The sequence below is a fragment of the Chromobacterium sp. FG22 genome (assembly GCF_057809415.1).
Window position 1 is genome coordinate 54225 of sequence record NZ_JBMDJX010000011.1, and the last position, 56812, is coordinate 111036.

Sequence of the window (56812 nt, forward strand, 5' to 3'; positions counted from 1 at the left end):
GTCAGCATCACCGCGTTGATCTGCTTGGCCTGGCTGCGGCTCAGCGATTGCCGGCCGTCGCGGGTAATGCCGTGGTTGGCGAGAAAGAGCCCGGCATTGGCCAGTTCCACGCAGTTCATCGCGATGCTGCAGCTGTTGAAGTATTGCTGCAGCACGGTCTCCACCTCGTTGTCGAGGTTGTCGTAGCTTTTCATGAAGTGGGCCAGCGCCGCGTTGCGGTGGCCGTGGGCGCGTTCGGATTCGGCGACGCGGGCGTTGCCGCACAAGGTGGCGTTGCCGGACTCCTGCCGCAGGCGGGCCAGCAGCGCGCCGTGGGCGTCTTCAAAATGGCTGACGGCGCGGTCGGTCACCACGAGGGCGCCTGCGTTGATGAAGGGATTGCGCGGCACGCCGTCCTCGTACTCCAGCTGCACCAGCGAGTTGAACGGGTTGCCAGACGGCTCCTTGCCGACATGGCTCCACAGGGCGTCGCCGTCCGCCTCCAGCGTCAGCGCCAGCATGAAGGCCTTGGAAATGCTCTGGATGGAGAAGGGGACGGCGGCGTCTCCGCAGCGGTAGTGCCGGCCGTCCAGAGTGGTGACGGCCATGCCGAACTGGCGGGGCGGCACTTCGGCCAGCGCCGGGATGTAATCGGCGACGCGGCCCTGGCCGTAATAGGCGAGGACTTCGGCGTGGATTTGATCGAGTAGGTCTTGCAGATTCATTAATCTATTCAGCATAAGGCGGTAAAAACGCCGGCGGACCGGCGTCGGACAATCAGAACTCGTAGCGGGTTTCCAGCACGCTGAACTCGGCGCCCAATTCCAGCAAGCCTTCATTGCGCGGCACCAGGTTGACGCCGAAGCAGACGCCTTCCGGCAAGGTGCGAATGCTGACCAGGGTGCGCAGCGGCTGCTGTTCCGGCGATTTGATCCCGGTATCCGGATCCACCGTGGTCAGCACGCAGCGCGAGCAGGGCTTGGCGACGTCGAACACCACCTCGCCGATCTGGACCACCTTCCAATCGTCCTCTTCCCAGGCGTAATCGCCGCTGACCACCAGATTGGGGCGGAAGTGGCGCAGCGATACCGGCTGGTCCAGCTCGTCGTTGAGCGCGTCCAGCGAGGCCTGGTTCACCAGCAGATAGGGGTAGCCGTCGGCGAAGGACATCGCGTGCTCGCTGTCCTTCAGCCGGCGATTGGAGCGCATGCCCAGCCACAGCAACTGGCAGGGCTCGCCCAGCACCTCGCTGAACCAGAGATCGACGGCGGCGTCGCCGTGATAGGCGGCGAAGTTGTCCTTCCATACCGTAGCCGGCGCTTCTTGCTGGTATTGGGTGCTCATCGCCAGCACCGGCGCCTTGCCCGGAAATTTGAACAGGGCGCCGCCGGGAATCAAGTCCACCTCCACGCGCACCAGCTGCGGGTGGGAGCGGGCGGTGAAGAAGCGGCCGTTGTCGCCGGCCAGCAGCCATTCGCGGTCGTGCAGCAAGCCCTGCTTGCCGGCGAAGGCGCGGCTGTAGGACAGGCCGCGACAGGATTTCAACGGATGGACGAACATTTCGACAAGTTGCATGGAGGGCTCCGCTAAGCTGTGGTCAGGGCATGGTATCACTGCGGCGGGCAACTCAGAAAATCCCACAGCCTACGATCCTGGCTGAAAGCGACGTTGAAGCGCAGCCAATCCGAGGGCATGCCGTAGGCGCGGAACAGATGGCCGGGCGCGAGCAGGATTTTGTGTTGCTGGGCCTGCTCGGCCAAGCGTCTGGCGTCCAGCCCCCCGGGCGGGCGGGCCAGCAGGAACAGGCCGTTGGACGGACGCGCGAACAACTGCCAGCCGTGTTCCAGAAACAGCTGCTGGCATTGGGCCTGAGCTTCGGACAAGCGCGCGCGCAGCCGTTCCAGCTGGCGGCGGTAGCGGCCCTCGGACACCAGTTCCAGCGCCAGCCTCTCGTTCAATTCCGGCGAGGTCAACCCGGACATCATCTTGTAATGGACGATGCGTTCGAGCAGATCGGACGGGCCGCATAGATAGCCGACGCGCAGTCCCGGCGACAGCGATTTGGAGAAGCTGTCGATGTAGAGCACGCGTTTGAGGCCGTCCAGCGCCGCCAGCGCGGGTTGGCGGCCGCCGGCGAAGTCCGCGGACACATTGTCCTCCACGATCAGGAAATCGTGCTCCTCGGCCAGGCGCAGCACCTGGTGGGCGACCGACGGCGAGTAGCTGGCGCCGGTGGGGTTTTGCAGCCAGGGATTGGTGAAGAAGGCGCGCGGCCGATGCTGGAGCAGCAGCGCGCGCAGTTGTTCCAAGTCGGGCCCGTGCTCGGTCCAGGGCACCGGCACCAGCTTGAACTCGCGAAACGCCAGGCAGGACAGCAGATTGCAATAGCCGGGATCGTCCACCAGCACGGTGTCCCCGGCCTGCAGCAGCGCGCAGGCGGCCATGTCCAGCGCGCGGCTGGCGCCCTGGGTCAGCGCGATGTCGTCGGCTCGGGCGGGGATGCCGCGTTCGGCCAGCCGGTCCGCCAAATGCTCGCGCAAGGGCAGAAAGCCCTTGGGGTCGCCGTAGCCGGGCGCGGCGACGGCGTCGCGGGCAAGCTGCCGCAGCGCTTTTTGCTGGGCCTCGGCGTCGTACCAGTGCGAGGGCAGCCAGCCGCAGCCCGCGAACAGGGTGTTGGCGTCCTGCTGGTAAATCTTGCGCAGCAGCCAGTATTCGTCCACCGGCCAGACGCGCGGCGCGGCGGGCAGATCGGGCGGCCGGCTTTCCCGCCTTCCCTCCACGTAAAAGCCGGAGCCCGGCCGCGCCGCCAGATAGCCCAAGGTCACCAGCCTATCGTAGGCCTCGACCACGGTGAAGGGACTGACGCCCAGCTCCCCGGCCATTCTGCGAATAGATGGGATTTTTGCGCCTTTGCGCCACTGACCGCATTGAATGGCGGAAATAGCTGAATTGACTATATTTTCCACCAGGGTAATGCCTTCCGCGGGCATAAGATTCAGGCTGGCCATTGCGCGTTAATTGAGCATCATTGATATTGGGCCTGTCCGTTGAGAACAGCTTGTGATAAATATCTCGTCATAAGCCGGATGGCATGTTGCAGCCGCCAATCTGTATGTTTTTTGTTGAGCTTTGCAGGCGAAACGGCTAAGACAAGAACAGAGCCTACCGGCATCGAGAATGATCATAACAGCGCTTTGTCGTGAATTGACAAGCAATCGCGGCAAGCCAAGTCGAATTGGGGATGGAGGACGGAAATGCGCTCTTTGCGTGTAAAGTTGATTGTATTCATTGCGGTGCTGCTGGTTCTGCTGGGCGCCATCATTACGACCCTGGTCTACACCCAGATGCGCAACGAGATTGTCCAGGGCGTGGATAACGAGTTGTCCAGCACCTCGCGCGGCTACGCCAACCTGGTCAAGGATTGGTACGGCAGCAAGGTCAAGGTGGTGATCGCCGGCAACCCGGTGGTGGGCACGCCCGAGCCCATGCCGATGCTGGCGCGCCTGAGCCAGGCCGGCGGCTACGACATGACCTATATCGGCACCGCCGATCACAAGATGATCCGTTCCGACTTCAAGCCGCAGCCGGCGGGCTACGACCCGGTGGCGCGGCCCTGGTATCAGCAGGCGCAGGCCAGCGGCAAGCCGGGCGTGTCCGATCCCTATGTCGATTTCGACACCAAGAAACTGGTGGTGACCTTCGTGTCGCCGGTGTTCGACGGCTCCACGCTGAAAGCGGTGGTGGGCGGCGACATCTTCATCGACGACTTGGTCAAAACCGTGCTGTCCGCCAAGCTGCGCGGCAACGGCTACGCCTTCCTGGTGGACAAGGCCGGCAAGGTGATCGCCCATCCGGACACCACGCTGACGCTGAAGCCTCTGGCGGAGAAAGTGCCGGCGCTGACCGGCGAGAAGCTGGTGCAGCTGTCCACCAGCAGCGCGATGGAGGAGATCGAGGTCAACGGCGAAACCAAGCTGGTGCAGGTGGACCCGGTGGAGGGCACCAACTGGCTGCTGGGCGTGATGATAGACAAGTCCGTGGTCAGCGAGCCGCTGGAAAAACTGCTGCTGACCGTGGTGGGCCTGGGCGCGCTGTGCGTGGTGGTGCTGATCCCGGTGGCCAGCGTGATGCTGAGCAAAATGTTGGCAGGCTTGGGCCGTTTGCGCAACGCGATGCTGGAGATCTCCAAGGGCGAGGGCGATTTGACCCGACGCATCGAGGTGCAGGGCCAGGATGAGATCGCCGAAACCGCGACCGCGTTCAACAGCTTCATCCATCGTTTGCAAAGCATGTTCGTGGCGGTGCGCACCGAGGCGGAAAACGTCACCAACGGTGTGCAGAGCGTGGCCACCACGGTGGATCAGGTGGCGCGCGATTCCCGGCAGATTTCCGACGTGTCCAGCTCCAACGCCGCGACGCTGGAGGAAATCACCGTCAGCATCTCCCATATCGCCGACGCCGCGCGCGAGGCGGATTCGCTGGTCAACCACACCGGCACCGTGTCCAGCGAAAGCGCCGACGAAATGCAGCGCATCTCCCGCGAAATGAACAGCACGGTGGAGGCGGTGAAGGGCTTGTCCGGCATGTTGGTGTCGCTGGATCAACGCTCGCAGCAAATCAGCGGCATCACCAATGTGATCAAGGACATTGCCGATCAGACCAACCTCTTGGCCTTGAACGCGGCGATCGAAGCGGCGCGCGCCGGCGAGATGGGCCGCGGCTTCGCGGTGGTGGCGGACGAAGTGCGCAAACTGGCCGAGCGCACCGGCCAGGCCACGGTGGAGATTTCCAGCATGGTCAGCACCATCCGCGAGGAAACCAGCCAGGCGGTGACCAATATGCAGCGCACCGTCAGCTCGGTGGACGACGGCGTGGAACTGACCGACAGCGCGGTGCAGCGCATCGAGCAGATCCAGCAGGCGATGCAGGAAGTGATGGCCAAGATGAACGAGATCACCTTGTCCACCAGCGAGCAGCACAAGGCCACTACCTTGATCGCGCAGAGCACCGAGCAGATCAACGGCCGCATCGTCGACAGCGACGGCGCTCTGCAGACCGTGCACGACACCTTGAACGATTTGTCGCAGGCGGCCAAGGATATGCGGCAGTTGTTCTCCAGCTTCCGCGTTTAAGCGAGCTGACGCGACACAGGAAACCCGGCTGCGGCCGGGTTTTTTCATGGTCTTGGACTGTATTGGCGATTTGGCCGGTACGGGATTGGGCAAATCCGCGCAAACTGTACCTGTAATTGTATTGGTGCAGCCGCTAGATTAGTTGTCATCATTCGGCCAAGAGCCAGGGGAGACAACGATGAATCAGCCGCAGATGGACGCGTTCTGGATGCCCTTCACCGCCAACCGCCAGTTCAAGAGCGCCCCGCGCATGCTGGTGAGCGCCGACGGCATGTATTACACCGACGACCAAGGCCGCCAGATCCTGGACGGCAGCGCCGGCCTGTGGTGCGTGACCGCCGGCCACAACCGCAAGCCCATCGTCGAGGCGGTGCAGCGCCAGGTGGCGACGCTGGATTACGCGCCGCCGTTCCAGATGGCGCACCCCAAGGCCTTCGAGGCCGCCGACAAGCTGGTGGCGATGGCGCCCAAGGGCTTGAGCAAGGCCTTCTTCGTCGGCTCCGGCTCGGAGGCGGTGGACACCGCGCTGAAGATGGCGGTGGCCTATCACCGCGTGCGCGGCGACGCCGCCCGCGTCAAGCTGATCGGCCGCGAGCGCGGCTATCACGGCGTCAACTTCGGCGGCGTCTCGGTGGGCGGCATGGCCGGCAACCGCAAACACTTTCCGGTGTCCCTGCCGGCGGTGGACCATTTGCGCAGCACCCATGATCTTGCGCGCAACGCCTTCAGCCGCGGCGAGCCGGAGCACGGCGCCGAGTTCGCCGACGAACTGGAAGCGCGCATCCTGACCCTGCACGACCCGTCCACCATCGCCGCCGTCATCGTCGAGCCGATGGCCGGCTCCACCGGCGTGCTGATCCCGCCCAAGGGCTATTTGCGGCGCCTGCGCGAAATCTGCGACCGCTACGGCATCCTGCTGATCTTCGACGAGGTGATCACCGGCTTCGGACGCCTGGGCGCGGATTGGGCGGCCAACAAGTTCGGCGTGCTGCCGGACATCATCACCTGCGCCAAGGGCCTGACCAACGGCGTGGTGCCTATGGGCGCGCTGCTGGTGAAGCCGGAGATCCACGACGCCTTCATGGCCGCCGCCGGCGAGCGCATGATCGAGTTCCCCCACGGCTACACCTATTCCGCCCATCCGCTGGCCTGCGCCGCGGCGATCGCCTCGCTGGACCTGTACCGCGAGGAGCAGTTGTTCGAGCGCGCCGCCGGCTTGTCCGCTTATTTCGAGGAGCGCGCGCACGCCTTGCGCGGCCAGCCCTACGTCAAGGACATCCGCAACCTGGGCCTGGTGGCCGGCATCGAAATGGACAGCCGCCCCGGCGCGGCCGGGCAGCGCGGTTTCGACGTCTTCCTCAAGTGCTGGGAACAAGGCGTGCTGGTGCGCTTTACCGGCGACATCCTGGCGGTGTCGCCGCCCTTGATCATCGAAAAGCACGAGATCGACCGGCTGTTCGACACCATCGCCTCCGCCTTGCGCGCCTGCGAGTAAGCGCGGCGCCGAATACTCAACTCATTCGAATCGGAACATAAGATGCAAACCATTCCTCATTACATCGGCGGCGAACGCTGCGAAGGCCGGAGCGGCCGCTTTGGAGATGTCTACAACCCGGCGCTGGGCAGCGTCGCCGCCCGCGTGCCGCTGGCGAGCCCGGACGAGGTGCAGGCCGCGGTGGCGGCGGCGCGCAAGGCCTTTCCGGCCTGGGCGGAAACCTCGCCGCTGAAGCGGGCGCGGGTGATGTTCAAGTTCAAGGAGCTGCTGGAGCAGAACCAGCAGCGCTTGGCGGCGCTGATTTCCAGCGAGCACGGCAAGGTGGTGTCCGACGCCATCGGCGAAGTCGCCCGCGGCCTGGAAGTGGTGGAGTTCGCCTGCGGCATTCCGCAATTGCTGAAGGGCGAGTTCACCGAACAGGTGGGCGGCGGCATCGACAGCCATTCCATGCGTCAGCCGCTGGGCGTGGTGGCCGGCATCACCCCGTTCAACTTCCCGGCCATGGTGCCGCTGTGGATGTTCCCGGTGGCCTTGGCCTGCGGCAACTGCTTCATTCTCAAGCCGTCCGAGCGCGACCCGTCCGCCGCGCTGCTGCTGGCCGATCTGTTGCAGCAGGCCGGCCTGCCTGCCGGCGTGTTCAGCGTGGTGCACGGCGACAAGCAGGCGGTGGACGCCTTGCTCGCCCATCCCGACATCGCCGCGCTCAGCTTCGTCGGCTCCACGCCGATTGCCCAGTACATCTACGAAACCGGCGCGCGCCACGGCAAGCGGGTGCAGGCGCTGGGCGGCGCCAAGAACCACCTGGTGGTGATGCCGGACGCGGATCTGGACGGCGCGGTGGAGGCCTTGATCGGGGCCGCTTACGGCTCGGCCGGCGAGCGCTGCATGGCGATCTCGGTGGTGCTGGCGGTGGGCGACATCGGCGACGCGCTGGTGGAGCGGCTGGCCGAGCGCGCGCGCAATCTGAAGATAGGCGTGGGCGACGACGCGGCGGCGGAAATGGGCCCGCTGGTGACGCGCCAGCACTTGGACAAGGTGACGGGCTATGTCGAGCAGGGCGTGGCCGAAGGCGGGCAGCTGGTGGTGGACGGCCGCGGCTACCGCCATCCCGGTCACGAGGACGGATTTTTCCTGGGCGGCTGCCTGTTCGACCATGTGACGCCGGAGATGAGCATCTACAAGGAGGAAATCTTCGGACCGGTGCTGGCGGTGGTGCGGGTGCCGGACTTCGACAGCGCGGTCAGCCTGATCAACGCCCATCCCTTCGCCAACGGCACCAGCATCTTCACCCGTTCCGGCGGCGCCGCGCGCGAATTCAGCCACCGCATCCAGGTGGGCATGGTGGGCATCAATGTGCCGATCCCGGTGCCGATGGCATTCCACAGCTTTGGCGGCTGGAAGGCTTCGCTGTTCGGCGACCATCATATGCACGGCCCGGAAGGCGTGCGCTTCTATACCCGGATGAAGACGGTGACCAGCCGCTGGCCGGCCAAGATGACCGCCGAATTCGTGATGCCGACGATGAAGTAAGGATGGAATGACGACTCTGGACGCGTGCTCGCGTTCAGTTGAAACCCGGAGCGATCCGGGTTTTTTTTATGCTGTTGATATTTTTCATCGAAATGTATCAAACTGGGATTAATCGGATAAAAAGAGCGATCAGCGCTGTCTAGAATAAGCTAACAAGGTGTGGGGAGATGGAAATGAACAAAACAACAATGAGCCTGCGCGGCCGTTTGCTGCTGCTTTTGGTGGCGATGGCCCTGCTGGTGACGGCGATAGGCGTGTTGTCGGTGATGCGCGAGCGGGACACCATGTTGCTGGACCGCAAGGACAAGACGCGCAATCTGGTGGAATCGGCGGCGGCCTTGGTGACGTCCTACGAGAAGATGGCGGCGGACGGCAAGATGAGCGAGCCGCAGGCCAAGCAACTGGCGGCGGCGGCGCTGAGCAGCATGCGTTACGACGAGCGCGAGTATTTCTTCGCCTTCGACAAGGGCCTGACCTATGTCGCTCACGGCGTGAAGCCGGCCTTGATCGGCAAGAATCTGCACGGGGTTAAGGAGGGCAGCGGCCAGGACATGGGCCAGTTGTTCGACCAGGCGCTGAGCGCCGGCGGCGGCAAGGGTTATGCCGCTTATGTCTGGGACAAGCCGGGCTTCGACGCGCCGCAGCCCAAGATCTCCTATTTGATGACCTCGCCCGGCTGGGGCTGGGTGCTGGGCACCGGCATCTATCTGGACGATGTGGCGGCCGCCTATCACAAATCGCTGTTCAACCTGGCGCTGGAAGTCGGCGTGATCCTGCTGCTGCTGGCCGGTCTCGGCGGCTACATCATGCGCAGCGTGCTGGGCCAGCTGGGCGGCGAGCCGGCGGTCACCGTGGACATCGTCAAACGCATCGCCGCCGGACAGCTGGATATGGACGTGCCGGTGAAAGCCGGCGACCGCGACAGCCTGCTGGCCAATGTGGCCGGCATGCAGGGGCAGTTGCGGCAGCTGGTGGGCGACATCGCCGCCGCGGCCAGCCGGGTGTCGGAGATGAGCGCCGACGTCAGCAGCCACGCCAGCGAAGTGGCCAACGGTTCGGAGAAGCAAAGCGAGGCGGCCACCTCGATGGCGGCGTCGATCGAAGAACTGACTGTCAGCATCAACCATATTTCCGACCGCGCTCAGGACGCCCGCAATCTGTCCGAGCAATCCGGCGAATCGTCGCAGCAGGGCAGCGAGGTGATTTCGCGCGCGGTGGCGGAAATGCGCCGCATCAATGAGTCGGTGGAACTGGCCGCCGGCACCATCAACGAGCTGGTGGACAAGGCGCAAGTGATCTCCGGCATTATGCAGGTGATCAAGGACATCGCCGATCAGACCAATCTTCTGGCGTTGAACGCGGCGATCGAGGCGGCGCGCGCCGGCGAGCAGGGCCGGGGCTTTGCGGTGGTGGCGGACGAGGTGCGCAAGCTGTCCGAACGCACCGCCCAGGCCACCGAGGAGATCGCCGGCATGATCGCCGAGATCCAGCAAAGCTCCACCCAGTCTCACGGTTCGATGGAAGAGGCGGTGCGGCGCGCCAAGAACGGCCTGGAACTGGCCGAGCAGGGCGGCGAGGCGGTGGGCGAGATCCGTCAGAGCGCCGGCGGGGTGCTGGGCGTGGTCAACGATATTTCCCACGCGCTGAAGGAGCAGGGCACCGCCAGCCAGGACATCGCCCAGTACGTCGAACAGATCGCAATGAGCTCCAGCAAGAACGCGCAAGCGGCGTCCACCGCTTCGGCGGCGCTGGCGGACATGAACCAGCTGGCCGGCAATCTGCGCGGGCTGGTGTCGCGCTTCCGCTGTTGAGCCGGCGGCGCGCTAGGCGGCCTTAGAGCCGATTCGAAATCTCGCGGGCGAGAGCGAGACAAGGTGAAAACCGCTGAGAACGCCGAATGCGGGTTTACTGCATGAGCGTTTCGAAGCGGTACTCACCGTGCAACGCGTCGCGACGCGCAGCCGATCGTAAGCAGGTTCTTAGCGGCCGATCTCGGTGCGCACGTCCAGCAACTCCGGGAAGAAAGTCAGCTCCAGCGCCTGCTTGAGGAAGCGCACGCCGCTGGAGCCGCCGGTGCCCTGCTTGAAGCCGATCACCCGCTCCACCGTTTTCATGTGCCGGAAGCGCCACAGGTGGAAGTATTCCTCCACGTCCACCAGTTTTTCCGCCATCTCATAGGCTTCCCAGTGCTGCTGGGGCTGGTCGTAGATCAACTTGAACAGCGGGATCAGTTCCGGGTTGCGCTGATAGGGCTGCGACCAGTCGCGTTCCAGGCTGGAGGCCGGCACCGGCAGGCCGCGCCGCGCCAGATGGCGCAGGAATTCGTCGTACAGGCTGGGCGCGTCCAGGATGGCCTTCAGCGAAGCGTGTTTGTCCGCTTCGTGGGCGAACACGTTCAGCATCGCCTGGTTCTTGTTGCCCAGCAGGAATTCGATGGAGCGGTATTGATGCGACTGGAAGCCGGAGGAATTGCCCAGCACGTCGCGGAATTCCATGTATTCCGACGGTGTCAGCGTTTCCAGCACCGCCCATTGCTCGAACAGCAGACGCTGGATCTGTTTGACCCGCGCCAGGCATTTGAAGCTGGGGCCCAGCGTGTCCTGCTGGACGAAGCGCACCGCGGCCTGCAGCTCGTGCAGCATCAGCTTCATCCACAATTCCGATGTCTGATGCTGGATCACGAACAGCAACTCGTCGTGATGCGGCGGGTTGGACAGCGGTTTCTGACAGGCCAGCAGCTCGTCCAGGCATAGATAGCCGCCGTAGCTCATGCGCTCGGAAAAGTTGGTGACGATCCCGGCTTCCAGTTTTCTCTCGTTCATGGTGTTTCCCTTGTAGAGGCGGCGCGTCGTTTCTTGGTGTGTGTCCGGTACGGGACCGGTTTCGCGTCGCCGGCGAATGATGATCGGGAATCCGGGGCCGAATGTCAAAACGCGCGATGTTCCTGTGTGGAAACATCGCGCGTTTGCGGTGTGAGGGCTACAAGGCTCAGGGCCGGTGTTTGCGGCCCAGCAGCATGGCCAGCAGCAGCAGCGCCGCGCAGCCTATCAAGACCGGCATATTGCCGTGGCGCATATAGGGCGTCAGCCCCTGGCGGCCCTGGGCGAAGCCCTGCAGCACCTGGCGGGTGTAGGGCGCGGCCACCGCGGCGATTTCGCCGTCCGGGCGGATGATGGCGGTCATGCCGTTATTGGTGGCGCGCAGCATGTAGCGGCCGTTTTCCATCGCGCGGGCCTGGGACAGCTGCAGGTGCTGGCTCATCGCCACGCTCTTGCCGAACCAGGCCAGATTGCTGACGTTGGCCATGATGCTGGCCTGGGAGGCCGGGCCTGTCAGCTCTTCGCCGAAGCTGTCCTCGTAGCAGACGTTGAAGGCGATCTTCTCGCCGGCCAGCGCCAGCGGCGGCTGATTGGCGCCGCCGCTGCTGAAGCCGGACATCGGCATATTCATGAACTGGTAGATCCAGCCGATCAGGCCGGGCACCGGGATGAACTCGCCAAAGGGCACCAGATGGTCTTTGGCGAAGAAGGGCCGGCCCGGCGTGGTCAGCGCCACCACCGCGTTCAAATAACCGCGGCCGTCGTTGGTGCGGCGCGGCACGCCGGTGGCCAGCGCCATGCCGGCGCGTTGGGCCTGGCCTTCCATCATGCTCAGATAGCCGGACGGCAGGTCGTCGAGGAAGAGCGGCAGCGCGGTTTCCGGCAGCAGCATCAGATCGGCGCGGGTGGTGGCCACTTGCTGGTAATACACGCGCAGCGATTCTTCCAGGTTTTCCGGCGACCATTTCAGTTCCTGAGCGATATTGCCCTGGGCCAGCGCCACGCTGATCGGCTTGCCCTGCGGCTGGGTCCATTCCACGCTCTTGAGCCAGAAACCGTTGCCCCACACCGCCAGCGCGGCGACCAGCAGGCCGGCGCGCATCTTCCAGCCGCTGTGGACCATCAAGGCCAGCGCGCCGGCGGACAGCGCCACCAGGTAGGTGACCAGGTGGGAGCCGCCCAGCGGCGTATAGCCGGCCAGCGGGCTTTCCGTGATCTGCGAGTAGCCGGCGGCGGCCCAGGGGAAGCCGGTCAGCACCCAGCCGCGCAGCCATTCCCCCAGTTCCCACAGCGCCGGGAAGGCCAGCAGCCAGCGCTGCCACGGCTTGGCGGTGACGCGGGCGCTCAGCCACATCGCGAGGCCCGGGTAGAGCGCCAGATAGGCCGGCAGCAAGAGCACCAGCGGCAGGGCGATCCAGGCCGGCAGGCCGGCCACGTCGTGCAGGCTGTTGTAGATCCAGTTGAAGTTGCTGGTGTAGGCGGCCAGACCCCAGACATAGCCGATCCAGAACGCGCGCTGCGGGTGGCGTTGAGTCAGGTCGGCCAGCGCCGCCAAAGACAGCGGCATGATCCAGAATAGCCGATAGGGGGCGAAGGCGAACAGTGTGAGGCTGCCAGCCAAGGCGGCTGCCAGCAGGACCAGTAAAGTGCGCATGGTAGGCATCAGGCGAAGCCGGCCGGCAAAAGCCGGCCGACGGATTGTCAAATAGCTGATCTTCATCTTAGGAGCGGGCGGCGCGGGCTCCAAGCCCAATCCGGCCGCCGGCTTCCGGCAGCGGCGTTCAGCGTCTGTTCACGCTCTTGCGAGCGTGGGCGAGACAAGGCCGAAACGGCTGGGAAAGCGCAATGCGCAGGCGGCGCATGGGCGTTTCTCAGCCGTGCTCAAGCCAGGCCTCCGCCGCGAAGCGGAAGGCGCGCCGCTTCTCAGACCTCGCTGGTTTCCCCGGCCTGAATCCGCTCCACCAGCAGGGTGTCGACGCGGCGGTTGTCGGCGCGCAGCACGGTGAAGCGCAGGCCGGCGGCTTCCACCGCCTCGCCGCGCTTGGGCAGGTGGCCGGTCAGCGAGATCACCAGGCCGCCGACGGTGTCGACGTCGTCGTCTTCGAAATCGGTTTCAAAGTAATGATTGAAGTCCTCGATCTCGGTCAGCGCCTTGACCCGGTAGCGCTGATGGCCGCGCACCGGCAGGATGTCTTCCTCGTCGTCCTCGGTGTCGTATTCGTCCTCGATGTCGCCGACGATCTGCTCGATCACGTCCTCGATGGTCACCAGGCCGGACACGCCGCCGTATTCGTCCACCACCACCGCCATGTGATTGTGGGTGGCGCGGAAATCGCGCAGCAGCACGTTCAGCGGCTTGGACTCCGGCACGAACACCGCCGGGCGCAGCACCGCCTTCAAGTCGAAGCTGGCCGGCGCGTGGAAATAGCGCAACAGTTCCTTGGCCAACAGAATGCCCAGCACGTCGTCCTTGCTGTCGCCTATCACCGGAAAACGCGAGTGTCCGGAGTCGATCACCATCGGCAGGAAGCGGGTGATCGGGTCGTCGCAGCTGATCACGTTCATCTGGCTGCGCGGAATCATCACGTCGCGCACGGTCAGCTCGCTGACTTCCAGCACGCCCTCGATCATGCCGAGCGCTTCCGCGTCCAGCAAATTGCGCTCGAAGGCGTTGTGCAAGAGCTCGATCAACTCTTCGCGATCTTCCGGCTCGCGCAGCAACATGGTGGACAGGCGTTCCAGCCAAGTCGGCCGCGGTTTACTGGGGTCTTCCATTTCTTAGAACTGCTCCTCTCGATAAGGGTCGGGATATCCTAGCCTCTGCATGATGACGGTTTCAAGCGCCTCCATGGTTTCGGCTTCGTCGTCTTGTTCGTGGTCAAAGCCTTGCAGGTGCAGCATGCCGTGCACCAACAGGTGGGCGTAATGCGCTTGCAGCGGCTTGTTTTGCTCGGCGGCCTCTTTTTCCACCACCGGCGCGCACAGCACCAGATCGCCGATCAAGGGCAGGCCGGGCACCGGCTCGCCCTCGTTGAGGGCGAAGCTCAGCACATTGGTGGCGTAGTCCTTGCCGCGGTAGTCATGGTTCATTTGGCGGCCTTCGTCGGCATCCACGATCAGGATGCTGACCTGGGCCTGTTTGACGCCGGCTTGCAGCGCCGCCTGGCTCCAGCGGCGCAGATCGGCGGGCCGCGGCAGCGCGGCGGTTTGACTGCGCACGTCCAGGCTCAGTTCCAGGCGCGCGGCCAGCCGCGCCAGCAGCGGGTTACGCTTGGCTCTTTTCATCTTGCTTGCTTTGGTATTGGTCGTAGGCGTCGACGATTTTCTGCACCAGCGGGTGGCGCACCACGTCGTCGCTCTGGAAATGGTGGAAATGGATGCCGCGGACCTTGTCCAGGATGCGTTCCACTTCGACCAGGCCGCTTTTCTGATGGCGGGCCAGATCGATCTGGGTCACGTCGCCGGTGATTACCGCCTTGGAGCCGAAGCCGATGCGGGTCAGGAACATCTTCATCTGTTCCGGCGTGGTGTTCTGCGCCTCGTCCAGAATGATGAAGGCGTTGTTCAGCGTGCGGCCGCGCATATAGGCCAGCGGCGCGATCTCGATCAGGTTCTTTTCGAACAGCCGGGTCACGCGGTCGAAACCCATCAGATCGTACAGCGCGTCGTACAGCGGCCGCAGATACGGGTCCACTTTCTGCGCCAGGTCGCCGGGCAGGAAGCCCAGCTTCTCGCCGGCCTCCACCGCCGGGCGCACCAGCACGATGCGCTTGACCGCGTCGCGCTCCATCGCGTCCACCGCGCAGCCCACCGCCAGATAGGTCTTGCCGGTGCCGGCCGGGCCGATGCCGAAGGTGATGTCGTGTTGCTGGATGGCCTTGATGTAGCGGCTCTGGCGCGGCGTGCGGCCGCGCAGATCGCCGCGGCGGGTCACCAGCACCGGCGCGTCTTCGTCGTCGGTCGCGGCCGCGGCGCCGTGGGGCGCGTGGCGGCGCAGTTCCACCAGGCACAGTTGCACGTCGTCTATCGACAGCTCCTGTTTTTCCGCCAGCAGATAGAGCCGGGTCAGCGCCTCCACCGCGGTCTTGGCCTGTTCGCCCTGGACGCGGAAACTTTCGCCGCGGCGCTGCACCGTCACGTCCAGGCCGGTTTCTATCTGTTTCAGGTTTTCGTCCAGCGGGCCGCACAGGCGGGCCAGCCGTTCATTGTCGACAGGGTTGAAGCTCAGGGGTTCGGCGTGCGATGTAGTCATGCGGCTCGTAGTCTGGGTCGTTGTCGGCGGCCCGCCGCGGGGCGGGACGGCCGATGGACAAGGGTTAGGGCTGCGGCGCTCATCAAATGTTCCGCAGACAATCCAGTTCCGGCGCGCTCATGCTGGCGTGGAACTCGGTGATTTCGTAGCGGGCGAGGCCGGCGACGGCGAAGGGGTCGCGCGCCAGCAGCGCTTCCAGCTCGGCGCGTTCGCCGCGCGCCAGGATCACGCCGCCGGTGCGCGGCGTCTTGCGGCCGGAGGCCAGCAGCAGGCCGGCGGCGTAACCCTGCCGCAGCCAGGCGACGTGCGCTTCCAGCTGCGCGTCGATGTCGGACAGCGGGGCGATGTAGCTTAGCGAAACAATGAACATGGCGGCGTTAGCGTGAAGGGAAAGCGCCAAGCATACGCCGGCCCGCGGCGGCCGGCGCGAAAAAATGGCGGACGGGCGTCATGCTCAGGCGGTTTCCGCGATCAGCGCCTCGCCCACCAGCGAGTGGGGGCGGGCTTCGGTGATGCGCAGATCGATCATCTGATTGAGCAGGCGCGGGTGGCCGGCGAAGTTGACCACGCGGTTGTTGGCGGTGCGCGCCGCCAGCATGGCGGCGTCCTTCTTGGACACGCTTTCCACCAGCACGCGCTGCACCGTGCCCACCATCGCCTGGTTGATGGCGAAGCCCTTGGCCTCGATCACCTCGTTCAGGGCTTCCAGCCGGCGCACTTTTTCCGCGTGCGGGGTGTCGTCCGGCAGATTGGACGCCGGCGTGCCCGGACGCGGGCTGTAGATGAACACGTAGCTGAAGTCGACTTCCATGTCCTTGACCAGCTTCAGCGTCTGTTCGAAGTCGGCCTCGGTCTCGCCGGGGAAGCCGACGATGAAATCGGACGACAGGCACAGATCCGGCCGCAGCGCGCGCAGTTTGCGGATGATGGATTTGTACTCCAGGCCGGTGTAGCCGCGCTTCATCGCGGCCAGCACGCGGTCGGCTCCGCTTTGCACCGGCAGGTGCAGATGGGACACCAGCTTGGGCAGCTTGCCGTAGCAATCGATGATGCGCTGGCTGAACTCGCGCGGGTGGCTGGTGGTGAAGCGGATGCGCTCCACGCCCGGCACTTCGTGCACGTATTCCAGCAGCAGCGCGAAGTCGGCGATTTCGCCGTCGGCCATCATGCCGCGATAGGCGTTGACGTTCTGGCCCAGCAGGGTGATTTCCTTGACGCCCTGGACGGCCAGACCGGCGATTTCGGTCAGCACGTCGTCGAAGGGGCGGCTGACTTCCTCGCCGCGGGTGTAGGGCACCACGCAGAAGGAGCAATACTTGGAACAGCCTTCCATGATGGACACGTAAGCCGCGCCGCCTTCCACCTTGGCCGGCGGGATGTGGTCGAACTTCTCGATTTCCGGGAAGGAGATGTCCACCTGGGAGTTGCCGCTGGATTGGCGCGATTTGATCAGGTCCGGCAGGCGGTGCAGGGTTTGCGGGCCGAACACCACGTCGACGTAAGGCGCGCGCTTGACGATGGTTTCGCCTTCCTGCGACGCCACGCAGCCGCCGACGCCGATGATCAGATCGGGCTTGGCCTCTTTCAGCGGACGGATGCGGCCCAAGTCCGAAAACACTTTTTCCTGCGCCTTTTCGCGCACGCTACAGGTGTTGAACAGGATGATGTCGGCTTCTTCCGGCTTGTCCGTCTTGATCATGCCTTCGGAGTCGGACAGCACGTCGGCCATTTTGTCCGAGTCGTACTCGTTCATTTGGCAGCCGAACGTCTTGATGTATACCTTTTTCATTGCAGCTAGATTCCAGCGTGTTTCAGTTCGCCGCCGGGCCGGACCCGACAAGCGCGCCGCGAGCGGCTGAGTTTATTGGGACGGCTGGGCGGCCGCTTCGGCTTCCCTTTGCTTCAGCAAGTCCACTTCCTCGGGGCGCAGCACCCAGATCCGGTTGATCTGGCCTTGCATATTGAAGGTGACCCCCACCGGCCGGCCTTCCAGATTGTCCAGTTGGCCGCGCAGCAGGAAGCGGTTGTTCTCGTCGAAGATGCGCAGACCGGGCGCCAACGGGAATTGGCGCTCGGAGCGGATGAAGATGCCGAGCAGACTTTCCAGCAAGGAGCGGTCTTTCTTGACGAACTCGATGGTGGCGTCGTTAGCGGCGCGGACCGTGCCGGCCTTCAGTTCCATCGGCAGCAAACGGCCGGCCAGGGCCGGAGCGGCGAGCCATGCCGCGCAAAGGGCGACTATGAGTATTTTCATAAGGAATTGAATACGTTGCGCGCGATTCTATCATAGCTTGGCCATGGGGCTGGCCAAATCTTCCTTGCAGCATAGGCGTTTTGGCGCGCCGACGCGGCCCGCGTTCACCCTGCGTTCACAAGGAGCGCCGCATGCCGACCGCGTCTTCGCCGTAAGCCCGGCGGGTGTAATCGTCGCGCGCGCAGGGCTGATAGCCAAAGCGTTTCCAATAGCGCGCGGCGCCCTGAACCGCCACCAGCCGCGCCTGGCGCAGCCCGCGCCGCCGGCCCTGGCCCAGCACGGTTTGCACCAGCCGCGGCCCCAGGCCGTGGCCGCGCGCGTCCGGATGCAGCGCCAGATCGTGGATGAACAGGGTGTCCACTGCGTCCGGCAGCCTCTCCAGCGGGCGGTTGAGGCTGGGCGGCCGGCCGGCGGTCCAGGGATGGGCGAACACATAGCCCAGCAGCTGGCCGGGACGCTCCGCCACCCAACAGGTGTCCGGCGACAGGCGGTGGCGCGAGGCCAGCGCGTCCCGGCTCTCGATCAGCGACGGCGGATAGCAGTGTTGCTGAACTTGCAGCACGGCGGGAAAATCTTGAACTTGCATCGGGCGCAGGACAATGGCGTCCTGCCGGCGACAGACTGCGGACATCGGGTGCGGGCCAATCCATGGAAGACAAAAAGCAAAGCGCGCGGCCGGAGCCGCGCGGTGTCGAAGGCGGCGATTATAGCCTCCGGGAGAGCGGGGGACCAGCCGGCCCCGGAGAGGATTGCATGGGGGCGGTCCAGGCGCCTATACCACAGCAAGACGCGATGTCAGACGCGTGTGGGCGGGAGCATGATGCGATGACGATACCTGCGCCGGTGCGGCCGCTGGAACAAGATTTCGACGCTTATCTGATCGACGCCTTCCAATGGCGCAGCCTGGGCTTTCAGGGGGTGGGGGTGTTGGCCGCGCTGGGCTTTCTGCTGGTGCGCCGCCTGTACGGCGGCATGGTGCCGGGGTGGCTGTTTCTGGCGGTGGGCCTGGGTCTGGGCGGACTGATCCTGCTGCAGATCTGGGCGCGGCGCGGCCGTTCCCTGCTGTTGTGGCAGGTCTTGTTCGCCATTGGCTATTGCCTGGCGATGAAGCGCGCGCTGGATGCCGGCGGCTACGGCGAATTCCTGTTGTTGCCGACGCTGGGCGTGTCCGCGCTGGTGATGTCGATCAGCATGTCCAGCGTATGGCACACCTTGAGCTTCTGGGGGCTGCTGCTGCTGGTGTTCGACCCGGCGCGGGTGTTTCTGCGTTTGGGCGGCGAACAGACGATTTACGGCTTCGGCTTTCTGGCCCTCATCATCGGCGGCATGGTCTTGGTGCATGTGCAGGTGGTGCAAACCCTGCGCAGCAACCACCTGCTGCTGAACAAGCTGCGGCGGCAGGCCTTTTACGATTCGCTGAGCAGCCTGCCCAACCGGCGCTCCTTTTTGCAACAGGCGGAATACGCGCTGGGGCACGAGGACATCGCCTTCTATCTGGCCATCATCGATATCGATCTGTTCAAGTGCATCAACGACACCCACGGCCACGCGGTGGGGGATCAGACGATACGCGATGTCAGCGCCTTGCTGGCCGAGACCTTCCACGATCAGATTTACGGCCGCATCGGCGGCGAGGAGTTCGGCGTGCTGCTGGCGGCGCGCAGCGACGCGGCGGGGCAGGCGCGGCTGGAGTGTTTCCGCCAGCAGGTGCGCGCCGCGCCTTTTTCCCATGGCCAGGTGACGGTCAGCGCCGGCGTTTGCCAAGTGGGGAACGGCGGGCTGCAGCAGGCTTTTCACCGGGCGGATCAGGCCTTGTACCAGGCCAAGGCCGGCGGCCGGGACCGGGTGATCGCCTGGCAAGCGGCTTGAGGGCCGGCTCCCGATACGCGGCGCGGCATTGAATTTCTGGCGGAAAAATGGTCTATTCCTCATCCGCCTTTTCACCGAGTCGCCCGCTATGTCGCATTGGCTGTCCCAGATCGATCCCGATTCCGTTCGCCGCACCCCGCTGGGCGCGCGCGGCCATAATCTGCTGCTGACGCCGCAGGCCGCGCCGCAGCCGCTGTTGCTGAGCCAGGAGGAGCAGGAACTGGTGGACGGCTGGCTCAAATCGCGCCGCAATCGCATGCGCTGGAGCAGCCTGCTCGCGCTGGCGGACAGTCACGCCCTGGCGGCAAACCTGCTGCGCCGGCTCTTGGAGGCCGGCTGGTGCGAGGTGGAGCTGCACGCCGAAACCGGCCTGCGCCTCAGTCAGCTGGAACCGTTCTGGGTGCAATGGCTGGACATGTACGGCCTGCGCCATTTGCTGGGCATGGCCGACGCGCGGCCCCAGACCGAGGTGGTGGAGCTGTGGCGCGGCTGGCAGCCGCGCCATCCGCTGCTGTTGGGCTTGGCGGAAAGCCTGAGCCCGCATCTGCAATCCTCCACGCTGGAGCGCCGGCTGAAGCTGGCCCAGGCGCTGGACCAATGGCTGCTGGACGGCTGCTGGGGCACCGAGCGCCAGTTTTCGCAGCGCGCGCTGGGGCGCAGCAAAGCCTTCGGCGCGGCGGACCGGCAATGGCTGGCGGAATTCGGCATCGATCTGGAAGCCTGCGGCATCGCCCGTCACACCCCGCACGTCTTCCTGTCCGGGCCGCTGGGCCTGTGGGTCGGGCAGCAGTGCCTGCTGTCCGCCGCCTTGCTGCAACAAGGCGTGGCCCTGGGGCCGGAGGCCTTGATGAGCGTGAGCGCGGTGGAGGGCGCGATCCGCAGCGTGCGCATCGTGGAGAATCTCAGCGTGTTTCAGACGCTGAGCCAGCAGGCGCTGCCGGTGCTGACCATCTGGGTGCCGGGCCAGCCGCATCAGCGCTGGCGCGAGGCGGTGCGCCATTTATTGACCCTGCTGCGGGTGCCGGTGCAGATCGCCTGCGACCTGGCCCCGTCCGGCATCGCCGTCGCCATGGCCGCCGGCCAGGTGGCGGAGCAGGCCGGACGGCCGTGGTCGCCGTGGCGGATGCAGCCGGAGCAACTGACCCTGGCCAACGGCGCCCAGCCCTTGAGCGAGGCGGAGCAGGCGCAGCTGGCGCGCCTGATGGGCGGCGGCCTGCCGCCCTTGCTGCACGGCCTGGCGATGGAGATGCAGGAGAAGCAGTGCAAGGTGGAGCAAGAGGCGCTGTTCATCGAGGACTGGGGGGACTGAGCGCCGGCCGTCCGGCCCGCTGAAAACGGGCGCGGAAATCCGGCTTGGCCGACGGGCGGGCGGCGGAAAATACCGGCGGGCGGCGGCGCGCCGGTAATGACATTCGGGCAAATTGGGGCGGGTGTGAAAAAACTGCCCGGCGATGGGTACACAGCGGGAAAAAGCTGCGTTATCATCGCCCCCCAAACCCTTGATGGCAAAGGCAAGATATCAGGGTTTTCAGGAATTGAGAGAGGCTGGCGGGGTGTCAGGCACCCCCGCCGGCCTCTTGCTTTTGGGCCGCCGTTTTGGCGCGTGCGCGCGCCGCCAGAAGAAGAGGAATATCCTTCCCATGTTGATTGGCTTCGTCGTCGTCTATCTGCTGCTGTCCGTGGGCATCGGCCTCTACGCCGCCACCCGGGTGCGCAACGCCCGCGATTTCGCCGTGGCCGGCCGCAGCCTGCCGTTTCCCATCGTCACCGCCATGGTGTTCGCCACCTGGTTCGGCTCGGAGGCGGTGCTGGGCATTCCGGCCACCTTCATCGACAAGGGCTTCGCCGGCATCGTCGAAGACCCGTTTGGCTCCTCGATGTGCCTGGTGCTGGTGGGCCTGTTGTTCGCGCGGCCGCTGTACCGGCTCAATCTGCTGACCATAGGCGATTTCTACAAGCAGCGCTTCGGCCGCAATGTGGAGCTGTTCGTGTCGCTGTGCATCATCGCCTCCTACCTGGGCTGGGTGGCGGCGCAGCTGACCGCGCTGGGCGTGGTGTTCAACGTGCTGTCCCAGGGCGCGATCAGCGCCAACGCCGGCATGTTGCTGGGCGCGGGCATCGTGCTGGTGTACACGCTGTTCGGTGGCATGTGGTCGGTGGCGCTGACCGACTTTTTCCAGATGACGGTGATCGTCGCCGGCCTGCTTTATCTGACCTGGTTGATCGGCGACATGGCCGGCGGCCCGGTCAAGGTGTTGCAGCACGCGGCGGCGCAGGACAAGTTCACCATGATTCCCAGCATGGCGCCCAAGGACGTGGTCGGCTTCGTCGGCGCCTTGCTGACCATGATGTTGGGCTCCATTCCGCAGCAGGATATCTTCCAGCGGGTGATGTCGGCCAAGAACGAGAACGTCGCCGCGCGCGCGTCCATCGTCGGCGGCGGCCTGTATTTGACCTTCTGCATGCTGCCCATCTTCATCGGCTTCGCCGCCACGCTGATCGATCCGACCATGGTGAGCCGCTGGATGCAGCAGGACGCGCAGATGATTCTGCCCAGCCTGATCCTGGAGCGCACGCCGCTGTTCGCGCAGGTGATGTTCTTCGGCGCGCTGCTGTCCGCCATCATGTCCACCGCGTCCGGCACCTTGCTGGCGCCGTCGGTGACCTTTACCGAGAACGTGCTCAGCCGTTTCATCCCGGTGATGTCGGACCGCCAGTTCCTGCTGGCGATGCGGCTGACCGTGGTGGGCCTGGCCATCGTCACCACGGTGTTCGCGCTCTTGTCCGACGCCACCATCTACGAGATGGTGGGCAACGCCTACAAGGTGACGCTGGTGTCGGCGGTGGCGCCGCTGTTCGCCGGCCTGTTCTGGAAGCGTTCCACGCCGCAGGGCGCCTTGCTGGCCATTGCGCTGGGCCTGGGCAGCTGGCTGGCGCTGGACTGGTTCGGCCCGGCGGATCCGTTCTGGCCGCCGCAACTGGTGGGCCTGGGCTTCAGCATTGTCGGCATGGTGGCCGGCAGCCTGCTGCCGCAGCGGCTGGGACGGCAGGCTTTGGCGGGGATGGGCCGGGCCTGACCCGGCCTTAGAGCCTGTTTACGATCTCGCGAGCCAAGGCGATACAAGGCGAAAGCGGCCGAGAACGCGGAATGGCCATACGGTAGATGAGCATTTCGAAGCCGTACTCACCGTGTAAGGCGTCCTCGACGCGCAGCGGATCGTAAACGGATTATCAGAAGTTGGCCGGGGTGTTGGCGCTGATGATCTCCGCCTCGTCCGGCCCGATATTGCGGAATTTGTGCGGCAGGGTGCTGGGGAAGTAATAGCCGTCGCCGGCGGAGAGGATGCTGATGTGGCCGTCCACGGTCAGCTCCACGCTGCCGCGCACCACCACGCCGCATTCCTCGCCTTCCGGATGGGTGATCATTTCCTTGCCGGTGTCCGCGCCCGGCGAATACAGCTCGCGCAGCATGCGCATCTGGCGATTGGGATTGGACGCGCCGATGATCAGCAGCTTCAGGCCGTCGCGGCCCAGATCCGGCTGTTGTTCGCGGCGGAAGGTGTAAGGGTCGCTAGGAGGCGGTTCGCCAAAGGTCAGGAATTCGGTCAGCGTCATGGGGAAACCCTGAATCAGCTTCAATAGCGAACTGATGGACGGGCTGACCCGGTTCTGTTCTATCAGCGAGATGGTGGCGTTGGCCATGCCGGCCCGTTTCGCCAGCTCGCGTTGAGACAGCGCGAAGTGCTCGCGCACTTGTTTGACGCGTAATCCAATATCCATGCCTGTAACCTCGGTGGCGTGCCCTTGTCGGCCTCTGCTTAGTATTTTCGACAATTTTTCGAATAGCGTCACAGTATACTGATGTCGCCGCCGGCGATGCAGAGCAATTCGCGTTTTCCGGCCGGCGGCGGCGCATTTTCGAAGCCTGGAACCATTCTCCGGGCCGTCGCCGCGTCTGCCCGCGTTCTCAATCCTCCCGTCGCCGTCCCGCCAGGCCCGTCGCCTGCGCCGCTTGCCACAGACTTTCCCGCTTTGTGTTTGATTTTTTAGACAGCGTCGCCGCGCTGCCACAGTATGGTGGCATGCGCGCCGTCCGGCGCGCCGGAGAGACGCATTGAGAGCCTTATTGTGGATGGCGGGATGGGCGGCGCTATGGCTGGCGCCGGCGAGCTGGGCGCTGAGCCTGTCGACGGCGGAGCGGGACTGGCTGAGCCGGCACCCGGTGCTGCGGGTGGGCGTGGTGCCGCAAGCGCCGTACGCGGTGCTGGACGCGCGCCGACAGGCGCTGAGCGGCGCGCATGTGGAACTGATGAACCGGCTGGCCGCCGAATTGGGCCTCAAACTGGCCTGGACCTTCTATCCGAACAAGACGCAGTTGAGCGCGGCGGCGCGGGCGGGGCGGGTGGATGTCGCGCCCGGCCTGGAACAAACCCCGGCCGGCTTGCGTTACTGGCTGTTTTCCGGCCCCTTCCTGCGCATCCCCTACAAACTGGTCGGGCGCGGCGAGCCGGCGGCGGCGCTGGAACTGGAACAACTGCCGGACAGCGCGCGGGTGGCGGTGCTCGAACCGGGCGCGGCGGCGGCCTTTCTGACCGTCAATTATCCGGCCTTGCGGCGCTTGCCGGCCGGCTCGGACCGCAACGCGCTGCAGCAGGTGCAGCAGCAGCGGGCGGATTACGCGGTGGTGGACGAGGCGCAGCTGAACCAGCTGCTGCGCGAGCCGGAATTCTCGCACTTGCGCGCGGTGGGCGACAGCGGCGCCACCCGGCTGTTGCGGGTGGCGTCGCGGCAGGACTGGCCGCAGCTGGCGATGCTGCTGGACCGGGCCTTGAGCGCGCTGCCGGCCTCGCAGCGCGGCCATCTCTACACGCGCTGGGTGCAGGCGGAGCCGACGCCGCTGGCCGACAGCCTGCCGTTTTGGCGCAGGCTGAGCCAGGTCTCGCTGCTGCTCATCCTGCTCTTGGCCGGCGCGCTGCTGTGGCAGGGCCGGCAGCAGCGGCAGTCGCGGCAAGCGCTGGCGGCGGCGCGGCAGGCGCTGGCCCAGCGGGAAGCCGGCGCAGAGGCCTTGCGGCTGACCCAGTTCTCGGTGGATCACAGCACGGTGGGCATTCTGTGGCTGAACTGGGAAGGCCGGCTGCGTTACGCCAATCAGGCCGCGCTGGCGATGCTGGGGTGCGCGGAGGCGGAGGCGGTGGGGCAGCCGCTGTCTCGCTTCCAGCCGGGCTTGGACATGGACGGCTGGCTGGATTTGTGGGGCCGGGCGCGGAGCCGGGGCCTGCTGCAGTTTGAAACCGATAGCCTGCGCGCCGACGGCGGCAGCCTGCCGCTGGACGTCTCGCTCAGTTTTCTGCGCTTCGGCGGCGCCGACTACCTGGTGGCCTTTATGCACGACGTCACCGAAAAGCGGCAGGCGCGCGCCGCCCTGCGGGAGAGCGAGGCGCGTTTCAAGGGCATCGCCGGCAATGTGCCGGGCCTGGTGTTCCGGCTGGAGCGCGCCGACGCGGCGGAAGACCCGCGGCTGGCCTTCGTCAGCGAGGCCAGCCTGGCGCTGACCGGCTACCCGGCCGCGGACTTGCTGGCGCGGCCGGAGGGCTTGCAAGCGCTGGCGCACCCTGAGGACGCCGCGGCGCTGCGCGACAGCTGGCAAGCCGCCTGGCGCGAGCAGCGCGACTGGAGCTGGCAGGGCCGGATTCTGACCCGGGACGGCGCGGAGCGCTGGGCCGATCTGCGCGCCAGCGCCCGCCGCCACGGCGCGACGGGCATGGTGTGGGATGGCATCCTGTGGGATATCAGCGCCGGCAAGCGCAATGAACTGGAGCTGAGCGCGTCGCGCGCCATGCTGCGCGATCTGGCCGCCCACCTCGAAACGGTGCGCGAGGAGGAAAAAGCCCATATCGCGCGCGAGGTGCACGACGAGCTGGGCCAGGTGCTGACCGTGCTCAAGCTGGAAACCTCGATGCTGGAACTGAGCCTGGGGCGGCCGGAGGGCGCGGCGGCGGAGCGGCTGGCCAGCATCAAGAAGCTGATCGCCCAGACCTTCGCCCTGGTCCGCGACGTGGCCACCGCGCTGCGGCCGCCCATCCTGGACGCGGGCCTGGCCTCGGCGGTGGAGTGGCAGGCGCGCCGCTTCGAAGCCCGCAGCGGCATACCCTGTCTGGTACTGGTGCCGGACACGCCGCTGCGCCTGGACGACGCCAAGGCGGTGGGCCTGTTCCGGGTGTTGCAGGAGGCGCTGACCAATGTGATGCGCCACGCCGAGGCTCACACGGTGACGCTGCACTTGCAGGCCTTGCCGGGAGAACTGGTGCTGAGCATTATCGACGACGGCAAGGGCTTCGAGCGGCGGCCGGGGGAAGCGGGCAGCTCCTACGGCCTGGTGGGCATGCGCGAGCGCCTGCTGATGTTCGGCGGCGGCCTGGACGTGGCCAGCGCGCCGGGACAGGGCTGCAGTTTGACGGCCCGGCTGCCCTTGCGGCCGGATGAAGGGGAGGAGAAGACATGATTCGAGTGATTGTGGCGGAAGACCACACCATCGTGCGCGAAGGCATCAAGCAGTTGATCGGCCTGGCCGACGATTTGCAAGTGGTCGGCGAAGCCGCCCACGGCGCCGCGGTGTTCGACGCCTTGCGCGCCGCCGCCTGCGATGTGCTGCTGCTGGATATTTCCATGCCGGGCCTGAGCGGCCTGGACGTGATCCCGCGCTTGCGGGCGCTGGCGCAGCCGCCGGCCATCCTGGTGCTGTCCATGCACGACGAGGTGCAGATGGCGGCGCGTGCGCTCAAGGCCGGCGCCGCCGGCTACGCCACCAAGGACAGCGATCCGGCGCTGCTGCTGACCGCGATCCGCAAGGTGGCCGGCGGCGGCCGCTACATCGACCCGCAACTGGCGGACCGGCTGGTGTTCGAAGTCAATCTCAGCGACGAGAGGCCGCCGCACGCCCAGTTGTCCGAGCGCGAGTTCCAGGTGTTCCAGCGCCTGGCGCAGGGGGCCAACGTCAACGAGGTGGCGCAGCTGCTGGCGATCAGCGCCAAAACCGTCAGCACCCACAAGGTCAGGCTGATGCAGAAGCTGCGCGCGCAGTCGCTGGCGGATCTGGTGCGCTACGCGATCGAGCATCAGCTGTTTTAACGCGCTTGGCTGCTGCGGCGCACTAAGAATTTCCCTACAGCGCGCGCCGTTTATCCCGACGGCAAAATCCGCCGCCCGCCGATGGCGGGCGCGCGCCGCGCTCCCTAGCATGGTTGGCGTACGCATTCACTTTCAGGTGTCGCCGCCATGTCCGCAGCCAGCGATGTGCTTGTCCGCTTCCTCAATGTCCAGAAAAGCTATGACGGCGAAAACCTCATCGTCAAAAACCTGAACCTGGACATCCGCCGCGGCGAATTCCTCACCCTGCTGGGGCCGTCCGGCTCCGGCAAGACCACCAGCCTGATGATGCTGGCCGGTTTCGAAACCCCCACCGGCGGCGAGATCCAGCTGGCCGGCCGCTCCCTCAACCGGGTGCCGCCGCACAAGCGCAACATCGGTATGGTGTTCCAGAACTACGCCTTGTTCCCGCACATGACGGTGGCGGAAAACCTGGCCTTCCCGCTGTCGGTGCGCGGGGTGTCCAAGGCGGACATCCAGGACAAGGTGAAGCGGGCGCTGGCCATGGTGCAGCTGGACGCCTTCGCCGGCCGCTATCCGGGCCAGATGTCGGGCGGCCAGCAGCAGCGGGTGGCGCTGGCGCGCGCGCTGGTGTTCGAGCCGCAGCTGGTGCTGATGGACGAACCGCTGGGCGCGCTGGACAAGCAATTGCGCGAACACATGCAGATGGAGATCAAGCATCTGCATCAGCGGCTGGGCGTCACCGTGGTCTACGTCACCCACGATCAGGGCGAGGCGCTGACCATGTCGGACCGGGTGGCGGTGTTTCACCAGGGCGAAATCCAGCAGATCGACGCGCCGGCCCAGCTCTACGAGCGGCCGGACAACGCCTTCGTCGCCAACTTCATCGGCGAGAACAATCGCTTGCCAGGCACCCTGCTGAGCCAGGACGGCGAGCGCTGCCTGGTGGAACTGGAGCGCGGCGAACGGGTGACGGCGTTGGCGGTGAAGGTGGGCGAGGCCGGCAGCCCGGTGTCGCTGTCCATCCGGCCCGAACGCATCCTGCTCAACGGCCATAGCGAGCGCTGCGACAACCGCTTCTCCGGCCGGGTGGCCGAATTCATCTATCTGGGCGACCACGTGCGCGTGCGCATGGAGGTGTGCGGCAAGCCCAACTTCTTCGTCAAACAAGCCATCGCCGAACTGGACGCCACGCTCGCCGTCGGCGACGTGGTGCCGCTGGGCTGGCAGGTGGAGCATGTGCGCGCGCTCGATCCGCTGGTTCACGAATAGCAAGGCGCGACGCCGCTCCCTTTGCACAGGAGGACCTGGAATGTCTGCAAGCATCAAGCTGGCCGTCACGGCCCTGGGTTTGGCTTTCGCGGGCCAAGCCATGGCGGCCGCTGTGACCGTGATCTCGTTCGGTGGCGCGGGAAAGTCCGCCCAGGACAAGGCGTATTACCGCCCCTTCCAGCGGGAGACCGGCATCAAGGTGATCGGGGCGGAATACAACGGCGAGATGGCCAAGATCAAGGCCATGGTCGATAGCCGCAGCGTGTCGTGGGACGTGGTTGAGGTCGAGCCGGCGGCGCTGGCGCGCGGCTGCGACGAAGGCCTGTTCGAAAAGCTGGATTACAGCAAGATCGGCAAGCCCGCGGATTTTCTCGCCGGCGCGGTGCAAAGCTGCGGGATAGGCATGAACGTCTGGTCCATCGTCCTGGCCTACAACGCCGACAAGCTGAAAACGGCGCCGGCCGGCTGGAAGGATTTCTGGGACGTGAAGACCTTCCCGGGCAAGCGCGGTCTGCGCAAGGGCGCGCAGGACAATCTGGAGTTCGCGCTGATGGCGGATGGCGTCGCCCCGAAGGACGTTTACAAGGTACTGGCCACGCCGACGGGCGTCGATCGGGCCTTCCGCAAGCTGGACCAGCTCAGGCCGAACATCCAGTGGTGGGAAGCCGGTTCCCAGCCGCCGCAGTTTCTGGTTTCGGGCGATGTGGTGATGAGCTCGGCCTATAACGGCCGCATTTCCGAAGCGAGGAAGGAAGGCAAGAACCTGAAGGCGGTCTGGAACGGCTCGGTTTACAACTACGACTACTGGGCGATTCCCAAGGGCAGCCCGCGCAAGGACGACGCGCTGAAGTTCATCCGCTTCGCCACGCAGCCGGCCAATCAGAAAGTCTATGCCGACACCATCGATTACGGCGTCACCCACCGCAAGGCGATCCAGATGCTGGACGCGACAAGGAGCCGGGATCTGCCGACCTCGCCGCGGAATCTCGCGGTGGCGCTGAGCGAGGACACGGCGTTTTGGGTGGACAGGAGCGAGGAGCTCGAGCAGCGCTTCAACGCCTGGGTGGCCAAGTCCAAGTAAGCGCGGTTGCCGCGGCGCCCGCCGGCGTCGCCAGTTGGCCCCCCGGATGGGGGCGGATGCACAACACACCGAGGTCATGATGGAACGCTCAGCAAAGCTCAGCCCTGCCCCGCAGCAAGCCGCCCAGCCCGTGGAGTCGGAAGGGGAGCGGCAACTACGTCGAGAACTGGCGGCCTGTTATCGGCTGATCGCGCACTTTCGCATGAGCGATCTGATCTCGACGCATATCTCGGTGCGCTTGCCAGGGCCGGAACACCATTTCCTGATCAACCCCTACGGGCTGATGTTCGACGAAATCACCGCGTCCAGCCTGGTCAAGATCGGTCTCGACGGCCGGGCGCTGGACGAGAACGACGCCCTGGTCAATCCGGCCGGCTTCGTCATCCACAGCGCCATCCACTCGGCAAGACCGGATGCCCAGTGCGTGCTGCACACCCATACCCGGGCCGGCTGCGCGGTGGCGGCGCTGGCGGAGGGCTTGTTGCCGGTGAACCAGATGTCGATGGAGTTCTACGGGAAGGCGGCGTACCACGATTACGAAGGCATCGCCCTGGACCTCAACGAGCAGGCGCGCCTGGTGCGGGATCTGGGCGACAAGCCGGTGCTGATCCTGCGCAACCACGGCTTGCTGACCGTGGGGGAGACGGTCAAGCAGGCTTTCCTGCGCATGTACTACCTGGAGAAGGCCTGCGACATCCAGCTGAGCGCGCAGGCGGCCGGAGCCTTGCGCCTGCCGTCCGTGGCGGTTTGCCGGCGGACCGAGCGCCAGTTCAACGAGCCGGAGCGCGAGGTGGGCGAGCGGGAGCTGAAGGACGATAGGTTCGTCGACCTGGCCTGGGCGGCGCTGCTGCGCCTGCTGGACCGGCTCGATCCCGGCTACAAACTTTGACCGGGACGGGCGGCTGCCGCGGCCCGGCCAGCGGGCAAGCGGCGTTGACATAAAGGAGGTAGGGGTCATGGCGATACACGGTAAATCCTTGCTTCTGGCTTGCGCCGCGCTGGCGGCCAGTCAGGCGCAGGCGCTGACCATCGTGTCATTCGGCGGCGCCAACCAGGCCGCCCAGGTTCAGGCCTATTACCAGCCCTTCCAGCGCGCCACCGGCATCAAGGTGCTGGCCGGCGAATACAACGGCGAAATGGCCAAGGTCAAGGCGATGGTGGCGGCGCGGAGCGTGTCCTGGGACGTGCTGGAGGTGGAAGCGCCGGAACTGGCGCGGGGCTGCGACGAAGGCTTGTTCGAAAAGCTGGACCCGGCGCTGGCCGGCGCGCGCGCAGAGGTGGTCGATGGCGCGCTGCAACCCTGCGGCATCAGCCTCTTCGTCTGGTCCAATGTGCTGGCTTACAGCGCGGACAAGCTGAAGACCGCGCCGCGCGGCTGGGCCGATTTCTGGGACGTGAAGCGTTATCCCGGCAAGCGCGGCATGCGCAAGGGCGCCAAATACACGCTGGAAATCGCCTTGCTGGCCGACGGCGTTGCCGCCAAGGACGTGTATCGCCTGCTGGCCACGCCGGCCGGCGTGGAGCGCGCCTTCAAGAAGCTGGCCCAGCTCAAACCTTATATCCAGTGGTGGGAGGCCGGCGCGCAGCCGCCGCAATACCTGGCCTCCGGCGACGTGGCGATGAGCTCGGCCTACAACGGCCGCATCGCCTCGGCCCAGCAAGAGGGCCGGAATCTGAAGATAGTTTGGGACGGCAGCCTGTATGACTTTGTCTACTGGGCCATCCCCAAGGGCGCGCAACAGGGCGCGGCGGCAAGGCGTTTCATCGCTTTCGCCAGCCGGCCGGAAGCCCAGGCGGCGTATTCGCGACAGATGGCCTATGGCCCGATCAATCGCCAGGCGATGGCGCTGTTGGCGCCGGCGCGACAACTCGAACTGCCCACCGCGCCGGCAAATCTGCAAAGCGCGGTACGGGTGGATTTCAACTTTTGGGCCGACCACGGCGAAAGCCTGGAGCAGCGCTTCAATGCCTGGGCCCTGCGTTGATGGTCGGTTTTGAAAGCCACGCCGGCCTGGCCGGCGTCACGATGCAGTCAATAAGGAGAATGAGGATGGCAGTTGGACAAGGGTTCATCCTGCTGGGCGCCGCGCTGGCATTGGCCGGCGCCGCCCAGGCCCGGGATCTGACCGTGATTTCCTTTGGCGGCGCCAGCAAGGCGGCGCAGACCAAGGCCTATTACCAGCCGTTTCAGCAAGCCACCGGCATCAAGATTCTGGCCGGCGAGTACAACGGCGAAATGGCCAAGCTCAAGGCGATGGTGGACACCAAGAGCGTGTCCTGGGATGTGCTGGAAGTGGAGTCGCCGGAGCTGGCGCGCGGCTGTGACGAAGGGCTGTTCGAGCGGCTGGATTACGCGCGCATCGGCAATAAGGCGGATTTCCTGCCGGGAGCGGCCCAAGCCTGCGGCATCGGCACCCTGGTCTGGTCCACCGCTTTGGCCTACAACGCGGACAAACTCAAGACCGCGCCGCGCGGCTGGGCCGATTTCTGGGACGTGAAGCGTTATCCCGGCAAGCGCGGCATGCGCAAGGGCGCCAAATACACTTTGGAGATCGCTCTGCTGGCCGACGGCGTTCCGGCCAAGGACGTGTATCGCCTGCTGGCCACGCCGGCCGGCGTGGAGCGCGCCTTCAAGAAGCTGGCCCAGCTCAAGCCGCATATCCAGTGGTGGGAAGCCGGCGCGCAACCGCCGCAATACCTGGCCTCCGGCGACGTGGTGATGAGTTCCGCCTACAACGGCCGCATCGCCGCGGCGCAGAAAGAGGGCAAGAAACTGAAAATCGTCTGGGACGGCAGCCTGTACGACTTCGACTCCTGGGCCATTCCCAAGGGCTCGCCCAACAAGGACGCTGCTTACCGCTTCATTGCCTTCGCCAGCAAGCCGGAAAACCAGAAGGTTTATTCGCAGAACATCGCCTACGGTCCCAGCAACAAGCGGGCGATTCCGCTGCTGGACAAGAACGAGCTGCCGGATTTGCCGACCGCGCCGCAGAACATGAGGAATGCCTTGAAGGTGGATATAGAGTTTTGGGCCGATCACGGCGAAAGCCTGGAGCAGCGCTTCAATGCCTGGGCCCTGCGTTGATGGTCGGTTTTGAAAGCCACGCCGGCTTGGCCGGCGTCACGATGCAGTCAACAAGGAGAATGAGGATGGCGTTTAAACAAAAATGCATGCTGCTGGGCGCCGCGCTGGCTTTGGCCGGCGCGGCTTCGGCCAAGGATTTGACGGTGATTTCCTACGGCGGCGCCAACAAGGACGCCCAGGCCAAGGCTTATTACGCGCCCTTCCAGAAGAGCAGCGGGCTCAAGCTGGTCAGCGGCGAATATAACGGCGAAATGGCCAAGCTCAAGGCCATGGTGGACACCAAGAGCGTGTCCTGGGACGTGTTGGAAGTGGAGTCGCCGGAACTGGTGCGCGGCTGCGACGAAGGCCTGCTGGAGCGGCTGGATTACGCGCGCATCGGCAATAAGGCCGACTTCGTGCCCGGCGCGGCCCAGCCCTGCGGCATCGGCATCTTCGTCTGGTCCACCGCGCTGGCCTACAACGCCGACAAGCTGAAGACCGCGCCGGCCGGCTGGAAGGATTTCTGGGACCTGAAGAAATTCCCCGGCAAGCGCGGCCTGCGCAAGGGCGCTAAGGGCACGCTGGAGATTGCGCTGCTGGCCGACGGCGTGGCCGCCAAGGACGTCTATCCGGCGCTGGGCACGCCGGCCGGCGTGGACCGCGCCTTCAAGAAGCTGGACCAGATCAAGCCCTATCTGCAGTGGTGGGAGGCCGGCGCGCAGCCGCCGCAATACCTGGCCTCCGGCGATGTGGTGATGAGCTCCGCCTTCAACGGCCGCATCGCGGTGGCGCGCAAGGAGGGCAAGAACCTGAAAGTGGTGTGGAACGGCAATCTCTACGACTTCGATTACTGGTCGATTCCCAAGGGCACGCCCAAGCGCGACCAGGCTTACCAGTTCATCGCCTTCGCCAGCAAGCCGGAAAACCAGAAGGTTTATTCGCAGAACATCGCCTACGGTCCCAGCAACAAGCGGGCGATTCCGCTGCTGGACAAGAACGAGCTGCCGGATTTGCCGACCGCGCCGCAGAACATCAAGGACGCGCTGAAGATTAATCTGGAGTTCTGGGCCGACCACGCGGAGAACCTGGAGCAGCGTTTCAACGCCTGGGCGGCGAAGTAGGGCGCTCATCCTTCATTTAGCGGAGGCCGCCTTTCGGCGGCCATAACGGAGTAAGGCCATGACGGCTTCCACGGTATCCCATTCCCGCGCGTCCGCGCCGGACGAGCGGCCTCTGAAGGCGCGGCTGGCCCGGGCGGAGCGGCTGGGCAAGCTCAAGTCGTTGGCGCTGGTGTCGCCGCTGCTGCTGTTCTTGCTGCTGACTTTCATCGTGCCCATCGGCGCGCTGCTGTTGCGCAGCGTGGACAACCCGGAAGTGGCGGGTTCGCTGCCGCGCACGGTGCGGGCGCTGGCGGCCTGGGACGGCAAATCGCTGCCGCCGGAGGCGGCTTACCGCGCGCTGGCCGACGATGTGCGGCTGGCCGGCGAGCGCCAGACGCTGGGCGATCTGGGCAAGCGGCTGAATATGGAGGTGCCCGGCTACCGCAGCCTGCTGGGCAAGACCTCGCGCGCCTTGCCGCTGGAGCCGGCGCCGGCCTCGTTCAAGCAGGCGCTGACCGAGCTGGACGAACGCTGGGGCGACCCGGCCTACTGGCTGGCGATACGCCGCAACCAGTCCGCCTACACGCCGTATTATCTGCTGGCGGCGCTGGATCACCGCATCGACGACCTGGGCGAACTCAGCCGCGCGATGCCGGATCAGGGCATTTACCTGAGTGTGTTCGCCCGCACGTTCTGGATGAGCCTGGTGGTGACCGCGCTGTGCCTGCTGCTGGCCTATCCGCTGGCCTATCTCTTGGCCAGCCTGCCCACGCGCCGCAGCAATCTGCTGATGATCATGGTGCTGCTGCCGTTCTGGACCTCGGTGCTGGTGCGGGTGGCCGCCTGGATCGTGCTGCTGCAGTCCGGCGGCCTGATCAACGCCGCTTTGCTGAGCCTGGGCCTGATCGAGCAGCCGTTGCAGCTGGTGTTCAACCGCGTCGGCGTCTACATCGCCATGGTGCACATCCTGCTGCCCTTCATGATTCTGCCCATCTACAGCGTGATGAAGGGCATCTCTCCCAGCTATCTGCGCGCGGCGATCTCGCTGGGCTGCCACCCCTTCGCCGGCTTCTGGCGGGTGTACGCGCCGCAGACCGTGGCCGGGGTGGGCGCCGGCTGCCTGCTGGTGTTCATCCTGTCCATAGGCTATTACATCACCCCGGCCTTGCTGGGCAGCCCCAACGACCAGATGGTCAGCTATTTCGTCGCCTTCTACACCAACACCACCATCAACTGGGGCATGGCCACCGCGCTGGGCGGCCTGCTGTTGGCGGCCACCTTGCTGCTGTACGCGGTCTACCACCGGCTGGTGGGCAGCGAACGGCTGCGGCTGGGCTGAACCGCCGCCTGGACCCAACCGATACTGGAGAGCCAAACCGATGCCAAGCCATCACACCTTGCCGGAAGAACGGCTGTGGTTTTACCTGCACCGCCTGCTGGGCGGCCTGACGCTGCTGTTCCTGGTGCTGCCGGTGCTGGTGATCATCCCGCTGTCTTTCAACGCCAGCGCCTTCCTGGTCTATCCGCTCAGCGGCTTTTCCCTGCGCTGGTATCAGGAGTTCTTCTCCTCGGCGGAGTGGATGCGCGCCTTGCAGAACAGCCTGATCGTCGCGCCGCTGGCCACCGTGCTGGCGATGACGCTGGGCACGCTGGCCGCCGTCGGTCTGACCCGCGCCGAGTTTCCCGGCAAGGGCCTGCTGATGGCGGTGTTGATCTCGCCCATGGTGGTGCCGGTGGTGATCGTCGGCGTGGCCGGCTATCTGTTCTTCGCGCCCCTGGGCATGGACAACAGCTATCTGACGCTGGTGCTGCTGCACGCGGCGCTGGGCGTGCCCTTTGTGGTGATCACCGTCAGCGCCACGTTGCAGGGCTTCAACCGCAATCTGGTGCGGGCCGCCGCCAGCCTGGGCGCGTCGCCGCTGCGGGTGTTCTTCAAGGTGACGCTGCCGCTGATCGCGCCGGGGGTGATTTCCGGCGCGCTGTTCGCCTTCGGCACCTCCTTCGACGAGGTGGTGGTGACGCTGTTCGTCGCCGGGCCGGGCCAGGCGACGCTGCCGCGGGCGATGTTCGGCGGCATACGCGAAAACCTCAGCCCCGCCATCGCCGCGGCGGCCACGCTGTTGATCGGGTTTTCGGTGCTGATGCTGCTGACGCTGGAGTGGCTGCGCGGCCGTGCCGAGCGGCTGCGCAGCCGGCCCGGGGTCTGAATACCGGCTTGGCCCTACTTTGGGAGGGGTTGAATTTCAGCCAAGCTGCCGCACACTAGGAGGCATTCACCCCCTGAAACCAAATGAGGAATTCCCACATGGCTACCGTTACTCTGCGCGGCAATCCGGTTGAAGTGGCTGGCGCGCTGCCGGCCAAGGGCCAGCAAGCCCCGGCCCTGACCCTGACCTCCGCCGACCTGGCCGAAGTCAAACTGGACAACTACGCCGGCAAGAACAAGGTGCTGAACATTTTCCCGAGCGTGGACACGCCGACCTGCGCGATGTCGGTGCGCAAGTTCAACGAACGCGCGGCCAAGCTGGCCGACACCGTGGTGCTCTGCGTTTCCGCCGACCTGCCGTTTGCGCAGAAGCGCTTCTGCGGCGCCGAGGGCATCGACAATGTGGTGACCCTGTCCACCTTCCGCAACCCGCAGTTCGCCGCCGACTACGGCGTCAAGCTGGCCTCCGGCCCGCTGGCCGGCCTGACCGCCCGCGCGGTGGTGGTGCTGGACAAGGACAACAAGGTGCTGCATAGCGAGCTGGTGGCCGAGATCGGCGAAGAGCCGAACTACGACGCCGCGCTGGCCGCGCTGTAAGCGACGTTGCCGCAGACCAAACCCGCCGGTGCGAATCGGCGGGTTTTTTGCGCCCCGGCTCCGGCGCCAATCCGCCATCAGGTCAAAATAATCCTATAGTGGATCCATCACAGCGGTTTTAAATCTTTATCTTCACAAGATTCGACCTTAAGCCCTGTGACAAAGGCGCTGCCCATCCCGCTTAACGGCCCACGTTCTTATGCCCCCCATGCTCAAACGACACAAGGCGTCATGCTCGCTTGCATTACGGAATGCCTCTGGAGGACTCGTGGCTAAGCGGCTGCTCTTTACCCTCTTATTGCTGGGAGGCGCGCCAAGCTGCTTGGCGGAGCAGCTTCTATCCCTGCAGTATCGGGACAAACCACCCTACAGCTATAGCCAAAATGGAAAACCGGCCGGTTTTTTATTGGAGCGGACCATTGAAATTTTACACCGCGCGGCCGTGCCGGCGGAGTTTGAGGAAGTGCCTGCCAAACGCATTCTCAGTAATATTCAAGCCAATAAGAAATTGATTTGCTCCCCAGGCTGGTATAAAACCCCTGAGCGCGAGGCCTTTGCCTTGTTTTCCTCGGCCATTCATCAAGACAAGCCGCATCTGATATTGGCGAACGTCAAATCCGCGAAAAACATCCAGAAATTGGGCACGTTAAAAGCGCTGTTCGCCAGCCATGAATTCAAGCTTGGCAAAGTTTCCGGCGTGTCTTACGGCACAGAATTGGATGCGATGATTGATCATGCCGCCGCCGCCGTGATGGATTCGACGGTGACACCGGGCGAACTGGCTCAAATGATCGTCTCTCAACGTGCCGACTATATGCTGATCGATGTCGAGGATTACAAATTTCTGCTGCAGAAAAAAGAAATCGATTCAACAAAATTGACGATTTTGACATTCAAGGACATTCCCGAGGGGCTTAAGCGCTACATCATGTGCAGCAAGCAGGCCAGTCCCGAGCTTATGCAGCGGATTGATCAATCCATACACCTCCCTCCCTGATCCGGCCTGCGGCTATCCCGCGCGCGCTGTTTCCTGCCGGCGTCCTCCCTTGACGGTCTTCGCCAGCCTGTTTAGGCTTGGTCCCGCGTCGTGTCCAATCACACGGCGCAGGGTTTGCAGGCCCATCATTTAACTCTCCCGCAGACACAACGGTCCGCTTTGGCGCCGTTACGTCTGCTGCCACGCCGTACCCATTCGGGGCGGGCCGTGGCAGGGAGTCCTCTGGACTGCCGGTTCTTTGGAAGAAGCTAGCCGGTCTTGCCACCTTGTCATGTGCCTGCCCTAGCCTCGCCTGGGCAGGTTTCCAAAGATGACATGGAGACCGTGATGACCTTCTCTACCTTTCCCCCCGCAATGCCCCCTCCCGCCTACCCCCATGGCGCAGGAGAACGCCCCGAACCCGCCGCCGCGCCGGTAATGGAGCAACTGCATTCCTGCGCTCAGCGCTTGCCCGCCGCCGCCGGCAATGTGCTGCTGCTGGGTGAGCTGGGCCGCCAATTGAACGATTGCTATATCCAACTGGACTCCGCCCTGTTGAGCGGGGTGATGGACATCCGCGCCGCCCACACCGGGCTGTTGGCGCTGCTGACCTTGCTGGAACGTCGCGACGAGCCCTTGCTGTTCAGCAGCGAGGAAGCGCTGGCCTTGCTGGAGCCGATACAGCAGCGTTTGCAACGCGGTCTGGAGCACGTCAACGGCGTGCTGTGACGCTTGGACAGGGAGGGCATGGCCATGATGAAGCTGCTGATCCAACACAATGAGGCGCTCAAAGGCGCGGCGCGTTTAATCGTCGATTACGAGATGCGCCTGGGAGTGATTGCGCTGAAGGACACCAACCCGCTCCATCCGGACAACACCGCGGCGGTTCAGCGGCAGATCAAGCGGGCGCTGGCGGATTTTTATTATTGGAGCCGGTGGCAGGGCAAGCACGAGCCGGCCCGCGCCGCCTTATTGGCGATGTGGGCGTCCGGGAAATGGAGCAGCCGCGATCTCTGCGCGCAGCGATGTTATCTCTTGGCGGGCTTCCGCAACGTAACTACCGCCCGTCTGGCGCTGGTGGGCGCGCCGATACCGGACCCTGACGCCGTCCAACGCCAACGCGCCGCGTGGGAAACGCCGTAGCCGGCTGTCCTTGCACCCGTTTCCGCCTGGGTATCGCTGCGCTCCTCCCACCCTACGGTTGGGGCCGCGTTGGGTAGGGGGAAGCCGTCAGAACGTGTTCACGCCCTTGCGGGCGTGAACGGTTGCTTAATAGGGCTTATTGGGCAGGAACTTGCCGTCCAGGGTGATCACTGCGCGCTCGCCGCCGTCCGGGTCTTCCACTTTGCGGATGTCCAGCTTGAAGTTGATGGCGCTGATGATGCCGTCGCCAAACTTCTCGTGCACCAAGGCCTTCAACGTGGTGCCGTAGATCTGGATCATTTCATAGAAGCGGTAAATGGTGGGGTCGGTGGGAATGCCGCCGGGAATGCTGCCGCGCAGCGGAATGGTTTGCAGCTGCAGAGCGTCCGCGGCGTTCAGGCCCAGCCGTTCGCAGACCAGCTCCGCCGCGAGCTTGGACAGCGCGTGCTGGCCCAGCACGGCGGCGGTGACATAGGCCAGACTGAGGCCGGTACCGGCGGCCAACTGCTCCCAGCTCAGGTCTTTCAAGGCCTTGGCGGCCAGGGCGCGGGCGGTCAATTCCAGGCGGGGGTCTTGGTGGATATTGGCGTGTTGCATGGTGTGGTCCTTTCTTCAGGTTTACGGGAGGCGCCGGTTTCAGGCGGCGCGGGTCAGCGGAAAATCCGCTAGGGAAACGAAGCGCTGGCTGGCGTGGTCCAGGGCCAGGACGGCGCCGGTTTCAATGTCGTAGACCCAGCCGTGCAGGGTCAGCCGGCCCTGGCGCATCGCCAGCGCCACCGAGGGATGGGTCTTGAGGTTGGCCAGCTGCGCGACGACGTTTTCCTTGACCATGTCGTCCAGCCGCTGGCGGGCGTCGTCGTGATGGCGCGCCGCGTTCACCACTTTGGCGGAGTCGGCGTGGCGCAGCCAGCCGGCCACCGCTGGCAGATGGTCCAGGCAGCGGCCGTTGGCGATCGCCGTCATCGCGCCGCAGTCGGAATGGCCGCAGACCACGATGTCGGCGACGCCCAGCGCCGCCACCGCGTACTCCACGGAGGCGGTGACGCCGCCCGGTTCCGGCCCGTAGCTGGGGACGATATTGCCGGCGTTGCGGATCACGAACAGCTCGCCGGGCTCTTGCTGAGTCAGCAGCTCCGGCACCACGCGGCTGTCCGAGCAGGTGATGAACAGCGCGCCGGGGGCCTGGCTGTCGGCCAGTTGGCGAAACAGCGCCGAACGCTGGGGGTAGGCTTCCTGTTGGAATTTCAGAAAACCGTCGATGAGGGCTTGCATGGCTTGCTCCTTGGCGGGGAAGGGATGCGCCAAGGATGAAGCTTTTTCATCATAGGGTCCAAGACCGATATAGAATGATTTCCATAATTATTTCCTATAGTTTGGACGCATGATCCTTCGACATATCCGTTATCTGCAAGCGGTGGCCGAACACGGCAATTTCACCCGGGCGGCGGAGGCGCTGCATGTGTCGCAGCCCACGCTGTCGCAGCAGATCAAGCAATTGGAAGAGACGGTGGGCGCGCAGTTGCTGGACCGCAGCGGGCGGACGGTGCGGCCCACCGACGCCGGGGCCGCCTATCTGGAATACGCGCGCCGCGCGCTGCGCGAGCTGGAGGCGGCGCAGCGGGCCACCCGGGACGTGGGCGATCTGTCGCGCGGCAGCTTGCGGCTGGCGATGACGCCGACCTTCGCCAGTTATCTGCTGGGGCCGCTGGCGGCGCGGCTGCGCCGGCTCTATCCGGGCATAGAGCTATGCGTGCGTGAGGCGACGCTGGACGCGATTGAACGGGCCTTGCTGGAGGACGAGATCGATGTCGGGATCGCTTTCGATCAGGCGCGCTCGGCGGAGATAGACGCGCGGCCCTTGTTCCGGGAAACCCTGGCCGTGGTGGTGGGCGACGGCCATCCATGGCGTCGGGCGGGGGCGATAGGCGCGGAAGCGCTGGCGCAGGCGCCCTTGGCGCTGTTGAGCGCGGATTTTGCCACCCGCGGCCATATCGATCGTTACTTCCTGGCGCTGGGTCTGAAGCCGCGGATCGCGGTCCAGGCCAACAGCATCAGCGCGGTGATGGAAATCGTCCGCCACGGCGATTGCGCCACCATTTTGCCGCGCGCGATCACACGGCAGCATCCGGCGCTGAGCGCGGTGGGCTTGAGCACGCCCTTGCCGGCGCGCACGGCGGCGGCGCTGACGCGCAAAGACGCGTATCGCAGCGCCGCGGCGCGCGCGCTGATGCCTTTGCTGGATGCCTTGGGGAAGGAGTTGGGAGCGGAGGACGATAGGGAATAAGACGGCGCGGGCGGCGCGGAGCCGCCCGCTGCGGGGCCGACGGAGCGGCCCCCGGTAGGATTTAGGCTTGCTGGCCGGCCAGCTTGCCGCGCGGCGCGCTCTCGGCGGCCGCCATATCGGCCACCGCGCCGGCGTCGTGCTCGGCGTCCAGATAGCGGGTGCGCCAGCCGCTGTTGACGCCCCAGTAGTAGAAGCCCAGCGAGATCACCGCCACCACCGCCATGTCGGGGCCGTAGGGCAAGAGGCCGATGCCGCCGAAGTCCCGGCTGCCGATATAGGACATGAGGGCCATCGTCGGCAGGTAGAGCACCATCCACAGCGCGCCTTTCAGCTCGCGGCCGAATTCCGGCCAGCCGGCGCGGGCCTGATACCAGAAGTACACCGGCAAGGCGGCCACGATCAGGAAGATGATCTCGCCGGTCAGCGGCCAGCGCGCCCAGTACAGCACCAGGGACGCGCAGACGAAGGCGAAGGGCGCGATCACGCCGAGGCCGGCCAGGCGCAGCGGGCGCGGCAGGTCGGACGCGCAGCGGCGCAGCGAGGCCACGCTGATGGGGCCGGTCAGGTAGGAAATCACCGTGGCCACCGAGATCACCGCCGCCAGCGTGCCCCAGCCGCGGAAGAAGAACAGGAACACGAAGGAGATCGCCAGGTTGAACCACATCGCCGGACGCGGGATCTGGTACAGCGGGTGGATGCGGCCGAAGATCTCCGGCATGGTGCCGTTGCGCTGCATGCCGTAAATCATGCGCGAGGTGGTGGCCATATAGGTGGCGCCGGTGCCGCTGGGGCTGACGAAGGCGTCGAAGTACAGCAGCAGCATCAGCCAGTTCAGGCCCAGCGCCATCGCCAGTTGGGCGAAGGGGGAGCTGAAGTTCAGACCCTGCCAGCCGTGGGCCAGGTCCGCCGGCGACAGCGCGCCGATGAAGGCCACTTGCAGCGCCACATAGATCACCGCCGCCAGCAGGATGGAGCCCACCACGCCGAAGGGCACGCTCTTGCCCGGGTTGCGGGCCTCGCCGGCCAGGTTGATCGGGCTTTGGAAGCCGTTGAAGCTGAACACGATGCCGCTGGTGGCCACCGCCGTCATCACGCTGGCCCAGCCAAAGGGCGCGAAGCCGCCCGGGGTGTCTCCGCCCAGATTGCCGGGGTGGAAGCCGCTGTAGATCAGCGCGCCCACGGTCAGCGCCGGCACGATCACCTTGAAGATGGTGATGGCGCTATTGGCCTTGGCGAACAGGCGCACGCCCCAGTAGTTGAGCATGAAGTAGACGATGACCAGCAGCGCGGACAGCATCAGGCCGGGCGGGGTCAGTTCGCCGTTGGAGAACAGCTGCTGGGCCCAGGGATACGGCCAGGAGCTCATGTATTGCACCGAGGCCTCGGCCTCGATCGGGATCACCGAGACAATGGCGATCCAGTTGGCCCAGCCGGCGATGAAGCCGAGCAGGGAGCCGTGGGAGTAACGGGCGTAACGCACCATGCCGCCGCTTTCCGGGAACATGGCGCCCAGTTCCGCGTAGCTCAGCGCGATGGAGAGAATGATCACCATGCCGACTATCCAGGCGACGATGGCGGCCGGGCCGGCGATCTGGGCGGCGTGGGCGGCGCCGAACAGCCAGCCGGAACCGATGATGGAGCCCAGACCGGTCAGCATCAGGGCGATGGGGCCGATATGGCGGGAGTGTTGCTGTGTCAAAGGTATCTCCTGTCAAAAGAACCTGCTGACGATCCGCTGCGCGTCGTGAGGCGTCACACGGCGAGTACCGCTTCAGAATGCTGAAGCCGCTTTCGCCCTGTCCCGCCCTGGCTCGCGAGATCGTAAACAGCTTCTGAAAACCCGACGGTCCGGCGGAGTCAGCTCCGGACGCGGCGGGCAAGCGATGGGGACAAGTTCCGGCCACGGCGCGGCGGCTCCGCCGTCCTTGTGCGGACGGGGGCGGAGCGGGGCGGTGTCGGTGCGCTGGAGACGCCGGCGCGGAGGGCGTCGGCGAGCTTGTCCCGGGTGCCGGGTGGGCCCGGTCTGATGTGCTCTTTTATAAGAGGGGGCTAATCTACCTTTGCTTTTCATTACAGTATGTAACGAAATGTACTCGCTAGCTTATTTCAAACATGACAAAAGATTGAAAATGGCGAATCAAAGGGCGATCTATTGCGCGCTTAGGCCAATGGCAAGCGTTTGCCTTGAATAAATGCTCTATGTTTGATCCGGCGGCAATTTCCTGCCTAATTGCCGCCGGCGCGGCGGCTAGGCCGGCTGCTGCCGCAGCGGCCAATCCGGGGCCGCGGCGGGGGAAGGGGCGGGGTCCGGCGCGTCGATGCGGAACCAGCTCAGGGTCTGGTTCAAGTCCTGGGCCGCGGCGGCCAAGTGCTGCATCACCGGCGCGGCTTGCTGCATCTGTTGATCGATGGAGGCGGCCAGATGCGCGACCTCGTGGCCGTGCTGGCGGATGTCGCCGCCGGCGCGGGCCTGGGCGGCGCTGTGTTCGCGGATGTCGGCCATCAAGCGGTTCAAGCGCTCCAGCCCGGCGTCCACTTGCAGCAGCGCCTGATCCAGCGCCTGCTGCGAATCCAGCTTGTCGGCGCAGGCGCCGCCGGCCTGCTCCAGCGCGGCGTGCAGCGAGCCGGTGGCGCCTTCCACCCGGCCCAGCGCGTCGAAGATGCTGCCGGTGGCGGCGCGGGTGCGCTCCGACAATTTGCGCACCTCGTCGGCCACCACGGCGAAGCCGCGGCCGCTTTCGCCGGCGCGCGCGGCTTCGATCGCGGCGTTGAGCGCCAGTAGATTGGTCTGTTCGGCCACGTCGCGGATCAGGCCGCTGACGCCGGCGATGTCGTCCAGGCTGTGCTGGAGCTGGCGCATTTCCGTCTGCGCGCAGCCCATATTGTCGGCCAGCGTCCGCATCGTCTCGGCGTTGAGCCGGCCCAGTTCGCGCGCGCGTCCGGTATCGTCCGCCGCCTGGCGGGTATGGGCGTCCGCCTGTTGCAGATGGCCGGCCACGATCTGGGCGCTGTCGGCCACCGCGTGGGCGGCCTCGTTGCTCAGCTTGGCCTTGGCGCTTTGCTGGCGGCTGGCGTCGGCCGCTTGCAAGGTCAGCAATTGCAGCCGTTGGCAATCGGCGCCGCTGCGGCGGGCGTCGGCCTCCACCCTGCGCAGCAAATCGCTCAGCTTGTTCAGGAACTGATTCAGGCGGCCGGCGGTGGCGGCCAGCTCGTCGCGGCCCTGGGCCGGCAGCCGCATCGCCAGATTGCCTTCCCCCAGCGCGTCGGCGGAGGCGGCCATCGCTTGCAACTGCCGTTTCAGCCGCCGCGCCAGCGTCAGCTGCATCGCCGTCACCACTAGGCTGGCCAGCGCCAGCGGCCCCAGGGTCAGCCAGGCCAGGCCTTGCAGCGTGTCCTGCAGTTGCGCGGTTTCCTGGGCCAGCCGGTTTTGCTCCTGCGCCTGCTGGCGGTCCAGCAGGGCCGCCAGCGGCTGCAAGCTTTGCTGCCAAGCCTGTTCCGGTATGGACAGCGCGTCCTGCGGCGCGGTCTCGGCGATGGCCAGCGCGCTGCTCAGATTGCGCTCGTAATCCTGCCACAGCCGGCCCACGGCCTGACGGAAGGCGGCGGCTTCACTGGCGGGCAGGCCGGCGGCGATCTCGCCGGTCAGCCGCGCGACGGTCAGGCTGGTTTCCCGCAGCCGCGCCGGGCTGTCCGGCAGCAGCGGGTCCAGCCGCGACAGCTGCAGCACGCCGGCCTTGAGTTGGTACAGGCCGGCGCTTAATTGTTGACGCGCGCTGTGGCGGTCCACCGCGCGGGTCAGGCCGCTCAACTGTTGTCCGGTGAGGATGAGGGCCAGCGCCAGGCTGGCGAGAGTGACGAGGATGGTCAGCCACAGACGTTTGGCCAATGTCATGATGGTGTCGTACGTTGCGATGCGGGAAGTGCCGCAGTCTAGGCGCGCGGGATGACGGGCGGATGACATGGAGATGAATTGTCTTGTCATGAAGCGTCTCGGCGCGACCATTCTTTGCCGACGCTGGCCGGCGATGCGGCTAAAATGGCCGGGTTTGTCATTTAATTTGGTTGTCGGCTTATGACTTTGCTATCCCCGGACCAGTTGGAACAGGCGCTGTGGGCGTCCACGGAACTGCTGCGCGAGCAAGTGGACCTGTACGACTACAAGAATCACGTGTTCGGTCTGTTTGTGCTCAAGCGCCTGCACGATGTGTTTGTGGAGCGGGTACAGGCCTTGGTGGCGGCCGAGGGCATGAGCCGCAAGCGCGCCGACGGCGTGGTGCAGGAGCAATACGGGATCTATCCGCAGACGGCGCGCTGGCCCGGCCTGCAGGAGCGCAAGAAGGGCATAGGCGAGGCGCTGGACAAGGCGGTGGCCGCCGTCGAGGAGCATCAACCGGCGCTGGCCGGGGTGCTCAGCGTGGCGCAATACCAGGGCCACAAGCGCTTGAGCGACGAGGTGCTGCATCCCTTGATGAATCATATCGGCGCGCTGAAGCTGGGCGACGCCGATCTGGAGGCGCCGTCCCGGCTGGGCGAGGTCTGCGAAGGGCTGGTGCGCCGCTACGCGGCGGAGTCCGGCAAGCGCGGCGGGGCCTTTTCCACGCCGGGACCGGTCAGCCAGTTGCTGTTGCGGCTGGCGGAGCCGCTGCCGGGCCACAGCCTGTACGATCCCAGCTGCGGCGCGGCCGGCACCTTGCTGGACGCCTGGCGCATGCTGGGCGGGCAGCCGGACGGCGGCGCGGCGCTGTTCGGCCAGGAAAAGCTGCCGGCCACCTGGGCGATGGCCAAGCTGTGCGCTTATTTCCACGGCGTGGACATGAGTCTGGAACTGGGGGACACCTTGGTGGAGCCCAGGCATCTGAGCCCGGAGGGCCTGCTGCCGCGCTTCGACCGCATCGTGGCGCAACTGCCGTTCACGGTGAAAAACTGGTGGGCGCCGCTGGAGGCCGAGGCGGCGGAGCCGCCGCCGGCCGACGGCAAGAAGCGCCGCCGCAAGCGCCCGGCCGAGCCCAATTACAAGAAGCTGGTGGATGAGCACCAGCGCTTCGGCTATGGCATTCCGCCGCGCAGCTTCGGCGATTACGCCTTCGTCCAGCATGTGCTGGCCACGCTGAAGGAGGACGGCCGCGCCGCGCTGGTGATGCCGCACGACGTGTTGTTCCGCGACGGCGACGAGGGCCGCATCCGCAACGGCCTGCTGTTTGGCAGCCAGGGCCAGTCCGGCGACCGCATCGAGGCGGTGATCGCCTTGCCGCCGGCGCTGTTCTACGGCTCGGGCATGCCCACCTGCGTGGTGGTGTTGAACAAGAACAAGCCGGCGGGCCTGCGCAACAAGGTGATCATTGTCGACGCCAGCAAGGAGTACGGCCGCGGCCGGGTGCAAAACACGCTGCGGCAGGAGGACATCGAACATATCCTGCGCGCTTACCGCGCCGCGGTGGACGAGGAAACGGAAGAGCCGGACTATCTGCGCCTGGTGGGGCTGCGCGAGATCAAGCAAGGCCACCGGGGCAATCTGAACGTGCAGCGCTACTTCGCCCAGGACGAGGCGGCCGAGGTGGTGGACGCGGAGGCGCTGGCCACTGAGCTGGCCGCCTTGACGGAGCAGGAGCAGGCGCTGGACGCGCGGCTGGCGGCCTTCTTCAGCGAAGAAGAGGGTTGGCGGGCGGAGGAGGGCGAGCTGGAGGGCTGCCTGGCCTTGACGGACGAAAAGCTGGAATTGCTGTCCAGCCAATACGCGGCCGAGCGCAAGCTGCGCCCCAGCCGCATCCAGGCCTTGCTCAATCGCGGCTACGGCACCCGGCGCATGGGCAAGTGGAGCCCGCATCAATCGTTCAAACCCAGCGCGCTGGGGGTGATTCCCGGCAACTGGGAGGTGTGCAAGCTGGGCGAACTGGCCGCGCCGCTGGCCGCCGCCGCCGAGGGCGAATTATTGGAGGCCACTGTGGGCGGCAGCTGGCGCCGGGCCGGCGCGGGCCTGGGCACGGCCTTGCCGCCCAATGCTTTCGCCTACGATCCGGCGCGCTTGTATCAGGGCGCGCTGGCGCGGCACGTCGGGGAGGCCCCGGCGCTGGCCGCGGCGGATCAGCAGGCTTTCGCGCTGGACGAGGCGCGGATCTCGCCGGCTTTCCTGGAGTGCTACCGGCAGTCGGAAGGCTGGCGCTTTTGCCTGGAGCGGCTGGGCGCGGCGGTGGAAGGCGTCGAGTTCGGCTTCGAGGCGCTGGCGGAAATGCCGCTGCCCGTGCCGCCGATGAGCGAGCAACGCAAGCTGGTGGAGGAATGGGCGCGCCAGGACGAAGCCTTGCTCGCCCTGCAACAGCGTCTGCTGCAATGGCAGGCGCGTCGCGACGCCTTGGTGGCGCGCTTCCCGGCGGAAGACTGAGGGCCGGTCGGCCGCCGGCGGGCTTATTTCTGCCAGTAGGTCTTGACGTTGACGAACTCGTACAGGCCGAACTCGGACAGCTCGCGGCCATAGCCCGAGGATTTGACGCCGCCGAAAGGCAGGCGCAGGTCCGAGCTGGTATGGCGGTTGATGAACACGCTGCCGGCTTCGATCTGCCGCGCCAGCGTCCAGGCGCGTTCCTTGTCCGCGCTGTAAATGCTGGCGCCCAGGCCGAAGGGGGTGTCGTTGGCCAGCCGCAGCGCGTCGGCCTCGTCGCGCGCGCGCAAAATGCTGGCCACCGGGCCGAACACTTCCTCGTGGTAGACGCGACAGTCCGGATTGACCCGGTCCAGCACCGTGGCCGGATAGAAGAAGCCGGGGCTGGCCGGCATCTGCCCGCCCAGCCGCAGTTCCGCGCCGTGGGCGACGGCGTCCAGCACCTGGGCGTGCAGCGCTTCGCGCAGGTCGGCGCGGGTCAGCGGCGACAAGGTGGTGGCCGGGTGGCGCGGATCGCCGGCGCGCAGCTTGGCGGCTTCGGCGCAGAAGGCCTCGATGAAGGCGTCGGCGATTTCCGGTGCCACGATCATGCGCTTGGCGGCGTTGCAGCTCTGGCCGGCGTCGCGGAAACGGGAGTTGGCGGCGTCCTGGGCCGCGGCGGCGACATCGGCGTCGGCCAGCACGATGAAGGGATTGCTGCCGCCCAACTCCAGCACGGTCTTTTTCAGATGGCGGCCGGCCAGCGCCGCGATGGCGCGCCCGGTCTGGGTGGAGCCGGTGAAGGCCACCGCGTCGCACTGGCGGACGGCTTCTTCCACTTGATCATGGTCGATCCAGGCCACGTCCAGCACCGCCAGGCCGGCGGCGCGCGCCAGCTCCAGCAGGCCTTGGGTGGATTGCGGCACCGAAGGCGCCGGCTTGACCAGGCAGGCGTTGCCGGCCATCAGCGCCGGCACCGCGAAGCGCAGCACCTGCCAGATCGGATAATTCCACGGCATCACCGCCAGCACCGTGCCCAGCGGTTCGAAGGCCACGCCGCTGCGGCTGGCCTGGGTGGGAATCTCCAGCGAGGCCAGCAGTTCCGGCGCCAGTTGGGCGTAGTAGCGGATCAGCTGGGCGGATTTGTCGATTTCCGCCAGACATTCCGCGGTGCGCTTGCCCACTTCCAGCGTGACCAGGCCGGCCAGTTCTTCGCGATGGGCCTGCAATTGGTCGGCCAGACGCAGCAGTTGCGCGGCGCGCTCGGCCACGCTCAGCTCGCGCCAATGGCGCTGGGCCTGGCGCAGCTGCGCCAGGGCGGCGGGCAGTTGGGATTCCGGCCAGGCGGCGCGGGTGTAGACGACTTCTCCTGTGGCGGGGTTGCAGCTGGTAAAGGCGGTCATGACGTGCTGTATTCGGTTGGCAAGCAAAGACACAATGTAGCAAAAATCCCCGGGGACGGGGGTGAGCGGGGTCAATTCCGCGGCGATTTCTCCTTATATTTCTAATTTGAATAAATGATTAAATTTATAGTTCTTTAGGTTTTATGTGACTTGCTTATAGACTGATTCGCAATCGCCAGGCAGTGGCGTTGACGGACGGCGGGATTCAGAGGCAAGGCATGATTGAAATAGAGAACTTATACAAGCATTACCGGGTGGACGGCCGCGACGTGCCGGCGCTGGACAATGTCAGCCTGCGCGTGGCCAAGGGCGAGGTGTTCGGCATCATCGGCCGCTCCGGCGCGGGCAAGAGCACCCTGGTGCGCTGCCTGAACCTGCTGGAACGTCCGGACCGCGGCGCGGTGCGCCTGGGCGACACTGACCTGACCGCGCTGGACGGCCGGCAATTGCAATTGCGCCGTCAGCGCATCGGCATGGTGTTTCAGCACTTCAATTTGCTGAAGTCGCGCACCGTGGCCGCCAATGTGCGTTTTCCGCTGGAGCTGGCCGGCGGTGCGTCCGCGGCCGAGATGGACGCCCGCGTTGAAGAACTGCTGGCCTTGGTGGGCCTGGCCGGCCACCGCGACAAATACCCGGCGCAGCTGTCCGGCGGCCAGAAGCAGCGCGTCGGCATCGCCCGCGCGCTGGCCAATCACCCGGAATTATTGCTGTGCGACGAGGCGACCTCGGCGCTGGATCCGGAAACCACGGATTCCATTCTGACCTTGCTGGCGGACATCAACCGTCAGCTGGGGCTGACCATTGTGCTGATCACCCATGAAATGCGCGTGATCCGCCAGCTGTGCGATCAGGTGGCGGTGCTGGAGCACGGCCGTGTGGTGGAGCAGGGGCCGGTGCTGGACGTGTTCCTGCATCCGCAGCACGAGGTGACCCGCGGCCTGCTGGCGGAAACCGGGCTGTATCAAGAAGAGGCGCGCCAGACCTGGCAGCAGCGCGTGGACGCGCCGCTGATCAAGCTGACCTTCGTCGGCGATCCCACCTTGCAGCCGGTGCTGGACGTGGTGGGCAAGCAGGCGGGCGCTCGCTTCAATCTGGTCAGCGGCACGCTGTCCGAGATCAAGGGCACGCCGTTCGGCCAATTGGTGGCCGGCGTGATCGAATCGGAGGCCCCGCTGGAGAGCCTGCCCGAGTTATTCGCCCGTCTGGGCGTGCGTTGCGAGGTGCTGTGATGGAAGGTTTCGACTGGGCCCAATTATTGAGCATGGACTGGCTGGAGATAGGCCAGGCCGCGCTGGACACCTTGACCATGCTGGGCGCCTCGCTGCTGTTCACCGTGCTGTTCGGCCTGCCGCTGGGCGTGGTGCTGTACGTCAGCTCGCCGGGGCAATTGCTGTCGCGGCCGCGCCTGTACGCGACGCTGTCCTTCCTGGTCAATGTGTTCCGCTCCTTGCCCTTTGTGATTCTGCTGATCGTGATGATCCCGCTGACCTTGAAGCTGGTGGGCACCTCGATCGGCGTGGCCGGCGCGATTCCGCCGCTGGTGGCCGGCGCTTCGCCCTTCTTCGCGCGGCTGGTGGAAAACGTGCTGCGCGAAGTGGACCGCGGAGTGATAGAAGCCAGCCAATCCATGGGCGCCAGCCTGTGGCAGATCGTGCGCCATGTCTTGCTTCCTGAGGCCTTGCCCGGCCTGGTGGGCGCGGCGACGGTGACCACGGTGGCGCTGGTGTCCTACACCGCGATGTCCGGCGTCATCGGCGGCGGCGGCCTGGGAGACTTGGCGGTGCGCTACGGCTACCAGCGCTTCCAGACCGAGGTGATGGTGGTGACCGTGGTGTTGCTGCTGTTGCTGGTGCAGTTGATCCAGAGTTTTGGCGACCGGCTGGTGCTGCGCTGTCAACGCGGCTGAGAACCTGTTCACGATCTGCTGCGCGTCGGCGATACGGCGTTGAAAAAGGCTTCGAAATGCTCATGTACCACGCGTACATTCCGCTTTCTCAGCCGCAACGCCTTGTCTCGCCTGAGCTCGCGAGATCGTGAGTTGGCTCTGAGCGCCCGGCGCTGCGGCCGCATTGGAAACCCAAGAGATTTGAACCCAACATTGTGTTGAATAGAGGAAATCGCATCATGAAAAAGAATATCGCTCGCTTCGCCTTTACCGCCGTCGCCGCGCTGTGGGGCGCGCAGGCGCTGGCCGCCGATCCGGTGACCGTCACCGTGGCCGCGTCTCCGGTGCCGCACGCGGAAATCCTGGAAGCCTTGAAGCCCACCCTGGCCAAGCAAGGGGTCAAGCTGGAGGTGAAGGTGTTCAACGACTACGTGCAGCCCAATCTGCAAGTGTCCGAGAAGCGTCTGGACGCCAACTTCTTCCAGCACATCCCCTATCTGGACAAGTTCAACAAGGACCGCGGCACCAAGCTGGTCGTGGCCAGCAAGCCGGTGCACATCGAGCCGTTCGGCGCTTATTCCAGCAAGTTCAAGAAAGTGGCTGACCTGCCCAAGGGCGCGACCGTGGCCATTCCCAACGATCCGACCAACGCCGGCCGCGCCTTGCTGCTGCTGGACCAGGGCGGCGTGATCAAGCTGAAGGACCGCAACAATCTGTATCCGACGGTGAAGGACATCGCGGCCAACGCCAAGCAGGTGAAGATCAAGGAACTGGAAGCCGCCACGCTGCCGCGCGTGCTGCCGCAGGTGGATCTGGCGCTGATCAACGCCAACTACGCCTTGGAAGCCAAGCTCAATCCCAAGCGCGACGCGCTGTTCATCGAGACCACTTCGCCGTACGCCAACCTGCTGGTGGCGCGCGCCGACAACAAGGACAGCGTCGGCGTGAAGAAGCTAGCCGCCGCGCTGGCCAGCCCGGAAGCGCGCAAGTTCATCGAGAGCAAGTATCAGGGCGCGGTGATCCCCGCTTTCTGAGCCTCTTGTTGAGGAGGCGCCCGGCATGCCTGGGTTTGAACGACAAAGCCCCGCAGAGCGGGGCTTTGTCTTGTCGGCGTCTTTAGCGCCGGCTCATGACGCGGCGAGATCGGCCGGCTTCTCCCCGGTCAGGAAGTAGCGGATGGTTTCGCTGACGCTGCGCATCGAACTGCCGAAGGGCAGCGGATCGGCGCCGCGGAAGAACAGGCCCTTGCCCACTTCGCCGCGGAAAGCGGCCGCCAGTTTGAGGTCGATGCAGAACTGGCCCATCTTGGCCACGCCGTCGCGCAGGCCGCAGGCGCTCAGGCAGTTGAGGCTTTGGGTGCAGCGCGCCGGATCGGCCTTGGCGTTGGCCTGCAGCTTGGCCTCGCGCTTCAGATAGCTTTTCAGGAAGGGCGTCAGCACGCCGCGCGCCGGCAGGCCGGCCACGCTCATGAATTCCGCGATGTCTTCCGGCTTGGCCTCGGCCAGCGTGCGCTTGAAGTTGTCGTGGGCGTCGCCCTCGCGGGTGACGGCGAAGGCGGTGCCTATCTGCACCGCGGACGCGCCGAAGTCCTGGATGCAGGCCTTCATCTTTTCGAAGCTGTTGACGCCGCCGGCGACGATCAGCGGAATCCGCTCGCTCTCCAGTTGCAGGCTTTTGAACAGCTGGCGGGTGTCGTCCAGCACTTTCTGGAAGCTGAAGCGCTCGGCGTCCAGTTCGGCGAGGCTGGCCGCGCCCAGGTGGCCGCCGGCGTGCTTGGGATGCTCGATCACGATGGCGTCCGGCAGCCGTCCCTTTTTCATCCAGCGCTTGAGCACGATGCCGATGCCGCGCGCCTCGGACAGGATGGGAATCAGGGCCACCTTGGGAAAGCCCGCGGTCATGTCCGGCAGATCCAGCGGCAGGCCGGCGCCCATCACCACCGCGTCGGCGCCGGATTCGCAAGCCTGGCGGACATAGTCCGGATAGGAGGCCACGGCCTTCATCACATTGACCGCCACCATGCCGCGGCCCTGGGCGTAGCACAGCGCGCCCTTCACTTCGCGATCCAGCGCGATCAGATTGAGGCGGTCCAGCTCGGCCTGGCCGCGCGCGTATTGCGACTGCTCGACCAGATCGGCGTGCAGATGACGCAGGTCGACGCTGGCGACTGTGCCCAGCGCGCCTTCGCGCGCGACATGGCCGGCCAGGCTTTTGGCTGAGACGCCTATGCCCATGCCGCCCTGCACGATGGGAAGCAGGACGCGTTGTCCTATCTGCAAGGGAGCGTAGAGCGGGAAATTTGTGGTCATTTAGCAACGATGCCGGGGCGGATGAATAAAAGGCGATCTTAGGCATGGCGGCCTTAAGAGTCTTTGCTCTAGAGCAAAAAACTAAGGATGGCTCGCTTTTTAACTCGGAAAAACTATTGACGCTTCAATGACTTGAGTATTTTTATGCTTAGGATAAGAGAGTGCAAGCTTTTGATTTCAGTAAGGATATTTCTAAGTCATTTGTTTTTGATTTTCTGATTATGGCCTTGTCATTACATTTTGACGAAAAATGGATTGCATAGGCTTTTTTTCATCGAGGGCACTAAAGGGCCGCGCCAAAAACGGCTAGCACATCTTTCAACTCCATTTCCTGGCCATTCGGTCAGATTTCTCTGTGGAAACCAGCACTTACATTGCCTCTGCGGTTAGAAAAACGGATTAGGAGATAGTTATGGCGCGTTTTTTTCCTATCAAGCTAGGCAATACGCTGATCAGCAGAGTGAATGGAATGGATCGGGAGACGGACTTGTTGAAATTCCGTCATCATGTTTTTCGCGAACAGCTGCACTGGGTGGCGCCAAGCGCCGATGGCCTGGACCGTGACGAGTATGATGATTTTTCCGACAATCTCGCCGTCCAAGACATGCATGGGGTATTAGGGTCGGTGCGTCTGACCCATGGCACGCACCCTTTTATGATAGAGAGAGAATTTTCCCGATTACTGGCCTCGGGCGAGAAAATCCTGAAAGGCGCGAGAACAGCGGAGATCACTCGCTTTGCGGTAGACAAACGCATTTCGCCGCAGCAAATGAAGGAAGTTGGGCGCTTGCTCTATCTGAGCCTATTGGAATGGTCGTTGCCGCGAGGCATCGAACGCATGTATTTCGTGGTTGAGCCGGTTTTTTACCGACATATTGTCCGGATGGGCTTCCCCGTGGTGCCGGTGGGCGTACCCATGCATCTGGATGGCGGGGTGCTTTCCATGGCCGGCTATGTGGACTGGTCTCAGGCGGAGCCCGAGTTCATCCTGGGGCTGCGGAAGGGCATTGAGGCGCCAAGGGAATTGGCTCGCGCTTGGCGGGAATTTGAAGCGCAGCACGCCTCAATGCCGCATCTAATTTGACACGATTAGGCTAAGGGCCGCTGACGACAAGACCAGGAGGCGGCAAAAGATGCATGCCAAGCACAATGGCGTGGGTGCGATTGTTGGCGTTCAGCTTGCGGATGACGTTGGCGACGTGGAACTTCACCGTACGTTCGCTGATATCCAGAATGGTGGCGATCTCCCAGTTGGTCTTGCCGCGGCTCATCCAGTGGAAAATATCGTATTCCCGCTGGGACAGGGGCATGGAGCTGGGAGTTGCCGGCGGTAAATTCGCTACGCGAACCGCGGCCTGATGCAAGTGCGGAGTCAGGCAATCCAGCATGGCCACCAGATTGCTGTCATTAATCGTTTCGCTGCCGCTCAGCGAGAAAATGCAGCCGAGGTTGTTGCGTTGCGACACCGCGCTAAAACTCAAACCATCGCCTAAGCCGACGGACGAGGCCTCGGCAATGAATTTCTTCTCATCCTTGCCCTTTGCGCGGCTAAACCTGTCGTTCCACGAGACCGGGCCCTGACCCAAGTGAATGCGCAGAATGGGGTCGCATTGGGAGTAGTTTTCCTTCATGTATTGCTCGGTCCACTCAACCGGATAACTAACGTTCACCACGCGTTCCAAGCGTTGGATCTGCTGTTGTTGGTTGACTCGACCCAAAGCCAGAACAATGTGCTCGGAAGGCGCCTGGCTGATGATGACGTCAAGGAAAGCCCTGAGCTCGGCTTCGGTTTCGATTTGTCCTGCAAGGTGAATCCATTCCAGCAACGTCCATTGCTGACTCGCGGACAAGCCGCTGGGCAGCGGCCGTGCTATCGCGGAATTTGAGATGACCATGAGCAAATCTTTCTTGATCTTGTGGTTTTACGCTGCTGGATAGTAGCCCACATGCAAAAGGCATGGGAAGCGCTAACTCCTTGTTCTGGTGCCAAGAACAGCGACTGTTGCATTCGTCGCCGACATTATAACAAATTGCCTGTCCAAAAATCCGTAAGTAGAAATAATTATATTGATCAATGACTTATTTGGTGCTATTTGGCGGGGGACAAACTAGGCGGGAAGTTGGGGCGTCATAAGGAAGACGCCGGGACAAGCTTGGAAAACTGGACCTTCTGTCAGTGTTCCCGATAACTGAAGCGCTGGAACAAAGGCGCGATCTCTTCTATCAGTTGCGGCGCGGGCCAGCCGGCCGGAGCCGGGGGCAGGGCGAAGGAGGGCGGGGGACGCAGTTGCTGCCAGTGATAGTCGGCGACGCCCAGCGCCGCCAGCCGCCGCGCCAGCGCGGCCAGTTGGGACTCATTGTGCCAGTGCGGATGTATGCTGCTGCGACATTCAAAATTGCTGTTGTTTTGCAACAAACAGTGCAGCGAGGCCTCGGTCTGCTCGCCGCTGCGGGGCAAGCCGGTCAGCGCCGGATAGGCGCCGAAATCGGTCTTGATGTCCAGGCCGACCCAATCCAGCAACGGCAGCACCCGCCGCAAGCGCTGCGGATACGCGCCGCCGGTATGCAGGCCGGTGGCGAAGCCCAGCGCCCGGGTCTGTTCCAGCAGCGCCGGCAGCGCCGGCTCCTGCAGCGGTTCGCCGCCGGAGAACACCACGCCGTCGAGCAGGCCGACCCGGCTTTGCAGCCAGCGCAGGGTGTCCGGCCAGCGGGTTTCGCCGTTTTGGCGCCGCAGCAGGTGGGGATTGTGGCAATAGCCGCAACGCCAGGGGCAGCCGGCGAGAAAGACCACGGCGCACAGTTTGCCCGGCCAGTCGCAGCTGGAGAACGGCGTCAGCCCGCCGATGCGGGCTGCTGCGGGGTCAGCGGGCGGCGTGTTCACTGAAGCAGACCCGTTCGTCGAATTCTCCGCGTTTGCCGATATTGAAAGACTGCACCGGGCGGTGATAACCCATTACGCGGGTCCAGACTTCGCAGCGGGTGCGCTGTTCGTCGTTGAGCGGGGCGGCGTCTTGGCCGGGGAGGCGGGTGGGGGGAGTCATGAGCTTTCCTTTCTTAAGGGCTTATGAAGGCTGGCGCGCCAGCAGTTCCGCGTCGCAGCGCGGGCAGAATTCATGGTGACCGGACAGATAGCCGTGCTTGGGGCAGATCGAGAAGGTCGGGGTGACCGTGATATAGGGCAGGCGGAAGCGGGATAGCGAGCGGCGCACCAGTTCGCGGCAGGCGTCGGCGCTGCTGACCGCCTCGGTCATATAAAGGTGCAGCACGGTGCCGCCGGTGTATTTGCGCTGCAGCTGTTCCTGGCGCTGCAGGGCCTCGAAGGGGTCGTCGGTGAAGCCCACCGGCAGTTGGCTGGAGTTGGTGTAATAAGGATGGGCGTCGCTGCCGGCCTGCAGGATGCCGGGGTAGCGTTTGCGGTCTTCCTTGGCGAAGCGGTAGGTGGTGCCTTCCGCCGGGGTGGCTTCCAGGTTGTACAGGTGGCCGGTGCTTTCCTGGAACTCCACCATGCGCTGGCGGATGTGATCCAGGTAGTCGCAGGCCAGTTGGTGGCCTTCCTCGCTGGTGATGTCGATGCGGTCCCCGCTGAAGTTGCGGATCATTTCATTGATGCCGTTGACGCCTATGGTGCTGAAATGATTGCGCAGCGAGCCCAGGAAGTGACGGGTGTAGGGGTAGAGGCCGTCGTCTATCCGCGCTTGCACTTCGCCGCGTTTTTTCTCCAGCGCGTCGCGGGACAATTCCAGCAAGCGGTCGGTTTCGGCCAGCAGCGCGGCGTAGTCGCCGGCGAAGCGGTGGCCCAGACGCGCGCAATTGACGGTGATCACGCCGACGGAGCCGGTTTGTTCGGCGCTGCCGAACAGGCCGTTGCCGCGCTTGAGCAGTTCCCGCAAGTCCAATTGCAGCCGGCAGCACATACTGCGCACCATCTGCGGCTCCAGGTCGGAGTTCACGAAGTTCTGGAAATAGGGCAGACCGTATTTGGCGGTCATCTCGAACAAGAGATCGGTGTTTTCGCCGTGCCAGTCGAAGTCGCGGGTGATGTTGTAGGTGGGAATCGGGAAGGTGAAGGAGCGGCCTTTGGCGTCGCCGGCCAGCATCACTTCGATGTAGGCGCGGTTGATCATCGCCATTTCGCGCGCGCAATCGCCGTAGCGGAAGCTCATTTCCTCGCCGCCTATCACTGGAATCTGCTCGGCGATGTCGTCCGGGCAGGTCCAGTCGAAGGTCAGATTGGTGAACGGGGTCTGGGTGCCCCAGCGGCTGGGCACGTTGAGGTTGTAGATCAGTTCCTGGACGCACTGGCGCACGTCCGCGTAGCTCAGCCCGTCTTTTTTGACGAAGGGGGCCAGATAGGTGTCGAAGGAGCTGAAGGCCTGGGCGCCGGCCCACTCGTTTTGCAAGGTGCCGAGGAAGTTGACGATCTGGCCGCAGGCGGAGGACAAGTGGCGCGGCGGCGCGGATTCCACCTTGCCGGGAATGCCGTTGAAGCCATTTTGCAACAGGGTGCGCAGCGACCAGCCGGCGCAGTAGCCGGACAGCATGTCCAGATCGTGGATGTGCAGATCGCCCTGGCGGTGGGCGAGGGCGGCTTCCGGCGCCAGTACCCGCTCCAGCCAGTAATTGGCGGTGAGTTTGCCGGCGATGTTGAGAATCAGGCCGCCCAGGCTGTAGCCCTGATTGGCGTTGGCGTTGACCCGCCA

The 56812-nt window shown here is 65.0% G+C and carries 48 protein-coding genes and 2 pseudogenes (2 of these 50 only partly in view); 28 read left to right on the top strand and 22 right to left on the bottom strand.

The window, feature by feature from the left end; translation table 11 throughout:
- The 3 genes in view from ACODSD_RS12740 to ACODSD_RS12750 are tightly spaced (at most 52 nt apart) and all read right to left on the bottom strand, a layout consistent with a single transcriptional unit that may run on beyond the window.
- Positions 1 to 704, bottom strand: the 5' portion of a protein-coding gene (locus ACODSD_RS12740) for a glutaminase (RefSeq protein ID WP_107797930.1). The gene continues 208 nt to the left of window position 1, outside the view; only the first 704 of its 912 coding nucleotides appear in the window; the start codon lies at positions 702 to 704; its stop codon lies off the left edge, out of view.
- Positions 705 to 756: 52 nt separating this feature from the next.
- A complete protein-coding gene (locus ACODSD_RS12745) occupies positions 757 to 1554 on the bottom strand; it encodes an MOSC domain-containing protein (protein WP_107797931.1) in 798 nt (265 codons plus the stop codon).
- Positions 1555 to 1589: 35 nt separating this feature from the next.
- Positions 1590 to 2987 carry an aminotransferase-like domain-containing protein gene (locus tag ACODSD_RS12750; protein WP_486636434.1) on the bottom strand — a complete coding sequence of 466 codons (1398 nt, stop codon included), beginning with the start codon at positions 2985 to 2987 and terminating at the stop codon, positions 1590 to 1592.
- 267 nt (positions 2988 to 3254) lie between these two features.
- Between ACODSD_RS12750 and ACODSD_RS12755 the strand changes: the two genes are divergently transcribed.
- From ACODSD_RS12755 to ACODSD_RS12770, 4 genes are all read left to right on the top strand, one after another.
- Complete coding sequence (locus ACODSD_RS12755; RefSeq protein ID WP_227106585.1) at positions 3255 to 5111, top strand: methyl-accepting chemotaxis protein; 1857 nt, start codon at positions 3255 to 3257, stop codon at positions 5109 to 5111.
- A 178-nt stretch (positions 5112 to 5289) separates the two neighbouring features.
- Positions 5290 to 6606: an omega-aminotransferase AptA gene (gene aptA / locus ACODSD_RS12760; RefSeq protein WP_227106588.1), complete on the top strand. Its 1317-nt coding sequence runs from the start codon at positions 5290 to 5292 to the stop codon at positions 6604 to 6606.
- Positions 6607 to 6648: 42 nt separating this feature from the next.
- Positions 6649 to 8136 (top strand): CoA-acylating methylmalonate-semialdehyde dehydrogenase, encoded by a 1488-nt coding sequence (locus ACODSD_RS12765; RefSeq protein WP_486636436.1) that lies wholly within the window; start codon positions 6649 to 6651, stop codon positions 8134 to 8136.
- A gap of 173 nt (positions 8137 to 8309) precedes the next feature.
- Positions 8310 to 9947 (top strand): methyl-accepting chemotaxis protein, encoded by a 1638-nt coding sequence (locus tag ACODSD_RS12770; protein WP_107797935.1) that lies wholly within the window; start codon positions 8310 to 8312, stop codon positions 9945 to 9947.
- Positions 9948 to 10115: 168 nt separating this feature from the next.
- Here ACODSD_RS12770 and kynA read toward each other — a convergent pair whose 3' ends face one another.
- The 9 genes from kynA to ACODSD_RS12815 all read right to left on the bottom strand — a co-directional run bounded on the left by kynA (position 10116) and on the right by ACODSD_RS12815 (position 18047).
- Complete coding sequence (gene kynA / locus ACODSD_RS12775; RefSeq protein WP_227106592.1) at positions 10116 to 10958, bottom strand: tryptophan 2,3-dioxygenase; 843 nt, start codon at positions 10956 to 10958, stop codon at positions 10116 to 10118.
- A gap of 166 nt (positions 10959 to 11124) precedes the next feature.
- Positions 11125 to 12609 (bottom strand): apolipoprotein N-acyltransferase, encoded by a 1485-nt coding sequence (gene lnt, locus ACODSD_RS12780; protein ID WP_227106594.1) that lies wholly within the window; start codon positions 12607 to 12609, stop codon positions 11125 to 11127.
- A 269-nt stretch (positions 12610 to 12878) separates the two neighbouring features.
- Positions 12879 to 13730 carry a CorC family transporter gene (locus ACODSD_RS12785; RefSeq protein ID WP_019102982.1) on the bottom strand — a complete coding sequence of 284 codons (852 nt, stop codon included), beginning with the start codon at positions 13728 to 13730 and terminating at the stop codon, positions 12879 to 12881.
- A gap of 3 nt (positions 13731 to 13733) precedes the next feature.
- Positions 13734 to 14240: an rRNA maturation RNase YbeY gene (gene ybeY / locus ACODSD_RS12790; RefSeq protein ID WP_107797937.1), complete on the bottom strand. Its 507-nt coding sequence runs from the start codon at positions 14238 to 14240 to the stop codon at positions 13734 to 13736.
- Positions 14221 to 15207, bottom strand: coding sequence for a PhoH family protein (locus ACODSD_RS12795; protein WP_107797938.1), 987 nt, complete (start codon positions 15205 to 15207; stop codon positions 14221 to 14223). The genes ybeY and ACODSD_RS12795 overlap by 20 nt, the downstream gene beginning before the upstream one ends.
- Before the next feature lie 82 nt (positions 15208 to 15289).
- Positions 15290 to 15577: a YciI family protein gene (locus tag ACODSD_RS12800; protein ID WP_107797939.1), complete on the bottom strand. Its 288-nt coding sequence runs from the start codon at positions 15575 to 15577 to the stop codon at positions 15290 to 15292.
- Between the two features lie 84 nt (positions 15578 to 15661).
- Entirely contained in the window at positions 15662 to 16996 is a 1335-nt protein-coding gene (gene miaB, locus ACODSD_RS12805; RefSeq protein WP_107797940.1) for a tRNA (N6-isopentenyl adenosine(37)-C2)-methylthiotransferase MiaB, read from the bottom strand.
- A gap of 72 nt (positions 16997 to 17068) precedes the next feature.
- Complete coding sequence (locus ACODSD_RS12810) at positions 17069 to 17461, bottom strand: hypothetical protein (RefSeq protein WP_107797941.1); 393 nt, start codon at positions 17459 to 17461, stop codon at positions 17069 to 17071.
- 115 nt (positions 17462 to 17576) lie between these two features.
- Complete coding sequence (locus ACODSD_RS12815) at positions 17577 to 18047, bottom strand: GNAT family N-acetyltransferase (protein WP_488877509.1); 471 nt, start codon at positions 18045 to 18047, stop codon at positions 17577 to 17579.
- A gap of 239 nt (positions 18048 to 18286) precedes the next feature.
- Here ACODSD_RS12815 and ACODSD_RS12820 point away from each other — a divergent pair, with 239 nt between their 5' ends.
- From ACODSD_RS12820 to ACODSD_RS12830, 3 genes are all read left to right on the top strand, one after another.
- Entirely contained in the window at positions 18287 to 19330 is a 1044-nt protein-coding gene (locus tag ACODSD_RS12820; protein ID WP_227106596.1) for a GGDEF domain-containing protein, read from the top strand.
- An 88-nt stretch (positions 19331 to 19418) separates the two neighbouring features.
- A complete protein-coding gene (locus tag ACODSD_RS12825; protein ID WP_488877510.1) occupies positions 19419 to 20639 on the top strand; it encodes a DUF2399 domain-containing protein in 1221 nt (406 codons plus the stop codon).
- Between the two features lie 331 nt (positions 20640 to 20970).
- Positions 20971 to 22407, top strand: a complete 1437-nt coding sequence (locus ACODSD_RS12830) for a high affinity choline transporter 1 (RefSeq protein ID WP_227106598.1) — start codon at positions 20971 to 20973, stop codon at positions 22405 to 22407.
- 154 nt (positions 22408 to 22561) lie between these two features.
- Here the strand turns inward: ACODSD_RS12830 and ACODSD_RS12835 are convergent, their stop codons facing one another.
- The gene (locus tag ACODSD_RS12835; protein ID WP_107797945.1) at positions 22562 to 23110 is read right to left on the bottom strand and encodes a cupin domain-containing protein; all 549 of its coding nucleotides are present in this window, start codon (positions 23108 to 23110) and stop codon (positions 22562 to 22564) included.
- 334 nt (positions 23111 to 23444) lie between these two features.
- Between ACODSD_RS12835 and ACODSD_RS12840 the strand changes: the two genes are divergently transcribed.
- The 14 genes from ACODSD_RS12840 (at position 23445) to ACODSD_RS12905 (ending at position 37876) form a co-directional block, all read left to right on the top strand.
- Positions 23445 to 25832, top strand: a complete 2388-nt coding sequence (locus ACODSD_RS12840) for a PAS domain-containing sensor histidine kinase (RefSeq protein ID WP_488877511.1) — start codon at positions 23445 to 23447, stop codon at positions 25830 to 25832.
- Positions 25829 to 26458 (top strand): response regulator, encoded by a 630-nt coding sequence (locus ACODSD_RS12845; protein ID WP_107797947.1) that lies wholly within the window; start codon positions 25829 to 25831, stop codon positions 26456 to 26458. The genes ACODSD_RS12840 and ACODSD_RS12845 overlap by 4 nt, the downstream gene beginning before the upstream one ends.
- A gap of 147 nt (positions 26459 to 26605) precedes the next feature.
- The gene (locus tag ACODSD_RS12850; protein WP_107797948.1) at positions 26606 to 27709 is read left to right on the top strand and encodes an ABC transporter ATP-binding protein; all 1104 of its coding nucleotides are present in this window, start codon (positions 26606 to 26608) and stop codon (positions 27707 to 27709) included.
- Positions 27710 to 27749: 40 nt separating this feature from the next.
- Entirely contained in the window at positions 27750 to 28790 is a 1041-nt protein-coding gene (locus tag ACODSD_RS12855; RefSeq protein WP_488877512.1) for an ABC transporter substrate-binding protein, read from the top strand.
- A gap of 79 nt (positions 28791 to 28869) precedes the next feature.
- Positions 28870 to 29679, top strand: a complete 810-nt coding sequence (locus tag ACODSD_RS12860; RefSeq protein WP_227106601.1) for a class II aldolase/adducin family protein — start codon at positions 28870 to 28872, stop codon at positions 29677 to 29679.
- A 67-nt stretch (positions 29680 to 29746) separates the two neighbouring features.
- Entirely contained in the window at positions 29747 to 30775 is a 1029-nt protein-coding gene (locus ACODSD_RS12865) for an ABC transporter substrate-binding protein (RefSeq protein ID WP_488877513.1), read from the top strand.
- A gap of 65 nt (positions 30776 to 30840) precedes the next feature.
- On the top strand, positions 30841 to 31875 hold the full coding sequence (locus ACODSD_RS12870; RefSeq protein WP_488877514.1) for an ABC transporter substrate-binding protein: 1035 nt from the start codon (positions 30841 to 30843) through the stop codon (positions 31873 to 31875).
- A 65-nt stretch (positions 31876 to 31940) separates the two neighbouring features.
- Positions 31941 to 32975 (top strand): ABC transporter substrate-binding protein, encoded by a 1035-nt coding sequence (locus ACODSD_RS12875; RefSeq protein ID WP_107797952.1) that lies wholly within the window; start codon positions 31941 to 31943, stop codon positions 32973 to 32975.
- A 58-nt stretch (positions 32976 to 33033) separates the two neighbouring features.
- Positions 33034 to 34293: an ABC transporter permease gene (locus ACODSD_RS12880; RefSeq protein ID WP_107797953.1), complete on the top strand. Its 1260-nt coding sequence runs from the start codon at positions 33034 to 33036 to the stop codon at positions 34291 to 34293.
- Positions 34294 to 34333: 40 nt separating this feature from the next.
- Positions 34334 to 35161 carry an ABC transporter permease gene (locus ACODSD_RS12885; RefSeq protein WP_227106607.1) on the top strand — a complete coding sequence of 276 codons (828 nt, stop codon included), beginning with the start codon at positions 34334 to 34336 and terminating at the stop codon, positions 35159 to 35161.
- A 98-nt stretch (positions 35162 to 35259) separates the two neighbouring features.
- Complete coding sequence (gene tpx / locus ACODSD_RS12890) at positions 35260 to 35757, top strand: thiol peroxidase (RefSeq protein ID WP_043594076.1); 498 nt, start codon at positions 35260 to 35262, stop codon at positions 35755 to 35757.
- A 268-nt stretch (positions 35758 to 36025) separates the two neighbouring features.
- Positions 36026 to 36754 carry a substrate-binding periplasmic protein gene (locus ACODSD_RS12895; protein ID WP_227106609.1) on the top strand — a complete coding sequence of 243 codons (729 nt, stop codon included), beginning with the start codon at positions 36026 to 36028 and terminating at the stop codon, positions 36752 to 36754.
- 327 nt (positions 36755 to 37081) lie between these two features.
- Positions 37082 to 37462: a hypothetical protein gene (locus tag ACODSD_RS12900; protein ID WP_488877515.1), complete on the top strand. Its 381-nt coding sequence runs from the start codon at positions 37082 to 37084 to the stop codon at positions 37460 to 37462.
- A 24-nt stretch (positions 37463 to 37486) separates the two neighbouring features.
- A complete protein-coding gene (locus tag ACODSD_RS12905; RefSeq protein WP_488877516.1) occupies positions 37487 to 37876 on the top strand; it encodes a hypothetical protein in 390 nt (129 codons plus the stop codon).
- Positions 37877 to 38002: 126 nt separating this feature from the next.
- Here ACODSD_RS12905 and cynS read toward each other — a convergent pair whose 3' ends face one another.
- On the bottom strand, positions 38003 to 38473 hold the full coding sequence (gene cynS, locus ACODSD_RS12910; RefSeq protein WP_107797958.1) for a cyanase: 471 nt from the start codon (positions 38471 to 38473) through the stop codon (positions 38003 to 38005).
- Between the two features lie 39 nt (positions 38474 to 38512).
- Positions 38513 to 39148 carry a carbonic anhydrase gene (locus tag ACODSD_RS12915; RefSeq protein WP_107801599.1) on the bottom strand — a complete coding sequence of 212 codons (636 nt, stop codon included), beginning with the start codon at positions 39146 to 39148 and terminating at the stop codon, positions 38513 to 38515.
- A gap of 109 nt (positions 39149 to 39257) precedes the next feature.
- On the opposite strand from ACODSD_RS12915, the gene cynR reads away from it, so the two are divergent.
- The gene (cynR, locus tag ACODSD_RS12920) at positions 39258 to 40160 is read left to right on the top strand and encodes a transcriptional regulator CynR (RefSeq protein ID WP_235084776.1); all 903 of its coding nucleotides are present in this window, start codon (positions 39258 to 39260) and stop codon (positions 40158 to 40160) included.
- Between the two features lie 61 nt (positions 40161 to 40221).
- Here cynR and ACODSD_RS12925 read toward each other — a convergent pair whose 3' ends face one another.
- Both ACODSD_RS12925 and ACODSD_RS12930 read right to left on the bottom strand, forming a co-directional pair.
- Positions 40222 to 41859, bottom strand: a complete 1638-nt coding sequence (locus ACODSD_RS12925) for an APC family permease (RefSeq protein ID WP_199225790.1) — start codon at positions 41857 to 41859, stop codon at positions 40222 to 40224.
- A 549-nt stretch (positions 41860 to 42408) separates the two neighbouring features.
- The gene (locus ACODSD_RS12930; RefSeq protein ID WP_235084773.1) at positions 42409 to 44052 is read right to left on the bottom strand and encodes a methyl-accepting chemotaxis protein; all 1644 of its coding nucleotides are present in this window, start codon (positions 44050 to 44052) and stop codon (positions 42409 to 42411) included.
- Between the two features lie 180 nt (positions 44053 to 44232).
- Between ACODSD_RS12930 and ACODSD_RS12935 the strand changes: the two genes are divergently transcribed.
- Positions 44233 to 46539 carry a type I restriction-modification system subunit M gene (locus ACODSD_RS12935; RefSeq protein WP_488877517.1) on the top strand — a complete coding sequence of 769 codons (2307 nt, stop codon included), beginning with the start codon at positions 44233 to 44235 and terminating at the stop codon, positions 46537 to 46539.
- Positions 46540 to 46562: 23 nt separating this feature from the next.
- On the opposite strand, the gene ACODSD_RS12940 is transcribed toward ACODSD_RS12935, so the two are convergent.
- Positions 46563 to 47918 carry an aldehyde dehydrogenase family protein gene (locus tag ACODSD_RS12940; RefSeq protein ID WP_107797962.1) on the bottom strand — a complete coding sequence of 452 codons (1356 nt, stop codon included), beginning with the start codon at positions 47916 to 47918 and terminating at the stop codon, positions 46563 to 46565.
- 218 nt (positions 47919 to 48136) lie between these two features.
- Here ACODSD_RS12940 and ACODSD_RS12945 point away from each other — a divergent pair.
- The 4 genes and pseudogenes from ACODSD_RS12945 to ACODSD_RS12960 form a co-directional block, all read left to right on the top strand.
- Positions 48137 to 48868 (top strand): annotated as a pseudogene (locus ACODSD_RS12945) (methionine ABC transporter ATP-binding protein); the annotation flags it as partial.
- 45 nt (positions 48869 to 48913) lie between these two features.
- Entirely contained in the window at positions 48914 to 49147 is a 234-nt protein-coding gene (locus ACODSD_RS12950) for an NIL domain-containing protein (RefSeq protein WP_488877539.1), read from the top strand.
- Complete coding sequence (locus ACODSD_RS12955) at positions 49147 to 49824, top strand: methionine ABC transporter permease (protein WP_107797964.1); 678 nt, start codon at positions 49147 to 49149, stop codon at positions 49822 to 49824. Before ACODSD_RS12950 ends, ACODSD_RS12955 begins: the two co-directional genes overlap by 1 nt.
- A gap of 218 nt (positions 49825 to 50042) precedes the next feature.
- Positions 50043 to 50837 (top strand): MetQ/NlpA family ABC transporter substrate-binding protein, encoded by a 795-nt coding sequence (locus ACODSD_RS12960; protein WP_107797965.1) that lies wholly within the window; start codon positions 50043 to 50045, stop codon positions 50835 to 50837.
- Positions 50838 to 50930: 93 nt separating this feature from the next.
- Here ACODSD_RS12960 and ACODSD_RS12965 read toward each other — a convergent pair whose 3' ends face one another.
- A complete protein-coding gene (locus tag ACODSD_RS12965; protein ID WP_107797966.1) occupies positions 50931 to 52112 on the bottom strand; it encodes an NAD(P)H-dependent flavin oxidoreductase in 1182 nt (393 codons plus the stop codon).
- 412 nt (positions 52113 to 52524) lie between these two features.
- On the opposite strand from ACODSD_RS12965, the gene ACODSD_RS12970 reads away from it, so the two are divergent.
- Positions 52525 to 53196: an acyl-homoserine-lactone synthase gene (locus ACODSD_RS12970; RefSeq protein WP_235084755.1), complete on the top strand. Its 672-nt coding sequence runs from the start codon at positions 52525 to 52527 to the stop codon at positions 53194 to 53196.
- A gap of 10 nt (positions 53197 to 53206) precedes the next feature.
- Here the strand turns inward: ACODSD_RS12970 and ACODSD_RS12975 are convergent, their stop codons facing one another.
- The 3 genes and pseudogenes from ACODSD_RS12975 to ACODSD_RS12985 form a co-directional block, all read right to left on the bottom strand.
- Entirely contained in the window at positions 53207 to 54007 is an 801-nt protein-coding gene (locus ACODSD_RS12975) for a helix-turn-helix transcriptional regulator (protein WP_043594052.1), read from the bottom strand.
- Positions 54008 to 54285: 278 nt separating this feature from the next.
- Positions 54286 to 54993: an anaerobic ribonucleoside-triphosphate reductase activating protein gene (locus ACODSD_RS12980; RefSeq protein ID WP_488877518.1), complete on the bottom strand. Its 708-nt coding sequence runs from the start codon at positions 54991 to 54993 to the stop codon at positions 54286 to 54288.
- Positions 54974 to 56812, bottom strand: a pseudogene (locus ACODSD_RS12985) (ribonucleoside triphosphate reductase); it runs 240 nt beyond the window's last position. The gene ACODSD_RS12980 and the pseudogene ACODSD_RS12985 overlap by 20 nt, the downstream one beginning before the upstream one ends.

Excerpts from the sequence above, each read along its gene's own strand:
- ACODSD_RS12745 (WP_107797931.1), bottom strand. The coding sequence starts at position 1,554 with ATGCAACTTGTCGAAATGTTCGTCCATCCGTTGAAATCCTGTCGCGGC.
- ACODSD_RS12750 (WP_486636434.1), bottom strand. The coding sequence starts at position 2,987 with ATGGCCAGCCTGAATCTTATGCCCGCGGAAGGCATTACCCTGGTGGAA.
- aptA (WP_227106588.1), top strand. The coding sequence starts at position 5,290 with ATGAATCAGCCGCAGATGGACGCGTTCTGGATGCCCTTCACCGCCAAC.
- ACODSD_RS12765 (WP_486636436.1), top strand. The coding sequence starts at position 6,649 with ATGCAAACCATTCCTCATTACATCGGCGGCGAACGCTGCGAAGGCCGG.
- ACODSD_RS12770 (WP_107797935.1), top strand. The coding sequence starts at position 8,310 with ATGAACAAAACAACAATGAGCCTGCGCGGCCGTTTGCTGCTGCTTTTG.
- kynA (WP_227106592.1), bottom strand. The coding sequence starts at position 10,958 with ATGAACGAGAGAAAACTGGAAGCCGGGATCGTCACCAACTTTTCCGAG.
- lnt (WP_227106594.1), bottom strand. The coding sequence starts at position 12,609 with ATGCGCACTTTACTGGTCCTGCTGGCAGCCGCCTTGGCTGGCAGCCTC.
- ACODSD_RS12785 (WP_019102982.1), bottom strand. The coding sequence starts at position 13,730 with ATGGAAGACCCCAGTAAACCGCGGCCGACTTGGCTGGAACGCCTGTCC.
- ybeY (WP_107797937.1), bottom strand. The coding sequence starts at position 14,240 with ATGAAAAGAGCCAAGCGTAACCCGCTGCTGGCGCGGCTGGCCGCGCGC.
- ACODSD_RS12795 (WP_107797938.1), bottom strand. The coding sequence starts at position 15,207 with ATGACTACATCGCACGCCGAACCCCTGAGCTTCAACCCTGTCGACAAT.
- ACODSD_RS12800 (WP_107797939.1), bottom strand. The coding sequence starts at position 15,577 with ATGTTCATTGTTTCGCTAAGCTACATCGCCCCGCTGTCCGACATCGAC.
- miaB (WP_107797940.1), bottom strand. The coding sequence starts at position 16,996 with ATGAAAAAGGTATACATCAAGACGTTCGGCTGCCAAATGAACGAGTAC.
- ACODSD_RS12810 (WP_107797941.1), bottom strand. The coding sequence starts at position 17,461 with ATGAAAATACTCATAGTCGCCCTTTGCGCGGCATGGCTCGCCGCTCCG.
- ACODSD_RS12815 (WP_488877509.1), bottom strand. The coding sequence starts at position 18,047 with ATGCAAGTTCAAGATTTTCCCGCCGTGCTGCAAGTTCAGCAACACTGC.
- ACODSD_RS12820 (WP_227106596.1), top strand. The coding sequence starts at position 18,287 with ATGACGATACCTGCGCCGGTGCGGCCGCTGGAACAAGATTTCGACGCT.
- ACODSD_RS12825 (WP_488877510.1), top strand. The coding sequence starts at position 19,419 with ATGTCGCATTGGCTGTCCCAGATCGATCCCGATTCCGTTCGCCGCACC.
- ACODSD_RS12830 (WP_227106598.1), top strand. The coding sequence starts at position 20,971 with ATGTTGATTGGCTTCGTCGTCGTCTATCTGCTGCTGTCCGTGGGCATC.
- ACODSD_RS12835 (WP_107797945.1), bottom strand. The coding sequence starts at position 23,110 with ATGGATATTGGATTACGCGTCAAACAAGTGCGCGAGCACTTCGCGCTG.
- ACODSD_RS12845 (WP_107797947.1), top strand. The coding sequence starts at position 25,829 with ATGATTCGAGTGATTGTGGCGGAAGACCACACCATCGTGCGCGAAGGC.
- ACODSD_RS12850 (WP_107797948.1), top strand. The coding sequence starts at position 26,606 with ATGTCCGCAGCCAGCGATGTGCTTGTCCGCTTCCTCAATGTCCAGAAA.
- ACODSD_RS12855 (WP_488877512.1), top strand. The coding sequence starts at position 27,750 with ATGTCTGCAAGCATCAAGCTGGCCGTCACGGCCCTGGGTTTGGCTTTC.
- ACODSD_RS12860 (WP_227106601.1), top strand. The coding sequence starts at position 28,870 with ATGGAACGCTCAGCAAAGCTCAGCCCTGCCCCGCAGCAAGCCGCCCAG.
- ACODSD_RS12865 (WP_488877513.1), top strand. The coding sequence starts at position 29,747 with ATGGCGATACACGGTAAATCCTTGCTTCTGGCTTGCGCCGCGCTGGCG.
- ACODSD_RS12870 (WP_488877514.1), top strand. The coding sequence starts at position 30,841 with ATGGCAGTTGGACAAGGGTTCATCCTGCTGGGCGCCGCGCTGGCATTG.
- ACODSD_RS12875 (WP_107797952.1), top strand. The coding sequence starts at position 31,941 with ATGGCGTTTAAACAAAAATGCATGCTGCTGGGCGCCGCGCTGGCTTTG.
- ACODSD_RS12880 (WP_107797953.1), top strand. The coding sequence starts at position 33,034 with ATGACGGCTTCCACGGTATCCCATTCCCGCGCGTCCGCGCCGGACGAG.
- ACODSD_RS12885 (WP_227106607.1), top strand. The coding sequence starts at position 34,334 with ATGCCAAGCCATCACACCTTGCCGGAAGAACGGCTGTGGTTTTACCTG.
- tpx (WP_043594076.1), top strand. The coding sequence starts at position 35,260 with ATGGCTACCGTTACTCTGCGCGGCAATCCGGTTGAAGTGGCTGGCGCG.
- ACODSD_RS12900 (WP_488877515.1), top strand. The coding sequence starts at position 37,082 with ATGACCTTCTCTACCTTTCCCCCCGCAATGCCCCCTCCCGCCTACCCC.
- ACODSD_RS12905 (WP_488877516.1), top strand. The coding sequence starts at position 37,487 with ATGATGAAGCTGCTGATCCAACACAATGAGGCGCTCAAAGGCGCGGCG.
- cynS (WP_107797958.1), bottom strand. The coding sequence starts at position 38,473 with ATGCAACACGCCAATATCCACCAAGACCCCCGCCTGGAATTGACCGCC.
- ACODSD_RS12915 (WP_107801599.1), bottom strand. The coding sequence starts at position 39,148 with ATGCAAGCCCTCATCGACGGTTTTCTGAAATTCCAACAGGAAGCCTAC.
- cynR (WP_235084776.1), top strand. The coding sequence starts at position 39,258 with ATGATCCTTCGACATATCCGTTATCTGCAAGCGGTGGCCGAACACGGC.
- ACODSD_RS12930 (WP_235084773.1), bottom strand. The coding sequence starts at position 44,052 with ATGACATTGGCCAAACGTCTGTGGCTGACCATCCTCGTCACTCTCGCC.
- ACODSD_RS12935 (WP_488877517.1), top strand. The coding sequence starts at position 44,233 with ATGACTTTGCTATCCCCGGACCAGTTGGAACAGGCGCTGTGGGCGTCC.
- ACODSD_RS12940 (WP_107797962.1), bottom strand. The coding sequence starts at position 47,918 with ATGACCGCCTTTACCAGCTGCAACCCCGCCACAGGAGAAGTCGTCTAC.
- ACODSD_RS12955 (WP_107797964.1), top strand. The coding sequence starts at position 49,147 with ATGGAAGGTTTCGACTGGGCCCAATTATTGAGCATGGACTGGCTGGAG.
- ACODSD_RS12960 (WP_107797965.1), top strand. The coding sequence starts at position 50,043 with ATGAAAAAGAATATCGCTCGCTTCGCCTTTACCGCCGTCGCCGCGCTG.
- ACODSD_RS12965 (WP_107797966.1), bottom strand. The coding sequence starts at position 52,112 with ATGACCACAAATTTCCCGCTCTACGCTCCCTTGCAGATAGGACAACGC.
- ACODSD_RS12970 (WP_235084755.1), top strand. The coding sequence starts at position 52,525 with ATGGCGCGTTTTTTTCCTATCAAGCTAGGCAATACGCTGATCAGCAGA.
- ACODSD_RS12975 (WP_043594052.1), bottom strand. The coding sequence starts at position 54,007 with ATGGTCATCTCAAATTCCGCGATAGCACGGCCGCTGCCCAGCGGCTTG.